Source organism: Pseudoalteromonas sp. JC28 (assembly GCF_013319255.1).
Taxonomy (GTDB): Bacteria; Pseudomonadota; Gammaproteobacteria; order Enterobacterales; family Alteromonadaceae; genus Pseudoalteromonas.
Map to the genome: position 1 here is coordinate 1 of NZ_QOKX01000002.1, position 57,671 is coordinate 57,671.

Sequence of the window (57,671 nt, forward strand, 5' to 3'; positions counted from 1 at the left end):
GCAATATGGTGAGGATAAACGCGATTACCTGCCAGAAGATAATCGCCCTAAAAATCCACTGTATGGAAAAATCACCCCAGCGCGAGCGGCTGAAATGGTACGCAGCGGCAATACCGCACCACTGATAGAAGCCAATGGCATTGCAACCCAAGCAGGTGATTGGTTGTGGGGCACACTGCAAGGCGACTTTAATCAAAACCCCTCCACGTCACAAATCGTGGTAGGTACCTTGATTTCCATGATACCAATTATCGACCAAGTCATGGATTTACGAGATATCACCGCTAATGTCATGTTACTGACTGACGATGATGAAGCCAACGACACCGACGCTTGGCTTGCCTTTACCCTAACGGGTATTGGTTTAGTGCCAAGTTGTGGGCTCAGCCGTCAAAGGCGTAGGCAAGGTTATCTTAAAAAACACCGGAGAATCCCTCTCTGCTGCGCTTGCCGTACTACGCAAGCTCGGCAAAGGCGACCCAGTTAAATACCTAAGAGACATCAACTGGCAAGACCTAGGAAAACAATCCGCCACGGAAGTTAAAAACATCGTCAAAGGCCTGCGCGATTCACTTGATGACATGTCTACCAGTTGGCACTACGACCTACTGCTTCCAGACGCCGCCATCGAAGGCATGCAAGCCACGGTAAAGCGCCTAGACGAGGTCACCCCAAAAATCGACCAGCATATGCAACAAGCCGCCCAAGAAATCGGACAGCGAGTTAATAAAGCACTGGATGAATATCAAGGCCAACCACCAATTCGAGGCGTTACCGACAAGCCCACCAAAGCCAAAGCTGATGAATTGGAGCCGCCAAAAGGNTGATGACATGTCTACCAGTTGGCACTACGACCTACTGCTTCCAGACGCCGCCATCGAAGGCATGCAAGCCACGGTAAAGCGCCTAGACGAGGTCACCCCAAAAATCGACCAGCATATGCAACAAGCCGCCCAAGAAATCGGACAGCGAGTTAATAAAGCACTGGATGAATATCAAGGCCAACCACCAATTCGAGGCGTTACCGACAAGCCCACCAAAGCCAAAGCTGATGAATTGGAGCCGCCAAAAGGAAATGAGTTGCCCGGGACAGTTAATAGTCAGTCGGTTTCTGAACAAATAAAGCGTCTTGATATGGAGGGACATGCACCTGCAAGGCATGGAGGGCCAAATAGAGTCACGAAAAAACAATTAGTAGACAGAGCTCTACGAGGGAAAGACCCTGCCTCTGGCACTATATATGATGCTTACCGAAAGAATCCAGATGGGTCTCCAGCACTGCACAGAGTAGGAAAAAATGCCTCTGCGTTTTCCAGTGATGAAGCACTTGTTCGAGCTGACTCCTTTGTAAGAAACTCTGAAGCGTTTAAGCACACTCTGGCGATAGCGCAAGCTAAGAATAAAAGAATAATGAGTGCTGTTGAGGTATCTCTTGAAGATGTTTTTGGAGAAAATTATAGAGATTTTGTAAGAGGTGTATCTAGGTTGGGTTCGAAGAAGAATCCTATCGGCTATGAGCTTATTGATTTCTCCCAAGGAAAGGTAAAAGCTATTTACCTAAGAAATGGCAATAATGTAACCTTACACACACTCTACCCTGAACCAAAAAAAATAAGTGAATTAGAATGAGCAAAATTAAAGAACCTTTAAGATCAATATTAAGAGACTATTGTCATGTTGAAGTTTATGATTCCAATATATTAAGAATGGATATCGGTCACGGAGAATCTTACCCTTATGACAGCGACTTGGTAAAGGCCCAACTTCGGGAGGCTATAGACTTAAATCTTATTTCACTAACAGAGTATGAAGAACTAACAGACGAAGATTTTGACTCGATAGAGGACCTTCATGAATGGCTAGAGGAGCTCTATTCAGAGTTATTGTGAAAGTTAGCGAGTGAAATTCTTCTTAACAGGCTTTACCGACCACGGTTTTTAAAGGCCTGTAGAGCTAATGTCTAGCTTTATAACCCTTCTCATTGCTGATAACACTAGACATAACTGAAGCGGTAAAGCTAGACCACTAACCAAGCTATGTGGGGATCCGCGCTAATAGATCGGTTTCTCCCATATCAATACCAATCTGGCTGAGTAATGTCGTTATTTGCCCTCTATGGTGCGTCTGATGATTAAATAAATGATGCACTAAAAAACCAAACTTGCGAGAAAAGGTTTTACCTTGTGTGTTTTTGTAGTGTAAATCGGCTGCAAGCGCCTCCTCAGTGACTTCATTCGCAAACTCAATAATCACCTTATCCATTTCAGCCCTTGCCTGTCTCAACGCTGCAAAATCTTCATACAGCATCGCATCAAGCTTTGTCGGCAGAGGCATTGTTGCTACAGCATTCAGTGCTTCAGCATGATGGCTATGCTCTGTATAGCGCTTAAGCCAAATAATATCGGCAACAAGAATATGGTTTAACGATCCCATAATGGATCCAAAAAAAGCCCCTCGATCTTGGTGTAATTCCGTGGCGCTCAATCCCGAAACAGCTTCATATAATCTTTCATTCATCCAGCGGTTGTAATCCGCCATTAATTCAAAGTTTGCTTTCATCTAAATATTCCCTGCTCTTGTAAAAATTGACTAATCTCAACTTAGCGGCATTGGCTAGGTTAAAAAATACAAATATTTGAAGTCGAAAACAATCAATTTTATTGAACACTTTAATCTTAACTATCAATTATACAAATCAAAATGCGCACGGCATAATGGCTACATCAACTTAAGAAGGAAAGCAAAATGTTAAAGAATATTGAAGGTCAACGCGTACCACAGGTTACATTCCCAATTAGAGAAAATGAAGAGTGGAAGCACGTCACCACCGATGAAATTTTTAAAGGTAAAACTGTAGTTGTATTTTCTTTGCCTGGTGCCTTTACACCAACTTGTTCGTCAACACACTTACCACGCTATAACGAACTTGCTAGCGTATTTAAACAAAATGGTGTCGACGAAATCGTGTGTTTATCCGTTAATGATACGTTTGTAATGAACGCATGGGCACAGTACCAAGAAGCGCAGAATATTACACTACTACCTGACGGTAACGGCGAATTCACTGACGGCATGGGCATGTTAGTTGATAAAAACGATTTAGGTTTTGGCAAACGCAGCTGGCGTTATTCAATGCTGGTAAAAGATGGTGTGATTGACAAAATGTTTATCGAACCAGAAAAGCCTGGCGACCCGTTTGAAGTATCAGACGCAGATACTATGCTTGAGTACATAAACCCGCGCCAAATCAAACCTGAGCCGGTTACCATTATTAGCAAGATTGGTTGTCCATTCTGTGAAAAAGCCAAAGCTTTGCTAAAAGAAAAAGGACTGGCATATGAAGAGCTGGTACTTGGTCAACAAGCATCACTAACCAGTCTTAAAGCGCTGTCTGGTCGCGAAACAGTGCCGCAGGTATTTATCGGTGGTAAACACATCGGTGGTTCAGACGATTTAGCTGAATATTTCGCTTAATCACTCATCCCCCACAACATGACTTGGTGAACTTGCTCACCAAGTCAAAATGTTCCCCCTCAACACAACACGATGGCTAATAACTGACTGTCATGGGGGGAGTATACCAATTTATCTTAATACTTGCTCAATTTGAAGGAGCAAATCTGACGCTAACTGCGTTAAAAATTTCTCATTTAGAACAACTAAATAGCAAAATTTTTGCCTGGTTATCGACAAGATTTTCTCGCCTCAAATAGACCTCTTAATTAAGTAAATTGGTATCACACTTTCTGATTTCGGAGCAAAAAATGAAAAAGATAAACACCGACGTAGTCGTGATTGGTGCGGGAACAGCGGGTCTCAGCGCCTATAGAAATGCCAAAAAATATACCTCAGAAGTACTGATGATTGAGTCTGGCGTATACGGCACAACGTGCGCACGGGTTGGTTGCATGCCAAGCAAGTTACTGATTGCCGCAGCTGAAGCCGCACATCAAATTGAAGTCGCACCTAAATTTGGTATTAATGTAAAACCCGCTGAAATTGACGGTAAAGCGGTTATGGCGAGAGTCAAACGTGAGCGAGATCGCTTCGTTGGCTTTGTCGTCGAAGCTGTCGACGAACTACCTGAGCAAGATAAACTACGCGGCAGTGCAAAATTTATCAACAGCCATACGGTACAGTTGGACGACCACACTCAGATCACAGCCAAACGTTTTGTTATCGCTACAGGTTCAAGACCTAGCTACCCCGGTGTGTTTAATAATTTTGGCGACCGCTTAGTCATTAACGATAACGTTTTTGACTGGGACAATTTACCCGACTCAGTGGCCGTATTTGGCCCCGGCGTGATTGGCTTAGAACTAGGTCAAGCGCTACACCGACTTGGCGTAAAGGTCAAAGTATTTGGTGTCGGCGGTGGCCTTGGCCCACTAACCGATCCAATCGTCAAAGACTATGCCACCACTGTGTTCAGTGATGAGTTTTACCTCGACACAGATGCCAAAGTATCAGATATGAAACAGGTCGGTGACAAAGCCGAACTTACCTACATTGACAAACAAGGGAAACCACAAACCGAGCAGTTTGACTATGTGTTGGCAGCCACTGGTCGTGTACCCAATGTTGATAACTTAGGGCTAGAAAATACCACGCTTGAGCTTGATGACCGAGGCGTACCGCTAGCCGACCCACATACCATGCAATGTCTTGATGGCTCTGGTAACGCCCCGATTTTTATTGCAGGTGATGCCAGCAACCAGATCCCGCTTCTACATGAAGCCGCAGATCAAGGCACGATTGCAGGTGAAAATGCCGGTCGCTTCCCTGATGTGAGAGTGGGACTGCGCCGTGCAAAGCTTGCGGCGGTATTTAGCGACCCACAAATTGCGATGGTTGGAGCAAGTTATAAAGAGTTGGAAAAGCAATATGGCAATTGTGGCTGCTTTGCCATCGGAGAGGTAAGCTTTGAAAACCAAGGCCGCAGCCGCGTGATGTTAAAAAACAAAGGCCATATGCGAGTCTACGCTGAGCAAGGCACCGGATTATTCTTAGGTGCCGAATTTGTCGGCCCTGCTGCTGAGCATATGGCGCATTTACTTGCTTGGGCGCTACAAAACAAGATGACCGTGCCACAAATGCTCGAAATGCCTTTCTACCACCCAGTGATAGAAGAAGGCCTAAGAACGGCACTGCGAAATCTGAATGCAAACTTGAAGTTTGGCCCAGATATTATCAAACACTGCTTGGAATGTGGTCCTGGTGCTTAACTTATCTCTGTTCAGGCCTCATTGTGAGGCCTGTTTTGTTGCAATTACTCGTATCTTAATGATTTTACAGGCCGCGCTTGTGCGGCAACTAGCGTCAACGAGCCGACCGTTAGCCAAGCAATTGCAAATGCTAAACTTGCTGCAATCAAAAATGGTACGATTGAAAGATCAATACGATAGACAAAATTGTTTAACCACTGCTGCATCACAAAGTACGCAAGCGGCCACGCTATCAGGTTTGCGATCAGCACTTGCTTTGAGAATTCCTTGTTGATCAATATCACGATATCCATCACCGAAGCACCAAGCACTTTACGCACCCCAATCTCTTTGGTGCGCCTTTTTGTAGTAAAAGAGGCAAGACCAAATAAACCTAAACAAGCAATGAAAATCGCCAGCATAGAGAACAAATTAAACACAATGATTTCTTTGTCTTCCTGGCGATACATCTGATCAAATTTAGTTTGTAGATAAGTCAGTTCCATTTCTTGTTCTGGTACTAGCTTGCGCCAAGTGGCCTCTATAAAGTCGCGAGTTTGCGCTGTATCACCTTGAAATTTTATCGCCATCGAATTGCCTTCATTCTCTCTTAGCAAGTGATACGTTGGGCTTATCTCTGTTTTAAGCGAAGAAAAATAGTAGTTTTGCGTCACCCCGATGATAGTCGCCGTAGCGCTTGAATGCCGAGTTAATCGTACTTCAAATGTTTTACCAACTGCTTCATCAGCACTAAATCCTAAACTCTGCGCCGCCTTTTCATTAATCACAACCGAAAAACGCGGATTTGGCTCAGCTGCACTCGGCATCGCAAACTTATCGGCAGGAAAATCGCGACTAAACCCTCGGCCACTCAGTAACTTAATGTTGTAGCTGCTAAAATAATCTTCATCTACTGCCAATGTCGGCATGGTCTGCGACAATTGTGTTTTTGGATTAACCATCCCAAAAGCATCGACAATGGTCTCTGTTGGTACCGCTGAACTTGCTGTCGCGCTGACAATACTTGGGTGAGAGAGCAGTTGTGTTTTTAATGCGCTACGCTGTTGACTGGCGATATCTGTATAAAGACGGCTCAGCACAAAAGTATTGTCTTTGTCATAACCGAGCTCTATGGCTCTTGCGTACTTTAGTTGCTGGTTAGATACCGTGGTGGCGATAATAAGCACCACGGCGACACTAAATTGAAATACCACCAGCCCTTTACGCAGCAGCGCACCAGATTTACCCTGTGTCACTTCTCCTTTAAGCACTTTAGCAGGTTTAAAGCGGCTTAGATAAAAGGCAGGGTATGCGCCTGAGATTAAGCCAACGAATAACCCTAAAAGCAACAGCGTAGTCAACACTAACGGCTCTGAATAGAAGTCAAAACTGAGCGGCTTGCCGATAAAACTCGCAAACAAAGGTAAACCAGCTTCAACCAGCGCTACAGCAATGATCAACGCGATATAACTCAACATCATCGCCTCAACCACAAACTGCATAACTAAATGCTGCTGTTTAGCGCCTAATGTCTTACGTACTCCCACTTCCTTTGCGCGCTTGGTTGCTGTGGCAGTCGACAAATTCATAAAATTAACACACGCAATAAAGAGAATAAGCGCTGAAATAACACTAAACGAATAAACGGTATTGATATCACCATTTTCTTTCATTTCACCATACTGATGAGAGTGAAGGTAAATATCGGTGATAGGCATTAATTCAAAGCCAAGGGTGTCGCTAGTTCCCGGACCATAATGATTTTCTAAATAACTTGGGATTTTTGCTTCAACATCTTCACCGGTTACCCCATCCGCTAATTTAACGTAGGTGAAATAGTTAAAACTTGGGTCACGCTGCCAGCTGTTATCACCATAATAAGTGGTGGCCGTAGCCATACTAATGAGCGCAAAGACGTTTAAATGGGTGCGCAGTGGCAAGTCTTTTATCACGGCGCTAACCTTTAACGGTAGCTTTCCTGCACCAAGTAAAGATTCTCCAACAACATTCGTGCGACCAAAATAGAGCATTGCAGCTGCTTGGGTTAAAACAATAGTGTTGGGAGCCTCAAGTGCCGTCTGACGCTCTCCGTCAATTAGATCTAAGGAGAAAAAATCGACGAAGTTGGGATCCGCGAGGAATACACCATCATGAAGAAAACTTTCCTTGCCGTGTCCAAGCGCAACACTCACTTCTCGAAAGCGAGTAGCATCAATCACTTCTTCAAAATGTGCTTGATAGTTTTCAGCGTTAAATACTTGCCCTTGCGCATAGTATTGTTCAGGCGCACTTGGCGGCATCCATTTTACAGACGAGCGATAGATTTGCTCATGACCCTTAATAAACTTGTCATAACCCAACTCAGACTCAACAAAAATAGCCATACTGATACAAATAGCTAAACCAATCGCCAAACCCAAAATATTGATTGTTGAGTAGAGTTTTTGTTGCTGCAAGCTGCGATACGCGATTAACAAGTAATTTTTAAGCACAGCGAACCTCCTGCATTTGACTCGAAACAATATGGCCATCCAAAACATGGATCGTGCGATGCGCGTAATTTGCATGGTGATCTGAGTGCGTCACCATGACTATCGTTACCCCTTCTTGGTTAAGCTGTGCTAACAGCCCCATGACTTCTTCACCATTTTTTGAGTCAAGATTACCGGTTGGCTCATCCGCTAGAATCATTTTTGGCTTTGCGACAATGGCACGTCCAACTGCAACTCTTTGCTGTTGACCACCTGAAAGTTGCTGTGGGTAATGGTCTTTGCGATGCGCAATATTCACTTTTTCAAGCACGGCTGTCACACGCAGTGCTCGCTCGGTTTTAGAGATCCCCTGATAAATAAGCGGAAGCTCAACGTTTTCATACACAGTGAGCTCATCAATAAGGTTAAAACTTTGGAAGATAAAGCCAATATTGTCTTTACGAATATCAGCAAGCTGACCTTCACTTAACTGGCTGATGTCCTTGCCATCAAAAACATACTCGCCACCATCAATATGGTCTAGCATGCCGATGATATTGAGTAAGGTAGACTTACCTGAACCTGACTGCCCCATGATAGCAACAAACTCGCCACGCTCTACGGTCACCGTGACATCCTCAAGGGCGTAAGTCTCAACCAGCTCAGTACGAAAAACTTTATTTATTTTAGTTAGATGTAACATATTCTTTTGCCTTTTAATTCTATTAACGAGTCAAACTGACCGACTGCATGTCTTTAAAGCTGCTGTAACTTGAAGTGATCACTCGGTCGCCGACTGCCAGCCCATCAAGTACTTCAATATATTTGTTATTACGCTCGCCAAACGTCACCGATTTCTTCACCGCCACTTGGCTGCCCTGCTCTAGTACAAATACCCACTTGCCAGCGGTATCTTGATAAAATCCACCATTTGGTATTAGAGTCGCGGCTTTCGCATCTGCTAATAACAACTCCAACTGCAAACTTTGACCTCTACGAATGTCGCTGGGCAGCGCAGCATTAAAAGTTAAATCCACTTCAAAGCGGCCATTTGACACTTCGGCATAGACCTTTGCGAGCGTTAGCTCATACGGCTTTCCCTGCAGCGTTAACCTTGCGGTTTGTCCCGCATACACACGGCCTAGGTAAAACTCATCAATTTGGGCCGACACTTTATATTCAGACACAATATCAACTTGCCCTAAACGTGCTCCTCTCGCCTTTGACGCGCCTAATTCCGCATCTAGCGCAGTCAATTGACCATCCATAGGCGCTTTGATAATTAGATTTTCAAGATTTTTACGCGCAAAGCTCAAGTTTTTATTGAGCTGCTCAACGCTATCTTCTAGCTGTGCAATTTGTGCCGTACGGATTTTTTCATCTTGTTGCTGCTGCTCAATAATTAACTTGCGGCGGTTTTTTAGATACCCAGTTTCATCTTCGGCCGCTTGTAGCTCATCTTTTGAAACTAAATTACCGCTACCAAGGCGCTTGAACTGTGCTAGTTTTCGCTCACTTTGACTTACCTGAAAATCCAGCTCTAATAGGTTTCGTTTTAAGTTTAAACGGTTTTGATCTATCGCTAAGCGGGTATTATGTAGGTTATTTAGCTGCTCTGAGATCTGCGCCTCACGGGAGATCACATCCAGCTGCAAGCTGGTGTTGCTCAGTGCGAGCAATTTGTCACCCTTTTTAACCATCGCACCTTCTTCGACGAAACGCGCTTCGACTCGTCCACCTTCGATGGCATCTAGATACACAGACTTACTCGGCATGATGCTACCTCTAAGCGGAATAAGATCATGAAACTCGCCCTTTGTCACTGTACTTATCTTGACTTTATCCATCGCCAGATTAACACGCTCCCCGCTGCTACTCGCTGCACTATCAAATGCAAAATACGCTACCATGATGACAGGTAGCGCCAGCCACCACAGCTGAAATCTTTTGTTAGGTGTTATTTTTCTGTCCATTTTGTCACTCTCTTGAGTTTAGGTTAGCCTAATAACTCAAGTTGCATGCCAAACTAAAAAACAAATAAAAATCAAAGACATAAAATAATCCTATGGAATAATGGAACAAAAGAGTGTAAAAAAATTAAACACCTAGTGTACGATATCGTACAGTTTGATGAGAAAAGGAAATGTAATGACTATCAGCGATAAGGCAATTTTAGTTGTCGACGACAACAGCGAAATTCTCGTCGCCACGAGAATGTTGCTCAAACAATATTACAAAAAAGTCGTGACGCTAGAGAATCCCCACGATATCGCTAAAACAATGTCGGCACAGGACTTTGCACTGATATTGCTCGACATGAACTTTACTCGAGAATCAACCTCCGGCGCCGAAGGATTCTACTGGCTAAAACAAATAAAAGCCTTGGATGAAGATGCCGTGGTTGTACTCTTCACCGCCTATGGCGACCTAACGATGGCAGTGGATGCCATCAAACTTGGTGCCAACGATTTTGTCCTCAAGCCTTGGCAAAATGAAAAGCTACTCGCAACGGTTGCCAATTGCATCGAGTTGAGCGCACAACGGCAAAAGTCCAAGAAGCTCACGCAAATCGCACAAATCTCAATGGCTGCGCAAAACAAACCATTCGAGCATTTAATTGCCTCGAGTCCAGCAATGGAGCAAGTTTTTCAAACCATAGAAAAGGCCGCCAAAACCGATGCCAATGTCTTAATCTTAGGCGAAAGCGGCACAGGTAAAGAAGTCGTTGCCAGAGAGCTACATAAACAGTCTTTACGAAAAGACAATACCTTCATGTCTGTCGATATGGGCACGATAGCCAGCTCTTTGTTCGAAAGTGAATTGTTCGGCCATATGAAAGGCGCATTTACAGATGCGAAAGCCAATAAGCCAGGTCGCTTTGAGCTTGCGGAATCCGGTACTTTATTTTTAGATGAAATAGCCAATATTCCGCTCGAGTTACAGGGAAAGTTACTTACTGCGATCCAAAATCGAGTGGTTACACCAGTGGGAGGCAGCAAACAAATAGAGGTTGATCTGCGCCTTATCACCGCAACCAATATGAATTTGTATGACATGGTGCGCGAAGGCAGTTTTCGTCAGGACTTGTTATACCGCATTAATACCGTAGAGATCACACTTCCAGCACTACGAGATAGACCCCAAGATATTCCACTACTTATTGAGTTTTATGCTGATCTATACAGCAAAAAGTACAAGCTACAGTGCAAAACGGTCAGCGACAAAATGATGGCTGATTTAGTCAAGTATCAATGGCCCGGTAACATCCGAGAATTACAACACTTGGTTGAACGCGCAGTTATTTTATCTGACTCAACCCAATTGCAGTTTCAGCTCGCCAGTCCAGGGGCAAGCTCTGAGGAGAGTGCGGGCTTTATTGACACCTATAACCTCGCAAAAATAGAGCAGCACACCATAGAGCGGGCGGTCCGAGACTTTAAGGGTAATATCAGCCATGCGGCTAAAGCGCTTGGGATCACCCGCGCGTCACTGTACCGTAAAATGGAGAAGTATGATGTGGAATAATAGCCTCGTTCGCATGGCCATTTTTCAACTCGCAGCCATTGTATTCGCCACACTTGGTGTGTTGGGCTTTCTCCACAGCTACGTCTTTTTGTTTAGTGGGTTATCCATTGCGATTGCAGTGCTATTCACAGTGCTGTCTATTGCCACACTGAAAAGACAGAAACAACAATTCGAAGAGGTGTTTACTGCGCTCAAGTATCAAGATGGCAGCTTTAGAATTGATAATAAGCACCCAATAAGTAAGCAAGCACTTACAACCTGTAACGAGCTTATTCAGAAAGCTCAGCAAGATAAAACCAAACAGGCAGAGCTCGTCACTACTTACGAAACCATGCTACAACACATAGAAGCAGGTCTGATCCTTATCAAAAATGGCCACACCATTTTGATTTGTAATAACAGCGCAAAGCAATTGTTGGATATTCGCGGCGCAGAGTCTGGACACTCATTACTTGCAGCACACCCAGAGCTTGAACAAGCCAAAGTAGGTAGCCACATCGCCAAAGACTTACTATTTAAATATTTTACGTTTTCCAATCAAGGTAATCAGTACCAACTTTGGCTTTTCACCGCGATTTCAGAGCAGCTAGAGAGTACCCAAATTGAGTCTTGGCAAAAGCTGATCCGCGTGCTTATCCATGAAATAGGAAACTCCGTCGCACCGATTTATTCACTCTCAAATACGCTAGTTAATATCACCAATAATCAGTTAGCTGAAGCGGTGACAGACCAAGAACTCGTTGAAGACTACCTACAAAGCCTGCAAGCGATTGGTATTAGAAGCCAGTCTTTACTTGGCTTTATTGATAACTACAGAAAGCTCACGCATATTCCTGAACTTGACCTCCAACCGCTTGCGGTACAGACTTTATTTGACGACATTACACCACTGATAAAAAGCGACTTTAGTGACGCCAATATCACTCTACACTTTGACGTGACGCCCGCTGCGCTGAGCATTAATGTTGATAGAAAGATGATAGAGCAAGTGCTGCTCAATCTACTAAATAACGCCAAAGATGCCATGAAACATAACAACCATGAAAAAATAGTGACTGTATCAGCAACGATTAATCGCTACGGCAAATGTGAAATCAACGTTGCTGATAACGGGGAAGGAATAGAGCCCAGCGCACTTGATAAAATATTCGTACCATTTTTTACCACAAAACCTCATGGCTCAGGAATTGGACTTGCACTCAGCCAACAAATTATCCATCGCCACAAAGGGCGGATCAGCGCAACCTCTGAAGTAGGACAAGGGAGCTGCTTTAGTGTATTGCTATAAGATAAATAACTAAAAATGGAGCCAACTCATTCACCATATGGTGTAGAGCTAGCTATAAACTTAGATTTCTATTTAGAACAATTCTTGATATTATCACAACTCGTTGGGGAGTAGCCTGCTTCCAATGCTCGGAAGAGTTCGTATCAACATAATTGGCCAAAATGCCATGGTGCGGACACCTCTCGGTTGGCGAGACCATCGATATATCCATGCCTGTGGTCGGGCGTGTGGATATGTCGTGGACTCAAATCGCCCGACCGGAGCAATGTAAATGAATTTCGTCACCCTGCTACTGTTAGCATACGCCATGTCTACCGATGCGTTTGCCGCGGCAATCGGTAAAGGCGCCAGCCTAAAATCACCTCGGCTTACCGAAGCCATAAAAATCGGCCTCATTTTTGGTGTTATTGAAGCCTGTACGCCGCTGATTGGCTGGTTAATAGGACAATCTGCAGCTGGCTATGTCGAGGCTTGGGATCACTGGATTGCCTTTATCTTACTGTTAGGACTTGGCGCTCATATGATTTATGAGAGCCTTAAGGGTAATGACGATGCGCCAGCACAGCACGCAAAGCAACCTTGGTTAAAAACCATTATCACAGCGTTTGGTACCAGTATTGATGCAATGGCTGTCGGTGTCAGTCTCGCATTTGTTGATGTGAATATATGGCTCGCCGCTTCGCTCATTGGCCTTGCCACCACCATGATGGTAACAATTGGTGTGATGATTGGGCATTCGGCTGGAAAGTTCCTTGGTAGTCGAGCTGAAACCTTTGGTGGGGTGATCTTAATCTGTGTGGGAACTTGGTTGCTATATAGCCATCTTTCGATTTAATCGCAAAAAGAGCGGTATATTTACCGCTCACTTGCTTATCCCTTTACGTTAGGGCTACTTGGCTTTTAAGCCTTTTTAATCGCTTTTTTCAGCTTTTTGATTTTTGCTTCATGCTTTTCAATCTTTGCTTTACGCGCTTTCAGCTCTTTTTTAAGCGCTTTGACATCGCTTTTCTTCGCCATAACTAATCTCCTTTGGTTGTTTTGCGAACACCTACTACCATAGCAAAGTGACTGACAATATCAAACTACACCTGCGCTACTGCGTTGCCTGCCATCTAATAGTGGTAATTTTGACCAAATACTATTTTGTACAACTAAATATTAGTAAATAAATAGAGTAAGTTGATATTAAAAAACACTAACCACTTGTTTTATAAATGATTTAATGTTGGCTTGGTTGTTGCTTCTATAAGCATAAATCAAGAGAACGGAACCAACCATATGTCTGTACCATTAAAAGATAGGCCTCTCGAATCCGTTAGGGAAGAGGTGATTGACCAGTTAATTCTAAATTACAGCCACGGTGAGCTTTCGGCTGATGCATTCGAGAGACGATTGGATAAAGCATACGACCTGAACGAACAAGAACAAATTGCAGCACTTAGTGCTGATTTACCGCTAAAGTCGGATGCAAGATATCACAGCGAAAAAGCCGCTCGTTTGGGTCCAAAATTTACCTCAAGCGTAGATGGTGCTGAGGCGATAAGCATTACCTCTATACTTAGTTCCAACCATCGCAGTGGCGAGTGGGTCGTACCTAAAGAGATCCACCTAAAAAACTACCTTGGCAGCTTGGAACTAGATTTTAGCAACGCAATTTTTAGTCACCCTGAAGTACATATTTATATAGATTGCATTTTAGGCAGTGACGAAATCTTTGTACCAGACACAGTCGATGTCGTCACCGATATTCGTAATATTATGGGTTCAGTAGAAAACACAAGAAATACGCTTGCATCTGCAGGGCAGGTGAAACAGCGTCCACAAATTTATATTCACGGCAGAATGATTTTGGGTAGCATTGAAGTTAGTGTAAAGCGCTCTATGAAAGCGCAAATAAAGCAATTTGCCGACGGCCTTAAATCCCTATTTGGTGACGGCACGAAATCCAAAAGCTAGAGCTTAATAAAAAACCCCTTGGCTCAGGGGTTTTTTATTATCCAAATAGCAGAGTAAACTTTTTACTTCTCTACCGGAAAGCCTCTATCACGCATCAGCGCCTCAACTTCAGCGTCACGGCCTCTAAACTTGCGATACGCTTCTGCTGGATCCATTGAGTTGCGAACTGAGAATAGGTAATCCACTAAACGCTGTGCAACGTCTTTGTCGTAGAAGCCACCTGGCGCTTCAGCAAACGCTTCTGCTGCATCAGAAGTTAATACCTCAGCCCACAGGTAACCGTAGTAACCCGCTGAATAACCTTCACCTGAGAATACGTGACCAAAGTGAGTTGTACGATGACGCATCACGACCTCGTCCGGCATGCCAAGCGCACCTAACTGAGACTTTTCGAATGCAACAGGGTCGCCAATCTTGTCAGGATCTGTGGTATGGAAAAGCATATCCATGATAGCCGATCCAAGGTATTCAGTCGTCGCGAAACCTTGGTTAAAGGTTGCTGACTTCTTGATTTTCTCGATTAGCGCTTTAGGCATAGGTTTGCCTGTTTTATAGTGAACTAAGTAACGATTGATCACTTCGTCCGTTGCCAACCAACGCTCCAATAGCTGAGATTGGAACTCAGTGTAGTCGCGCACACCAGAGTTTGAACTTGGGTACTTCACGTTTGATGAAAGCGCATGCAGCGCGTGCCCAAACTCGTGGAAATAGGTTTCTGCATCTGACCAAGAAATTAAGGTCGCTTCACCTTCTGGTGCTTTCACAAAGTTGGAGTTGTTTGAGCTAAGCACATTTGTTTTACCATCAAATGTTGTATGGCTACGATATGATATGGCCCACGCACCAGAGCGTTTACCTTTACGTGCGAACGGGTCTAAATACCAAAGGCCGATATTATCACCGGTGGTTTTGTCTGTTACTTCCCATACACGAACGTCAGGATGGAACACAGGTACTGAGCCCTTAGGCACTTCGGTGAACTCAAAGTTAAACAAACGGCCTGCAACATAGAACATTGCTTCGCGCAGATTGTCTAGCTGTAAATAAGCTTTAACTTCGTTTGAATCCAATTGATACTTAGCTTGGCGAACCTTCTCGGCGTAGAAACGGTAATCCCATGGTTTGATGGTGATATCAGCGCCTTCTTTGTCGGCGATCGCTTGCATGTCAGCAACTTCTTCTTTCACGCGCGCAATTGCAGCAGGCCATACTTTTTTCATCAGCGCCATCGCGTTTTCAGGCTTTTTCGCCATGCGGTCTTCAAGACGCCACTGCGCGTAATTATCGTAGCCGAGTAAGTTAACGCGTTCATGTCTAAGCTTTAGGATGTCAGAGATAATCGCTTTATTGTCGTACTCGCCACCGTTGTTGCCACGGTTATAGTAGTTGTTCCATACTTTCTCGCGTAACTCACGCTCTGTTGAGTAGGTTAAAAATGGATCCATTGATGAACGAGAGTTGGTGATCGCGTACATGTCCGCCTTACCGCGCGCTTTTGCAGCAGCCGCTGCCGACGCAACAAACGACTCAGGCAAACCTGACAACTGGTCTTTAGTGAGATAGACTACATAGTTTTCTTCATCTGCAAGGACGTTGTTTGCAAATTTAGTATGTAGCTTTGATAGCTCAAGATTAATGTCCGCGTAACGCTTAGCGTCTTCACCTTTTAGCGTCGCTCCATTGCGGGCAAAGCCGTTATAACGCATCCAAGTAATACGCTGCTCTTCTGCCGTTAGCTTTTTATATTCAGCGCCTTCGTATACCGCTTTTACCCGTTCAAAAAGCGCTTGGTTTTGGGTGATTTTAGAGCTGAACTCTGAAAACTTAGGCACAACTCGCGATTGGATTTCTCTAAACTCTGGGCTTGAAATATTTGCACTCCAAAGGCCGTAGTAGGTAAAAACGCGATCTAAAGGAGCACCCGCTCTTTCTAGTGCAACAATGGTGTTCTCAAAAGTTGGCTTAGCTGGATTATTGGCTATTGCTTCAATTTCTTTCAAATTATCAGCCATACCAATTTCAAGTGCAGCTTCTAAATCTTCAAGCTTCATTTTGTCAAAATGAGGAACGCCTTGATAAGGACCTGAAAACTCCTGTAAAAGCACGTTATCATATTGCTTACTTTGCAGTGATTTTACTGGTTCTTGGCTTTGCTCTGCTGTGCCCGCACAACCCGCAAGGGCTAAACATACAGCTGCACTTAATAATGTGATGGAAGGTTTGAACATATTGTTTCATCGCTTGTTGTTATCGTGGGATAGATATTACGGATCGTCTCTAAAAGTGCAATCGCTTTGCGGGAGAAACAAGGTTCTCTGCGATAGAGCAAAAATGCTAGTACTCATAGTAGCTTAAAGACACTAAAACTATAGTGAGTGGAGTTTTTTCATGGGTTGTTACAATTTACCTTGAAAATTTAACTAAAATCAGCCAAGTTAGTAAAAAACTGATCTGTAGGGAAAAATAATGGAAGTTGGTATTTTCATCTATGACGGTGCGGAGTGTTTAGATTTTTGTGGCCCATTTGAGGTATTCAATACCGCAAAGCGATTTGTCGAAACCCCAATTAACGTCAGCCTTGTCGCACCAAGTCATGTTCCTGTTACCTCGCGTGGCGGCATGAGTGTAAACCCCCATTACAGTATTTACTCGCATCCAAAGTTTGATTTGCTCATCGTAGTCGGCGGACTGCATCACCAAATTTGCGGAGATCACAACGTACTTAATTGGCTTGCAGAAACAGCGAATCATACCTCTCAGTGCGCATCTGTTTGTACAGGTGTGTTTTTATATGCAGAAGCAGGCCTTATTGATGGCAAGCGAGTCACCACCCACTGGCAGGATATCGACGATTTAAGAGAGCAATATCCCTCTTTGGAAGTCGTTGAGGACGTAAGATTTATGATGGATCAGAATTTTACTAGCTCAGCGGGTATTTCGGCAGGTATCGATATGAGTTTAGAACTGGTGAAAAAGCGCTTTGGGCAATCGGTAGCAAGAAAAACCGCAACCCAAATGGATTATGACTGGCCTAGAAGTTAATAATGGTGAGTAAACCCACCATTATTAAACGAAGGCCTCGCTCACTCTAGCCATTGTTGATATCTGCGAACTCTAACTCACTCACGCGCTTTTTCGCAAATACGACGACTTTATCGTATTCACTTTGCGCCTGTTCCAAGTGTGATTTACACTGCCCTGCTTGGTGCTCACGCGCATAAGTCTCTATTTTATCGAGCAGATCAAAGAGTGTTTCCGCAGCTAAATCACCAGCTTGACCTTTAAGTGCATGGCTGTACCTTGCCGAAGCGTCGCAATTACTATTTTTGATACTCAATCTAAGCTGTTGCATTTGATTTTCAGAGTCGTTCAAGAATAAGGTGTACACCTTTTTAAGTAATTCTTCATCTCCAGAGAGGCGCTCGAGCACGTCAGCTTCGTTTATCGGCATGCCCGTTTGCTCTTCTGCCACGCTTTCAAACGGGTGAATAAGCACAGAGTCATCATCCTTAGCATGCACACCTAGCGCATCTAGCACGTCAAATAACTGTTCGACGACCACAGGTTTAGTCACAAACTCATTCATTCCTGCATTGAGACAACGCTCTTTTTCACCCGCAAGGGCGCTGGCAGTCATCGCAATAATGATCGCATCTTTATACTTATCACCACCTTGACCTTGACGGATCGCTCTTGTGGCCTGATAACCATCCATTCCTGGCATATTACAGTCCATAAAGATTGCATCAAAATCAACCTCTTGATGCTCAAATAACAGTAGTTTATTCACAGCATCTTGACCATCAACGGCAAAACTCACCTTAGCACCTTGTCCTTCCAAAATACCTTTTGCCACAATCCGGTTGATTTGATTATCGTCTACCACCAAGAAGTGACAGCCCGCGACCAAGTTACCACTTAACGCGACTGTCTCACCTGACTTCTTCAAGCTAGGCTGTAATCGAATTGCTTTATTTAAGTCAAATAGCGCGACAAATTCTCCAACCCGAAGCGGTGAAGAGATATGCACTATGTTATCAGCATCGTTAATATTCTGAAGCTCATCCCCCACTAAAATAAGTTTTTCAAAGTGATTTTGAGCTGATTTCATTTGCATATAATCTTGCTCATTGGTAATGATGCATATATCACTCTGTGTCTCTCTATCAACGTACTCGCCACCGCATTTAGCGATAAGCTTAGCGATAGAGTATGACTCCAATTTGGTTTTACTGAGCACAGAGGCTGTTTTTCCGGCCAATACTTCAGGCACGTTGATGGGCTTAGTTTGCGCACTAGAAAACGGTAATTCAAACCAAAACTTGCTGCCTTTAAACTTTTCACTCTCAAAATGAATATGACCGAGCATTTTTTCAACTAACTGCTTACAAATAGAGAGTCCAAGGCCTGTTCCACCAAACTCGTTCGAGGTATTAGCTGATTCTTGACTAAACGATTGAAATAGCTTGTTTTGATTAGCTTTTTCAATTCCAACCCCAGTGTCTTCAACTATGACTTTAAGCCATACCGTGTCGTCTAACTGTTCGGTGATAACGGTCAATTTCACATGACCTTTTTTAGTAAATTTAATTGCGTTACTAAGGAGGTTATAAATTATTTGTTTAACGCGCGCCGCATCCCCGCACAGTTCAATATGCGCTAAACCAGTTTGGTCCAAAATATAAGTGATCCCCTGTTCTTTGGCTTTCGCCGACATAGACAGCGCGACATGTTCAATGACAGAGAGCGGGTTGAATGGTTCATTATCGATATCCAGCTTACCCGCTTCAATCTTCGACAAATCCAGTACATCATTAATTAACGACAAAAGCGTAGTCGAGCTTGTTTCCATCATTTCTAGGTACTTATGTTGGTGCTTAGTAACGGGCTCTTTTCTCACCAAGTTTAGTGATCCTAAAATCCCATTGAGAGGCGTCCTCATTTCATGGCTGATAGTGGAAATAAATGCACTTTTCACTTCTGACGCTTTCGCTGCTTTATCCCGAGCGTCCACCAGCTCTTTGGTACGCTCCTTCACCTCTTGCTCTAGTCGTTCATTTGCACCAACTAACTGTGCTTCCGCTTCTTTTTTCACAGTGATGTCTTCAACAAATAGTGCAACCCCCTGAATGCCTCCATTTCCTGCGTAGATTGGAGACAAGCTAAGCGAAAGCCAGATGTTTTCATGGGCGTTCAAGTCTAGTTGTAATGACTTAGACTCCACCACTTCGCCCTGTAAAACCATATTGGCATAGTGAAATAAAAACTGATGCACAGCCTCTGGCAAAAACTGTGGGTTGTTACCTAAACGACTGTCATTCAGCTGCTTAAAGAAGCGCTGTGCTGACTCGTTAAAGCTGGTGAGCTTTAAGTTGCTATCAAAGCCAAGCACACCATCTGATGCACCATCTAAAATCGCCTTAAACTCTGCTCGCGTTGAATCGAGCGCACGTAAACTGCTCGTATATTGCCAAAATGCAAAAAAGACTAGAGCGAATACACCGCAGGCAATAGCGAGTAAAACATAGGTGGTTAATCGTTTTTCATTGAGGCTTTGCTGATAAACAGCAAAAGGGATAAGATTAACGAGCTTAACTTCTAAGTTGTTAAAGTTAGCCCCTTCAACCTTGCTAATGAGCGCAAGAAACTGCTCTCCCGTTGATTTTTCTTCCACCAGTTGGATTTTATTGGACCATGGCGTCACGCGATATAATGTTTGAAAGTTGATTTCGGGGTTTATATCTTTGCTATATCGTAGCGAAAATTCAGGATGATAAATAAACGAGTCATCTGCACCTAAGAGCATCACTTTTTGCATACTTGGCGCTTGAGAGACAATTCTATCTATCATCTTTTCAGCATTGGTATTAATTACCAATATACCAAATAAGTCGTTATCTATATCGTAAGTCGGTAAAGTAAAACGTTTGGTTGGTTGAAAAGGCGTGACGACTTGTCCGTGCTCGCGATTTAAGTTGATTGTTGTGGAATAGATAGTGCGTTCTGGCAGTTGCAGTGCTTGGATAAAGTAATCACTTTCGCTCTTATCTTGTAGTTTGCTATCGGATACAGCAATTACCTGCCCTAGCTGTCGCTCAACCCTAACCATTTCCATCCCAGAATGGGCGTCAAGTAGGCGGATTTGGTTAAGGCCATCATACGAATATAACATTGACCTAAAAATCGTACTTAGTCGTGCCCGCCAAACATCAAGCGGCGTGTTTTCTTGAGGGTCGATACCATCGTTTTTTTCCGCTCTTGCAATACCCTGAATTGGCGGGGTGTCTAGCAGAAAATAAAGAAACCGGCGGTTATCGTCGATCTCTCCCAAGTAAATATTGTTTTGCGCCGAATGTACCTGCTCTAAGCGCTGATAAAAGCTTTCGTTAAGGTCGCGATGGATACTATTTTCAAAATATAAGATGGCACTCACCATCACGGCGAGCAGCAGTACAATAGCGCCCTTAGCAATATTGGAAGAAGACACATTTTCTCCTTGGACAGTGGCCTGACTGTTAGGCATAAAGACCTAAAATGCGTTTGCACTTAAGCACAAGGAGCAGCTATAAGCAAACGCATTATTAAATCTAGTCCAAATAGAAACAAAGACAAAGATTACTTACCCTGCACACGGAGGTTATTTACAACGTGATGCCTTTACGGTTATGAAAACGGTGATAATCAATGCTTGGCCCTTCTGGTACCACTTGGGTTGGATTGATCATCGTATGGCTAAAGTAGTAGTGCCTTTTAATGTGGTAAAAATCAACCGTATCTGCAATACCTTGATGTTGATATAAGTCACGCACATACGCAGAAATATTGGGGTAATCTTCGATTTGCTTAATGTTGCACTTGAAGTGACCATGGTACACGCTGTCGAAACGGATGAGAGTCGTAAATAGTCTCCAGTCGGCTTCTGTTAATTGTCCTTTCACAAGATGACGTTGCGCAGCGAGTCTTGCTTCGAGCTTATCTAGCGCGTTAAATAACGCGCTTACCGCACTGTGATAAGCATCTTGGGTTGTCGCAAATCCGGCTTTATATACGCCATTGTTGATGTTGTGATAAACAAATTCGTTTATTTCATCGATTTCATGTTGTAGCGCCTCTGGGTAATAATCGGTGTCGTTTCCCGTTATCTGGTTAAAGGCACAATTAAACATACGAATGATTTCACTCGATTCGTTGCTCACGATTTGCTCCGTTTGTTTATCCCAAAGGACTGGCACCGTGACTCGACCCGAATAATTTGGGTCGTTTTTCGTATACAGCTGATGCATAAAACTGAGCTGATACAGGCTATCACCGACTTCTGGACGCTGACTGGTAAAACACCAACCTTGATCTAACATATCAGGGTCTACAATCGATACATCAATATGCGCCTCTAATTGTTTAAGCTGTCTGAAAATAAGCGTTCTATGAGCCCAAGGACACGCAAGGGAAACATACAAATGGTAGCGTCCGGATTCGGCTTTAAAACCCGCTTTACCCGTTGGCCCCGCACTGCCATCTTCTGTTACCCAATTTCTTAGTTTTGCAGACTCACGCTCAAACTTGCCTTGGCTACTTTTTGTGTCATACCACTTATCGTGCCACTGACCGTCAATTAATAATCCCATGTAAACCCCCTATACAATATCGCCGAAGCGTCCTTGTTGATAATCTTTTACCGCTTGATGAAGCTCCTCTTGGGTATTCATCACAAATGGTCCCATATGCGCTATTTTTTCATTAATCGGCTGCCCTGCAAGGATCAAAAAGCCAACATCATCCGTCGCGAGGAGAGCGAGGTTTTGACTTGGGTCAAGCTCAAGCAACGTTTGCTCCCCATAGTTTTCAAATCCAGCGATGCGGTTAATATTTACGCCAGCACCATCTTGTGTTGCCTGTGCTTTGTTCGTTCGGATAATGTTCATAATAGCTCTCGGGTTAACCTAAACTTGGAATAATCAGCTCAGCGCAATTATTTAATGGTTAGCCTACCAAACCTGCGCGAGAATAAAATTAGTCAAATTTGGCTATTTCGTTCTATTGCGTCGAATGATTGTTCCAATCTATTACAACGCGTAGTCACACTGGTCAGAACAGTCTTTAACATTGCTCTCACCTAACAATTTTTAACAGTATTTACACAATTATCTGACAAGCTTGTGGAGCTACAATTTAACCCTTAATAGGAGCAAAGGATGAGGTCCCTAAGTTTATTGTTTGCGCTGGCACTACTTGCGGCGTGTAGTTCAACAAGTCCGGTAAGCGTAAATACGGTTGCAGGTCCCCCAACGAATCTTACGGTTGAGATCACTGATGTGACCAATACCGATGGTCAAATGCTAGTACTGTTATTTGACAATAGCGCTGACTACCACAGCGATAAAAATGTGAATGATCCAGACGCTCACTTTTTTCGCAAGCTGATTGTCACACCACAAACTCCTACCACGACGGTCACTTTTGAAGGCGTGCCTGCAGGCCAGTATGCGATCCACGTGATCCATGACGAAGACGGTGATGGCGGCATGGATCGAATGATCTTCCCATTTACCGGCATGCCAAGTGAGCCTTATGCACTGTCGAATAACATTCACGATAGCTTTTCAAAAGGCGATTTTGAAGAGGCTTTGTTTACTGTAAAGGCCCCTGACACTAAGATCCAACTTGCCCTCTCTACGCACTTATCAAAAATGACGGGGCTGTAATACTTGAATACTCACAGGTGCTGCAATGCCTGTGAGTTACCTTTTAAGTTCTGACATTTGTCATTTTATTTTCTGACAACCCTCACTCACGCTTCATCTTATAGCAGCGCATACTGCAAATCGTACAGTTCAGTAGGAGCGAAGACGGTGAGCAACGCCATTGAGTTATCAAATATCAGTTTTGCATACAACAATACTAAGCCAATATTATCAGACCTAAACCTTACGCTTGAACAGGGTAAGGTTTATTCCATTCTTGGTCCAAATGGCGCAGGAAAAACCACCCTGATCAATATAATGCTTGGCAGACTAAGACCCACATCAGGACGAGTCTCTGTTCTTGGCCATCAGCCTGAGTCTGATTTTTGTCGCCAGCGCGTGGGTGCCATGATGCAGTTAGGCGGGCTGCCTCTGCAAACCAAGGTGAGGGAGTTTCTGGCGTTATTTGCAAGTTACCATCAAACCCCAATTCCATTGGAGCGATTAATTTCACTCTGCCAATTAGCACCATTTTTAGAACAAACTTTCGACACGTTATCTGGAGGTCAAAAGCAACGACTGTTTATGGCAATTGCACTAGCAGGCAATCCCGACATTGTTTTTTTGGATGAACCTAGTGTTGGTATGGATGTAGAGTCGAGGCAGCAACTGTGGCAGGCCATACGCACATTAAAACAGCAAAATAAAACGGTACTTCTTACCACACACTATCTTCACGAGGCAGAAGCATTAGCGGATGAATTATTAGTGTTAAAAGAAGGAAAATGTACCAAGCTTAACGACATACCTGAGCTTGCCAACACCTATCGTCGCTCACAAATCAAGTTCACCAGCGACCTGCCTGCTGCTGCACTGGTTAACGCATTTCCTATGATAGATCTGCATGTTAAAGGCGATCAGTTCACTATATTGACGGATGAGCCAAACCATATTGTGCAGCAGGTATTAGAAAAATTTTCTATCCGCAATTTGTATGTAGCCCCAATGAGCCTCGAAGAAGCTTATTTATCCCTAATGAATGCTAGGAGCGCTTAACCATGATAAACACAGCATCCTTTATACTTGAAAGCAAAACTGAACTTTTGAGCACATTTAGAAGTAAGGGTTTTGTGATCCCAGCCACACTATTTCCTTGCTTGTTTTATCTTTTCTTCGGCGTGGTGTTCAGTCATCATGACTCCCATAACTATATGTATATCAATTATCTGATATTTGGCATGATAGGACCTGCGCTATTTTCCTTTGGCGTTAACGTCGCCCTTGAAAAGCAAAATGGTTGGCTGATACTCAAGCAGCTCTCTCCCGTTTCTCCCTATCAGTATCTGCTCGCAAAATGTGTGAGTGCGACGGCTTTTTCATTGCTCGTAGCCTGCCTAATGAGCTTGCTGGCATTATTTTCCGGCGTGTCCTTAAGTTTAGCTCAATGGTTACTCGTGATTGCCATTGCCCTGCTCGGCACCTTGCCTTTGTGTATGTTAGGGCTGTTAGTTGGGCTGTCAGTGTCAGCAAAAGCGGCACCTGCGGTGGTTAACTTAATTTACCTACCACTCTCGTTGCTTTCTGGCCTGTGGCTGCCTATCATGTTATTCCCTGAAGCGATGCAATGGTTTGCTTGGCTGTTGCCCACTTTCCATATTTCCCAATTGGCGCTTTCGACCATTGATGCCACCTTGGGTTTTCCAGTTTATCTCCATGTGGCCGTCCTAATTACACAAACGCTTGCATTATTCTTTGTCGCGCAAATTAAATTTAAGCAGGCTTAACAGGACAACTAAAAGCGCACGGTCCCAACCTTGTGCGCTTTTATTTCGTAATTACTTACTCTCTACTAGCTTACTATCAATGCTGAATTTACCAGCACCTGACGCGGCGAGTGCGAGAAAGCCACCAGCCACTGCAATATTTTTAAAAAACATTAAGAATTGTATTTGGTCGGCCAGATCAAAGTGAAATAGCAACGCACTAACAATACTAAATCCTGCAAATGCAATTGCTGTCAGCTGAGTAAATGCCCCCGCAAGAATGAAAAGCCCTCCTATCAATTCAAAGGCTATAACCAATGGCAGCAGCTCGCTTAGTAATCCGCTTGAAGCCATGTATGCAGCATTACCTTCGAAGTATTAGATTTTATTAATCACAGCCAGTATAAAAATGGCTGATAGCCCTACTCGGCCAAATAAAGATAATACTGATGCCATTGTACTGTTCGGTTTAATGATGTTAATTAGCCTGAGGTTTGGATAAGGGATGTTCTAACTGGCTATTTTTAAACTCAAATTAAATTATTTCCTTATCTAGCCAGAGAGTTTTGGGGATAACTAGGCGAATTTACGCACCAATAGCTGGCTATTGGAAGTGAATTCAACACAGTTAGCACAAAAACTGGCTGCTAGAAAGGCATAAATTATCCGAAGCTCAGGTTAATTAGGTTCATGATACTTTCCTCGATAAATATAGACGGTATTGGATTGGCTCTCGGTGATGAGCCGTTGGAAGAAAGTATATGTTCGCTTTAAAACAATTAAATTAGTAAAAATATCACACATCATTCTATTGAAAAGAATTAAAGCTATCCAAACAGATTCGCTTCCAATAGGTAGTCAATCACCGCCCGTGTTCTAGGCGGAATTTGTTTACGTGATGGATAAACGAGAGAAAACACCAGTTGCTCGCTACTTAGCTCTGGACAGATCATTTGTAACTCCCCGCGTTCAACTTCTTGCTTCACAGTAGAAGGCAATAATTGCGCAACTCCTAACCCTGATACTGTCATTTGTTGTAACAGCATAGGGGAATTGCACCAATGCACTTGAGTTGGTGTAAAGTTTACGGCTTCACCACTGCGATAAAACTGCGTCATCCCCGTTGATTTAGCCTGCTCTAACAGTAACCAAGGTAGCTGGTTTAGCTGTGTGTCTTTGCTTGGTAACCCATGCAATGCTATCAGTTTAGGACTTGCATAGAGCTTAAAACATTCTTGATGTAATTGCCTTGCAATCAGTGCGCTGTCTTTAGGAAAGCCAACCCTGATGGCGAGATCTATTTGGTCGTTAATAATATCGCGCTTGTCATCATCAACGATGATATTTAATTGGATCTTCGGATATCGCGCCGTGAGCTCAGAAAGTTTTGGTAACAGAAACTTATGTGCGGTGTCGTGTGTCATGGTTATTGAGACCATACCATGAGGCTCTTTGTTATCGATCAATACCTCAACATCATCCAAAATAGCGTGCAATGCATGCGCTTGAGCCAAAATGTCACGCCCCTCTCGCGTTAGCGTGAGTTGCCTCGTGCTACGCTGCAGTAGTCGAACGCCTAGCATGGTCTCTAACTGAGACACTTGTTCACTCACTCTAGAACGGCTAGTAGCCAGCTTTCGCGCAGCTTGAGCAAAGCTTCCCACATCCACAACCGTTGCAAATATCGCTAAGAGTTTTAGTGCATTTAAGTCTATTGTACTCAATTTCAGAACTCACCATATCGAATTAACTCACTTATGATAACAAAAATTACCACGCATAATAGCGACATCCAATACATTCTCATTTTAAAAAGAGGTATACATCATGATCGCAATCACAGGCGCAACAGGCAAATTAGGTCAATTAGTTATCGAGTTTTTGGCACAAAAGATCCCAGCCAAGCACATCGTGGCTCTTGTCAGAGATCTCGATAAAGGAAAGGCACTCACCAATTTAGGGATCACCGTAAGGCAAGCTGATTACGACAAACCGCACACACTTGATGCAGCACTTACAGGTATTGAAAAACTGCTACTGATCTCAGGCAATCAGATCGGAAGCCGAACAGCTCAACACAAAGCAGTTATTGACGCCGCAGTGAAAAACCAAGTGCGCTTAATTGCCTATACCAGCATTTTGAATGTGGACAATTCACCACTAGAGCTGGCTAAAGAGCACAAAGAAACAGAGGCGTATTTGAGAGCAAGCGGCGTGGCTTATAGCATGCTGAGAAATGGATGGTATAACGAGAACTACACTGATTTAGTACCTGTATTTACAGCAAATCATGCGATTACCTCAATCGCGCCGCAAGCTCAGATCAACAGTGCTGCTCGTGCAGACTACGCACTGGCTGCTGCCACCGTATTAAGTAGCGCTGGCCACGACAATTCAGTCTATGAGCTGGCTGGCGATCACGCATTTACAATTGCAGGTTTGGCACAAGCGGTGTCAAAGCATACTCAAGTTGAAGTAAAAGCAAAGTTTGTATCTGACGAAGAATATTTGGCCCACTTGGTTGCTCTCGGCGTACCAGCGGCGTTTGCTGAGTTATTGGTTGACGCGGAGGCACAAGCGCAACAAGGATATTTGGCAACCCAGAGTAATGCGCTCAGCCAGTTGATTGGTCGCCCGACCACAACGGTGACCCAGTCGCTCGCAAAAAATTAAGCATATTTTACCGCTGATCTTGTGCACGAGCTTTGCTTGTGCACTTATTTTTTACTCAACCTTACCTTCTAAGGTTGATATCAATAAGTCTCGACTCACTAAAAAGCCACAAATGCTCACCACGACTAAAAAGATACCGTACATAGAGCCGATATAAACCCAGTCGCTTTGGCCAAACCAAAGGCTTGCACGAGTACCATCATTCACTAATAAGATATTAACAAGAGACAGTGTGATCACGCTGCGAAAATAAATCGGTTTATCCATATGGCTCGCAAATGCTGCGATAATGAGGGAGAACAGGCATAAGTAGAAGCCTATAACGGAAAACGCACCAGGTTGCATACTTGGATAAAATGCGACGAGAGAAAGGAGTACAGCAGCCCAACCGGTAGTTTTGTATATCATTATCAAGTCCTTTGAAAATGTTAAAAAGTGTTTGTTATGTAAACAGGCTGGAGTATGAGGTAATACTCGTAATTACGCAACTAAATGGTGATAAATATTAGCTGATATGACCTTTATTCCTTAGTTTTAAACCTATCAGATTGCCTTTGATTTTGAACCTAATCCTAAAGCATTAAGTGAAAATTTAATTAACGCATTATCAAGATGATAGCGCAGCTGAAACTCTTGTCTTTAACTGCGGTACACTGTCTTTTTCAAACCAGTCGTGCTTTTTTAACCAGATCTGATTACGAGGGCTGGGATGAGGTAATGGCAAATGACTTTGACTGGAAAAGTCAGCATTTTTTACCATCTCAGTTACTGATGAATATTGCGTTAAGTAGCATTTTTGCGCATATTGCCCAATAAGTAGTGTCAACGATACATGGCTGAGTGTAGCTAGCACCTGAGAATGCCACGTGGGCGCGCAGATTTTAGGTGGTGGTAAATCTCCAGATTTCCCTTTACCAGGGTAACAAAATGCCATTGGCATAATGGCAAAGAGTTCAGGGTTATAAAACTGTATTCGACTTACACCCAGCCAGTCTCGCAATCTATCTCCACTTGGGTCATTAAACGGCTGGCAGGTTTGATGTGCTTTCAAACCCGGCGCTTGGCCTATAATTAAGACTTTGGCCTTATAACTGCCTTGGATGATAGGTTTTGCCCCCATGGGAAGCGCTTTATCACAAAGCTTGCACTGCCTAACACGTTCAAAAATATCCATCTTTCCTTACTTATTTTACCCAATGACACCAAGGGTCATTATGGCATAGCCATATTCAAAACCCCATTTAACCAACAAAACTTAAAGTGCTTAGTCGTTAAAACGACTCCACTCAACTTAAAACAAGTGCGAATCACTATCATTTAGATGCAAATTATTGGATAATATTCTATTACGTTTGCTGTCTTTTAAAGGGGTGCTATGCCTAGTCGGGATAACACAAATAATAAGGCTATTTTGTACAGAGCTGAAGTGCTTGCACGCTTTTTCATCGCTATTTTCGGCGGCTATTACGTGACTGTTTTAGCTTCATCTTTATTGGCTTTAACTTTACCTACTCCGCGCCTAGATGCGCTGTTATATGCATTAACAACTGGCATCGTCTTTTACGCCATTGTCTTTATTTGGGTGTTTGGATGCCGCTCTTTTAAAAAGGTATTTCTTGGCATGATCGGACTACTTTGTATTCTTTACGGTACTTTGACGCATTTTGGAGGCTCCCTGTGAGAGAGTCATTTTTCCGCAGTATGACTTGGCTACACACTTGGGTTGGTTTACTCGTTTGTTGGTTGCTGTTTTTAATCTTTTTTGCTGGTACTGCGAGTTTTTTCAGACATGAGATCAGTCTGTGGGCGCAACCTGCAACGCACCATCTACCTCATTATGATAGTACCCAACAAAATGAAACGGTCAAAAAGAGTATCGAACGATTTCAAGATATAGCGCCAAACGCCGAGTCTTGGCGTATTGAAATGCCGACGGAGCGTCGCCCAAGCCTGCTATTAATGTACTCCGAAAAGCCAGCCGAAGGAGAAAGGCGCGGAAAACGTCACTCTGAGTATCTTGACCCAGTAACGCTGGAGGCACTTCCTGAGTTTAGGGAGACTAGAGGCGGTAACTTTTTTTACCGTCTGCATTTTGACTTGCATTACATGAACGCGATCACCGCGCGTTGGATAGTCTGTTTTGCAACTCTGTTTATGTTGATTGCGCTTATTTCTGGCGTGGTGATCCATAAACGCATTTTCAAAGACCTATTCCAATTTAGAAATGGGAAAGGGCTGAGAAGTTGGCTTGACGCTCATAATGTTTCTTCCGTGGTGGCATTACCGTTTCATATTATGATCACTTACACCGGCCTAGTGACGCTCATTTTTATGTTACTGCCACAGCCCGCCGAGCAGCGCTTTGAAGATACAAAAACGCTTAGAGCCGAACGCTATCCATTTCTGGCCCCTACCCAAGAGGCGGGACAACCACTGAAGGGGCTCGCATTAAATACAGCGTTAGATCATTATTTTACTAACTCTGGTGACGCACCGCTTCGCCGCATTGTGATCTCATCGCCAGGGGATGCAAGTGCAACGATTAAGCTTTATGCCAATGCTCAACGTGCTGTTCAGGATGATCCGCCCAGTTGGATGTATAGCGCAGCATCTGGTGAGTTGTTAAAAACACACAATGTGACGCTGTCTGGCGCTGAAAATCTCTACGGCGGAATGATAGCACTGCACACCGGGCGTTTAGCGGAGCCACTGTTACGTTGGCTATACTTTGTTGCCGGATTAGCAGGTTGTGCCATGATTGCAACGGGTGCTGTTATGTGGGCAAAAAGACTACGCCAAAAGCTCAAGGGTGATGACAAGCCGGGTGTAGGCCTTAGGCTTGTGGAGTCGCTCAATTTAGGCACCATCATGGGGCTGCCAGTCGCAACAGCGATGTTCTTTTATGCAAACCGTTTGCTTCCAATAGAATTAACTGGACGTGCAGACAAAGAAGTTCTGGCGTTCTTTGTTACGTGGGGAATATTCACTCTGGCCGCTATATTTAAGTCGGATAGGCTCGCGTGGATGCTATCTGCGAAAGTAAATGCAATCATATGGGGCTTACTGCCTGTCGTAAACATGCTAACGACTGATGGCAGCCTCGTGAGCTATTTCATTAATGGTCAGTGGGTATTATTTGGTTTTGATGTGATGGCTCTTGGTATCGCATTCGGTTTCTTGGTTCAAGCCAAAAAGCTCGGCAGTACCAAAGCAGCACCAGCGACACCGCGTCGCCAAGCAAAACGCGAGGTAAATGCCTAATGGAATGGCTAACGTTTTTACTTTGCCTGCTAGCATTTATGGGTTTTGCAGTAGCAAAGCCCAATCACTATAAAGAAGTATTTGGTACACGTCCAAAAGGTAACGTAACAAGTCAATTAACCATTGCCGGCTGGCTTTGCCTTGGCGGCAGCTTAGCACTTGCTCTTAAAACTCAGGGGACCTACGGTAGCTTAGAGTTTATTGGTTATATGACCTTAGCAGTATTACTACTTATCGCTATCTTTGCGACCAAACCTAGTTACTTCAGATCACTATTTTACCTAGTCATTATCACTATGCTGCTCAGTACGCTGTATTGGATCATATTTTAACTAAGGCGCCACTAATGGCGCCTTTTTTAGATCACAATTTTACTAACATTCCTTTGTTAACTCTTTGAAACCACATCATTTAGCATAAAATATCAGCAATAATGACGCTATACACCGCAAATTTACTAACTCAAACTAAGTTAGGTTAGTAAAATCATGATCTAATGAGCTCAATTAGCTTAATCAGTTGGTAAAAACATGATCTGGTAGTCTTGTTATCGGACTAACTTAGTAAAATTCTGATCTAAGCGCCAAAGGAAATCTGTTGGTTGGTTAAATTCTGATCCAGAAAGCGAGAAGAGTAATTCTGCTCTGATCCGAGCTTAAGCTTTATCTTACCTTCAAGGTCTATGTGATAAGAAGATTAGCGTGCAATTTCAATTTGAAACTACCTCTTAGGATGATGGCAGTTTATCAGTGCCAGTCCCTTTATCTTTGAGCCTTTATCAACTCAGGGTAGGAAGCGCCCCTACCCTGAACACGATTTACTCGGCTTTATTCCAATCCAGCTGCATATCCCACACATATCGGTGCTCTGGCTCTAGAGGCTGTTGAGAATCATCGACTTGTTCAAGCACATTACGCGCTTTTACTATAGTGGCGTCACGACCGAACAGGTAGCTTTGCTCTTTGACAATGGTTAAGTAGGCTTTATTCAGCGCCAGCGCACGTGGTTTTGATGGTGTGATCAATTCATAAAGGTTCTTCGCAGACTGCACTTTTTTGCTGTTTACCGTGCCATCTTCGTTAAACCAGCGCATTAGCATCTCTTGGTTTTGCCTAAACTCATCACCGCCGCCAACACGCATCATATAGGTCAAGAATTCGCCCTGCTCTTCGCCTTTGTTAGGTACGTCTTGCATCTCTTTTAAATTGATATAACCCCAACCCAGTTTGCCTTCAACTTTACGCGCAAACGAGAAGGTTTGGTCATAGGTTGAGCCAATGGTTTTGTGACAGCCATTACAAAATGCAAGCTCTTGCTCATGTTGCGGACGAAGTGCGCCATTTTTATCCTCTATATAACCGTTAATCGTCCAACCAAAGTTGTTATTGATCCCTTGGTCGCCCAAATAAAGCGTTTGTGGGTAATTTTCGAATGACTTTTCTTTCGCTTCTCTGTAGTAAGCAGCACCGAGTGACTGCTTGGATTTAAAGTTGTGCTTCTTCATGTAGCGCACTTCTTTCATTCTTGGCGCATTAAATACTTGGCCATTATCATCCACCCCAATATACCGAACGGTATGTAAAAACTCGGTGTCTTGTGGGTATAACTGATGAGCAAGCTCGATAGTATTGGCATCACCAAGGTAACGTTCACTGCGCAGCATGCTAGTGATCTTCGTGAGTTTGCCATCACCATTTAAATCTACGCCAACTCGCGATTCAGAAATCACTGGCGTTGATATTTCGTCAAGTCCCTTTACAGCCATTTCAACTAGGCTTAAGTTGGCAAGGTAAACGTCCTGATTATACGTTTCGCCTTTTTCTCTGAAGGCGTCAGCAAGGCGGATCATGACATCCCCCGTCGAGCCATTGGTTGGCCAAAAAGTACTAGGAAAAGGTTTATAATTGAATGCCACCCAGCCACTGCCGTCCTTTGCTATACCAAGCTCATCGAACGCTTTTTCTGGATATGCCAAGTTGTTAAGTGGAGTGATCTCACCTTTCCAGTCAGGGTTATTTTTTAGTTTTTCGATAAAAGGGGTGTAATTATCTTGGTTGACCCAGTTAGTAATATCTTGATCTGATATATCCTTGATAAGCTCAGAGCGATCTTTAAACAGGTTTTTCCAATGGTTTTTAAACCCAAGATCGGAAAACTCATAAGCGCCTTGTAAATTGGCATCACGCATCATGTTTGGTCGGTTTTTTTCATCATATGATTGATGGCAGGCATAGCAAGGGTTATTCACGCCATCCGTTTTGGTGTAACACTGAGGAGGGATCACTGATTCGGGGTTATAGACTTCATTGTGCTGCATAAATGCGGCCGCAGGAATATCATCACCCTGTTTATAAGGTGCTGTAGTTTGCGCCGACATAAGTGCGGTATTGGTTAGCCCTTGAGTCTGTTCATCATTACAACCAAACAAGGCTACGCTCGTCAATGCCACTAGAGTTAGGCTAACGTATTTCATTTTTATGACTCCAAAATTTTGCTAAAAAAAAGCAGCGCACCATTCAATGCACTGCTACTTGTTTAATTATTTTGCTTTAGGGTCATAAAGCCAAAGCGTGTTGTTTTCTTGGAAGCCATCTTCACCAATGATGATGCGACCATCTTCCATAACGATTACGTTATCAGGCTGCGAAAGCTGATTGACGTCACAACGCTCAGCGCCAGTTAGTGACGAGCGGTAAGTTGCGCCCATGACAACCGGCTCAATGCGAGTTAGGTTATAGTTGTTATCGATATGAGCACGGTATACACCGCCACAATCTTTAACACGCGCAGAAAGCTGCATGTCACCTTCGCCATCAATCATGGTGTTGTCGATATCAGAGATACCGATATACATATAGGCTTTATCTACCACTTCACCGGCAACAACATCTTGACCAGTTACCGCCTCAAGTACGCGGTTATGGTTGATGCTTAAGCCTTCAAGTTTACGCCATTCAGCCGTAGCGCCTTTTTGGCGTGCAGCCTGACGAGACTCTAGGAAGATAGCGCGGTTGTCCATCGCTTTACCTGCCGTTACTTTACCGCCACCGTTTGCAACTGTTGGATAAGTAGCAGCGCCTTCCGCCCACGCTTTTACATCAGCAACAGACAAATAGCTTGTTTGACCTTCAACATAGTCAGTCTCATTGATGCCGTCGTACTCAGCCACCCAAGTTTCAATCTGTGCATTACTGCCGCTACCCAGCTCAACCCAGCTAATGTCAAAGCCAGTTACAGCCGGATCGGTAAGGCCCGCATCTTGAGTTAGCTTTGCTGCGTATAGGGTACCTGCACTTAAGTCTTCTGGTTGATCTGCAACAAATTTAAATAGTACGCCACCGGTATCATCTTGTGATGAATAAACAGTACGACGGTCAGGCATTACAACTGAGTTTTCATGCTCATAACGACCGATTGTGAAGTGTTTTACAACATCAGGCGTTTCGGTTGTAGGATTTTTGATTTCCGCAATGTAACCGTAGCGATAAGGGTTAGGGAAATCAGGTGCCATTAACGCTTCCATTGTGTCATTGCCTGTTTCAGCAGGATTATTCCACTGTGGATCTTGTGTTGAATCAACTTCAGACCAGACAATCCATTCTTCCGAAGTCAGCGGTGTGCCCCAAGGTGATACTGAACCAAAGCAGTTAGCAGCAGTGCCTTTAACACCGTCGAAGTCTACCATCATGGCTTCTTCGATTGACCATTTACCCGTTGTCGCTTTACTCATTTTCAAACGACTGACACCACCTGGGTACGCTTCCCAGTTTGTGAATAGATAACCTGTGTTTGCATCGACTGGAATATAACCATTGAAATCAGGGTTATCATTTTTAATGATTTCTTCACCAGTTGAGATGCTGTAATGTACACCCAAACCACCCGCTACCCCTTTAGTGCCAAGGTTTGCGAATGTGTCACCTGTTTGGCCTAGAATTTGATATTGACCAATTGCAGAAATCACGGTTTGTTGTTCCATGGTCGAAGCTGGAACTGGCGCGCTTGGGATATTTGCAGGTAGATTATTAAAGTTCACACCGGTTAGTACACCGACAGTACCTGTATTGAATGGCTTGCTATTGAACTTATCAGTAGCTGTGTTGGTGTCATTTGGGTGCTGAACGTTGAAGAACAAGTCACCCCCTTCAGAAAGAAATAAACCAGTTACTTCAGCACCAGCAGGGACGGTTGCGATGCGAACAAGGCCTGGTACGCTGTAACTACCATCACGACCATTTTGGCCGTCTTGTCCATTTTGACCATCCTGTCCGTCAGTACCATTTTGTCCATTTGTGCCGTTTGAGCCATTAGTACCATTAGTGCCGTTTGCACCGTCTTGGCCAGCTGTGCCCTGCTCACCTTGAGGACCCGCAGGACCTTGTGCTCCATCGTCACCATCACAGGCTGTAAGTGCCATTGCAACTGCTGCTGCAATAAGAGAATATGCTACACGCTTCATGAGTTACTCCAGTTCCTAAGTATTATTTTTTGTAAAGCGTGCAACAGTGTGAAGTGTTCCTGTTACAGTTGACTGAATGATTTATTAACCATTTCCTACAGGAATAAGACACTTATACTCAACTCACATACAGCCTCCCTTCTGTTAGCAAGTTAAAATACCCATAAAAGGAACTTTAGTGTAAAGGGGGTTTACACTATTCTTTTCGAACGGTTTCGTGTCTCATATAGATAAGTTCATTGGTGTTAAAACCATATTGTTCTGACATGGTTTTAAACTTGTTCATTACAGTATCCGACACTTTAGGTGCTCTAGAAAGCAACCAAAGGTAATCACGATTGTAGCTGGTAACAAATGCATACTGGTAGTCTTCATCTAACTCGAATACCACATAACTGCCATAAAACGGACCAAAAAATGACACTTTCAGATGCGCTATTTCATCATTTGCAACAAACTTAGCTTTGCCAACCGCTTCTTTCCACTCACCTTCCTCTGTTACATATCCCTTATTTACGACTTTAATTGAACCGTCGGGATTTTGGCTATAAGTTGCCGTGACGTTCTGCATTCCTCTTTCAAATGAATGGTCTAATCGCGCGATTTCATACCAAGTGCCTGTATAGCGCTCAACATTAAAGTCTTTAACTGGTTTGATGCCCTCAGGCAGCCCTGTGCATGCTGAAACTGCAAGCACTAAAATCGCTGTGAAAAATAGCTGTCGTACTTTCATATAAGTTCTCCATATTCCATCTTGATGTCATACGTAGTAACCAAGCACTAAGATTAGTGACAGGTTTAATTTTTACCTAGTAATAACAAAATTTAATTCAGAACCTTGCCATGCCAATTTCACCTTATTTATTTTAAACTTACGTGCAAATGAATAGATCGCAGCAAAGTATGATGAATACAGCACAGAGCAAAAAAATACTAACTCATGGTTTGGGTGTAGCAACGGGTAAAGTTGCGTTTTATATTGAACATCCACCACGCATAGAACCTTATAATAATTTAATACAAGTCAGTGCGTTAGCGAGTGGGGAGATCGAACATATTAATGCGCATTGCGGCAATGGTTGGCGGAAAATCTTCAATGTTTTTGCCAAGTTTTTATTTGCTGCAAAGCTGCCAGATCACGATATTACTAACTATTCAACTTGGCAGTCATATCGAGATAGCGCGTTACTTCAAGCTTCAAGTCAAGAAGCCCTGCTCTTCTCAACGCCTGATTTTTCAGCAAAAACATACGATTGGCATATAATTGCAGGACGCACCTACGCGAAATCATTGCTTAGAGATCAGATTTTTACTAACAATCTAATTTGGCTAGGTGATGAGTTCGCCGTTGACTATAACTTGCGCCTTATCATTTCGCCATTTTTGGATTACCGCCAACTTAGTAATATAAAAATCAATAAGTTAGTAGATATAATAAGACAAAGTTAGATATTAGGCGGCAACTAAACAGCATGCTAATTCGTGCATAGATCAAACTTTTACTAAGTAAAATACTGATCTCCCTTCCGCATCATGGTCATTGAGATCAGAGTTTTACTAACTTTTTAGAAGTAAATGACCTAAGGCTTAGATAAAGCGCGGTGACGCCAGTGGCAGAGCAGCAATTGGCTTGGTATAGATCACTATTTTACTAACTTAATGTAAGCTACTTTGAAAGAGTAAGAATGGAAAGCCAAACCCGAATATGGTCTGGCTTATTTATCCGAAGCTCAGGTTATTTAGATAAAAACTACTGCTTATCTACCACAAAGCCCGCAAAGCCAAGGGCTTTAAAGAAAGGTTTGGCAATGCCAAAACCTGCGGTGTCTAGCAGCTCTGCAAGGCGCATTTTATCCACGGGGTAAAACTCATGTTCTAAATTCACCCTCATACGCTGCTCGCCAACATCAGTCAGCCCAAGTTGTTTGCAAACAATTAATTGCGCTTCACGTTCAAAGCTTGTCGCTGGTTTTTCTAAGTCGGCAATAAAAAGACGCCCATTCGACTTTAGCTGCTCACTCATTTGTTTAAACAAGCTTGCTTTATCGCCGTTATCTTTTACAAAGTGCATCACTAGCAAGCACAGTACTGCATCCGCTTGGTAGGCCTGTGGTGAAATCGCGCCATGATGGATCTGCACACGCTCCTGTAGACCCAACTTAGTAAAATGCTGATCTGCAATTGCCAACATATCAGCAGATACATCTTGCGCTATAAACCGCCAACTCGGGTTTAGCTGAGCAAGTTCTACAATTTCTTTGCCTGTCCCTGCACCCACAACCAAAATGGTTGCGCTATCTGGGTAAAGTGCTAAAAGTTGCGCCCCGGTAAGTTGGTGAATTAACGCATAACCTGGCACCAGTTTTGTGATCCTAGAGTCGTAGTTTTGGGCTTCTTCGCCCGTAAAAGTCGGCATCCAAATTTCCTTATGTTTGTGGTACTAAATTTAAAGATGAGTAGCCTCCCGGCTGTTTATTCACATGGATACGGGTGGCGATCCGCTCGCTCATCTGAGCAACATGCGAGATCACTCCAACCTTGCGGCCTTGTGATTGCAACGCGTCTAGTGCATCAATTGCGACACCTAGCGTCTCGGGGTCTAACGTACCAAACCCTTCATCAATGAATAATGAATGTATTTGCACTTTATTTGATGAAAGCGCGGCAAGTCCAAGTGCTAAAGATAAAGATACCAAGAAGGACTCTCCTCCAGATAAGGTGTTGACGCTACGTTGTTCGTCAGCCATGTCTTTATCTATGACCGCAATTTCTAAAGATTGCTCGATATTGGTAAGCAGATAACGTCTAGAAAGCGTATGCAATTGCTGGTTAGCATACTGCAATAAGATTTTTAACGTTTGTGTTTGCGCCCAATTACGCAACTTTTTGCCTGTTGCGTCGCCTAATAACTTGTCTAGCAAATGCCATTGTTCGTAGTCTTGTTGCAACTGAGCGAGATTTGCCGCTTGCAAAGAGAATTGTTGTTTATTCTGAGCATCAACCTCTAATGCACTTTGCACTTGTAGTAACTGATTTTGAGTTTGTTCAAGTGCTTGCGTCGTCTCGGCATGACTTTGCTTAACTTGTTCACTATCAACCCCATCAGGGTACTTACTTTCAAGTTGGCTGAGTTCTTCACGCTGATGACTAAGCTGCAGCTTAGTGTTTTGAAAGGCTTGTTGAACTTGCGCACACTTTTCTAAATTCGCTCGAGCTTCATCCAAAGAAACCTCAAGTAACGCTAATACTTTTACTTTGTCTAGCTGCCCTTGCTGGTCGAGCAACCATTGTTCAAAACGCGCATCAAGTTGCTGCAACCGGGATGTTTGCTCGGCAATTTGCTTTTCTAGTTGCGTCAGACTGTGTTGGGTCTTTTCACGCTGTGCTTCGGTTTGGCTCAGCGCTAGCTGGGTTTGTGTGATCTGCTCTCGGCTTTGCTGTTCTTGCAGCTTAAGCTCTGCAATCCAATCATCCAATCTGGTGTGCTGCTGTGGTAAGTATTCAGCACGTTCGCGATTGAGGCGTTCAATATTCTGCTGGTGTTGTAAAAGCGTATGTTCTAATTCTTCAAGTCGCTGCGCTTCATCTTGTTTTTGTTGACTGACAAGATGTAATTGATGCTCAAGCTGAACTTTTTCCGCCGTTAACGCATCAGTGCGCTCAGTGGTTTTTAGCCAAGTTTGCACCCCCGTTTTAAGTTGCCTAATGGCAGCTTGAGGGGATGAATCAAAGTCTTGCCACCACGACTTATCGGAAATTAACGCTTTAAGCCGATTGCGTAAGGCAGCCACTGTTTGTGATAGCTGATCATATTCGGTTCGCAAAAAGGCAATATGATTGCCTAAATCATGGTGCTGCTGCTGAAGTGCCTGCCCTTTATGTTTAGCCTGCTCGAGGTGTTGTTGTGCCTGCTGAACCAATTGCCACTGGCGGTCGATATTATTGCGTAACTTGGATAGTTCATTTAGCCGTGACTGAATACTCACAAGTTGCAATTCAGCTTGCTCAGCGCTGCCAACTTTATACTCATCACTCAACGCATCTAGTCGAGCGCGATTCTCATTTATTTGCTTAGTGCAGTGAGCAATTTCCTGAGTGACTGACTGCCATAGCGCATTTTCACGCTCTTTTTCACCGACTTGTTGATTATAACGCTGCAACACTTGCTCACGAGCTTGCTCAGCAGCTTGATACTGAGACCGAAAATCCGATAGTAACTGCTCCCAATGGGCATCGATGTGCTCTACACCATAAGGATGTTCTTTTGAGCCACATACCATGCATTCTTGCCCTGCTCGCAATTGAGCGCGTAAATCGCTGATCCGCTCACTTGCGCGTAACTGCACTTGCTCCAAGTTATCACGAGTTAGGGCTAGGCGCTGCTTAGACAACTCATCTTGCTGCTTGGTATCTCGGATCAGTATCTCAAGCCTTTCCAAGCCAATATGATGTTGAGTTTGTTGCGATCGTAGCTGATGCAGCAAGGCATCTCCTTCTTCGATACTACGATAAGCCTGCACGCATAGAGACCAATTCTGCAATGCCAGATTTAGGTCTTGTTGAGTCAAAGGTGCAAGTGCTTCTTTTAATGCGGAGAGCGCGCTGGCTTCGGTGTCGTAAACCTTTTGTAGGTGCTGTACCTCAGCCTCATGTTTGCTCAATTGTGTACCTAGCGCTTGCTGTTCGTTCGGTAATTTTTGCAACTGAACTTCATAATCATTACGTTGTTGTTGGTACTTTTGCAGATCATCGAATTGAGGTTGAACCACGTTCCATTGCCCGGCAATATTGCTAACTGAGTGCAAATTCGCTTGCTCATGCTCTAACTGCTGTAATTCAGTATCGATTTCGCCTTGTTGCACTTGATACTTCTGTATTGCAGCCTCATGTTGCGCAATAAGATTGGCGTGCTTATCTAGATAGGGCTTAGTTTCTCGTTCTTGCGCTTTGTGTAGGCTCAGTTTTTCATCCAATATACGAATGCTGTTAAAGCTTGGTTCTAACTTTACAAAATTGGCTTGCTGCGTAATAAGCTGCTGTTCCAGTTGCTGCTGTTTTGCTTTGAGCGTTGTAATGGCGGATGCAAAATCTTGTTGCTGCAGTGCTAGCCGCTCTTGAGATAGCTGCGCAACGCGTTTATCCGCCAGCTCATGCTGCTCACGGTTATCACGCATCTCATTGGCTTTTAAGACTTGCTGCGCATATTCCTGCTGTGGCTTTCTCTCTTCTATTTGCTGCTCAAGCGTTTGTAGCGAGTGTTCCACCTCAGCTATTTTTTGCTTTCTTAACTCGACATCCGCGAGCCATTGCAGCTGAGCTTGCAGCTTTGTACTTGTTTCTTGTTGTCGATTTCTTGTATCAAGCAATCCCAACTTCTGTGCTTCAAGTTCGGCTTGCTGCTCTGGTGACAAGAGCACAATTTGACCTAGCCTATCTTGCTGAGATTGCAGCTCAGTTTTCTTTTGCTTGTGCGCTTCAAAAACCGCTTTACCGATATTGCTGAACTTTTCGGTACCCGTAAGACATTCTAGTAACTGAGCCCGTTCATCTCCCCCTGCCTTCAAAAACGCGGAGAATTCATGCTGAGCAAGCAACACAGCTCGAGTAAACTGTTCAAAGTTAAGCCCGACTAGCTGTTCGATTCGTTGTTCTGTTTCTTTTTTCTTCTCACAGACTAGGGTCATATCTGGTAGGCTAAACAACTCAATAGTGGCAGTTTTTAAATTACCTTTAGGGCTTTTTCTAGCGCGCTCTACCGACCAACTAGCTTGATAACGTTTGCTATCTTGAGCAATAAAAACCACGCTAGCAGATGCCGCAACACAACCCCGACGCAATAGGTTTCGCGGGTCGTTTAACTTAATGTTATCGCCATTAAAGGCAACTTTCTCTTTGTCGTCCGATTTTAACCGTGCGGTTTTGCCATAAAATGCAAGGCAAACCGCATCCAGTAAAGTGCTTTTTCCCGCCCCTGTATCACCGGTAATGGCATAAAGACCGGTGTCTTTGAGTGGTGCCGCAGTAAAGTCGACTTCAGCACTTTCTATAGAGGCAAGGTTGGTGATTAATATTTTTTCAAGTTTCATTGCACTACTCCTCCATGCTCGCGATCACTTCTGCTAATTTTTCATGTAATGTCGCGGGTGCTTTTTCCTGCTCAGGTTCAATTTCGCGATAGGCAATATCCAACAAGGTATTGGGCGATAACGATTCAACTTTGCCCAAATCTTCAAACAACCACTCACTGGCAGCTGCGCCTTTAGACACCCGCTCAATACCACAAAACTTAATATCCTTTCCTTTTAGCGCTTCATCAATCTCGGCTCGAAAGCGGCTATTGGTTTCAGCTGCAGATAATTTTAAGCGAACATAGGGAGCGCTATCGAACTTGCTAAAATCCTGCGCCGCGATAGCTTCGCATAATTCAGCCAAGCGCTTTGCACCATCTTCAGGGATATATAACACATCTTTAAAACGGGGAACGTAAAGGGGGTTTACATCGACCAGACCTTGCTCATTAAATTCAGCGAGCAATACTTGATGCTTATAATTGCGTTCGGAAAATGACATTGGCAAAGGTGTGCCGCAGTATCTGATAGCACTTTGCTTAGCGACGGTTTGCGCTTTATGTAAATGGCCTAGCGCAACATAGTCAAACTGCTCGCCAAACACGCCGGCAGACACCGCATCAAAGCCGCCAATGTTGAGGTTACGCTCAGAATCTTCAGAAATCGTTCCACCCTTGGCGTGCAGATGCCCCATTAGCACAATAGGACCTTTCACTTCTTCTATCGTGCTTAGCGCATGCTGATAAGCTAATTGTACCCCGGTTTGATAGTCAAACTCGTCATCTAGCGGTTTTGGTAAATCAGCACTGCGCAAAAATGGCATTGCCACAACATGCATATGCTGCGCTGCGATGGGTAAATCGATAACAACTTGTTCAGGCGCTTGCTTGTTAAAGCGTCCAATAACATGGGTGTTGAATAAGGTTAAGAGTGGTTTTGCGGTTTCAATGCGATTAGCGGAATCGTGGTTGCCTGCAATCAGAATAATGTGCAGCTGAGGACACAGTTGAGATGCTTTTTGGATAAAGGTATACAGTTGCTTTTCAGCACTCGCGGGCGGTGTTGCGGTATGAAAAATATCACCGCTGATCAACAGTACATCAATTTGCTGTTCAACCAGCGCATCGCATAGCCAGTCTAAAAACAGCTGATGCTCTTCACTGCGATCATGCTCGTAAAATGATTGCCCTAAGTGCCAGTCAGACGTGTGTAAAACCTTCATTTAGCGTTCCTTTTCCTATAGAAACGCTAATATAGCATCGTCGAGCAATATTCGTCTTGTGAATATTGACGCTTTAACAGCTTAGTGAGTCAACTGCCACCAAGCAAAAATGATTATAGGTAATGCCAGTAAAAAGAATTTAGCAGGTAACTTGAAAACACGACTATGCTTATCTTGCACGCGTTTAATCGCCGATTTCTCGTTACAGGCAGCTACTTTATCAACATAAAAATAGCCGTCATCTAAATAATCTTTACAGTTTTGTTCGTCTGCAGGAATTGCAACAAACTTCTCTTGTTTTTTTAGTATGTAGAAATCCATACTGCCCACCACATTTGATTCGCTAAACGGGTATTTAGTACAGAGCAAAACTAACGCCAGTTTTACCCATAGATTGTAAAGTGCGCGATTTTAAAGACAAACTTGGGTCAATATCAACAACTAATTTTGTTTTCTTTATTTATTTATAAAATGTAGACAATAACCCAGCAAAATACCTTTTTGGCATACAAATTAATTTTTTTGAGCATTGTATTTTTTCTATCAAAAACAACAGATTAAAAAACACTCAAAACAGCGTAATTTCAGTCGTGCCTAAATCTTGTTACTTTATCTCAAAACTTTGATTTATGTGTTTTTATTTGTCAGTTTATTGACACGTAGAAGGTTTTATTTGTCTTCCTTTGTCACCATGCAAATCCCCTCTACTCACTCCGAGCAAAAACTGAAATAAAAATGTTTATTGGTCAATGCTTTGGCACGATAAAATGGGAAATAACAATGAAAAAATCAACACCAGCCATGCCTTTATTGGTTGCACTAGCGCTATCCGGTGTCGCACACGCCAGCGCCATTTCGCAAACCAAAGGGCATTTTGAAGATAAGTTTCGCCAATTAGATGAGACTTTACCGACCCCAAATATCTACCGCAGCGCAGCCGGTGAGCCCGGAGAGCGTTATTGGCAACAAAAGGTGGATTATGATATTGATGTAAACTTGGACGAGAAAGCCAAAAGGTTAACCGCTACGCAGACCATACATTACAAAAATAACTCTCCTCACACCCTCAAATATTTATGGCTACAATTAGACCAAAATATCTTCAAAAATGATTCAATTGCTGAACGCACTGCAACTTTTGGGAACGAATTACAGAGTAATCCGGTTACAAAACATGCAAAAATTTCACTAAATCAACTCAGACGCCAGCAGTTTATGGATGACACTGAGCTTGGTTTTATCATCAATAATGTCAAGGACGGTCGCGGTAAACCGCTCAAGGTCACGATTGTTGATACCATGATGCGTGTTGACCTAAACGAACCACTCAAATCAGGTAAAGATCTACAATTTAGTATGGACTTCGCCTTTAATATTGTTGAAGAAGATGCCGTTGGCGCACGTTCGGGTTATGAGCACTTTGAAAAAGACGGTAATGACATCTTTTTGCTCGCGCAATGGTTCCCTCGCCTAACGGCGTATACAGATTATGAAGCTTGGACCAACAAGGCGTTTCTTGGCAGTGGTGAATTCACGCTCGAGTTTGGTGACTACGACGTTGAAATCACGGTGCCGGCCGATCATATCGTTTCTGCAACCGGTGAGTTAGATAACCCAAAGCAAGTTCTGAGCAAAACCCAGCGTGACAGACTAGCGCAAGCAAAAACAGCAAAACGCCCGGTATTCGTCGTTACTGAAGAAGAAGCACTAGAGAACGAAAAAGCGGGTACAGACGACACCAAAACGTGGCGCTTTAAGGCCAAGAATGTGCGAGATTTTGCTTGGGCTTCATCACGTAAATTTATGTGGGATGCTAAAGGCTATCAGCAAGGTGGTGACGAGCAGCCTCTCGTGATGGCCATGTCATTTTTCCCCAAAGAGGGGGGTGACTTGTGGAAAAAGTACTCCACCGAAGCCGTTATTCATACAATGGAAGTCTATTCACGCTTCTCGTTTGATTACCCCTATCCAACCGCGCAATCAGTAAATGGTCCTGTCGGTGGGATGGAATATCCGATGATCACTTTCAATGGTCCGCGTACGAAATTGCAAGATGATGGCTCTCGCACCTATTCACTGGCCGAGAAACGTTTTTTAATCGGCGTTGTCATTCACGAAGTAGGGCACATCTACTTCCCTATGATAGTCAACTCAGACGAGCGCCAGTGGACATGGATGGATGAGGGCCTCAATAGCTTTTTAGATGGCGTTGCTGGCCGCGAATGGGATCCCACCATTCCTTGGGGCGTTGAGCCAAGAGATGTTGCTGCCTACATGAAATCTGAAGATCAGTCTCCAATCATGACGCAATCAGACAGCGTATTGCACTTAGGCCCAAATGCCTACACGAAACCTGCTGCAGCGCTTAATATTCTGCGCGAGGTGATTTTAGGCCGTGAGCTATTCGATTTTGCATTTAAAGAATATGCCCTACGCTGGAAATATAAACGCCCAACGCCAGCTGATTTCTTTAGAACGATGGAGGAAGCTTCTGGGGTCGATTTAGATTGGTTCTGGCGTGGCTGGTTTTACAGCACTGATCATGTCGATATCTCACTAGATAAAATCTATCAATTGCGGTTGGACACCAAAAACCCAGACATCGACTTTGGTCGCCTACGTGAGTTTGAAAAGAACAAACCAATGTCGTTATTCGTCAAACGCAATCAAGAACAAGGGCGCGCACTTTGGATTGATAAAAACCAAGACATAACAGACTTTTACGATAATAATGACCAGTTTACGGTAACCAATGAAGAACGAAATGAGTATCGTGAGTTTTTATCTGAGCTTAAACCTTGGGAAAAACGTACTCTTGAGCGTGCGGTAAAAGAAGACAAAAACTATTACGTACTTAAGTTTAGTAATGTCGGTGGACTCGTGATGCCAATCTTACTTGAGCTCACGTACCAAGATGGTAGCAAAGAAGAGCGGACTATCCCTGCCGAGATTTGGCGTCGCAATGCCCGTAACGTCAGCAAGCTAATTATTACAGATAAAGATAAACCGCTTGCGTCCGTGACCGTTGACCCGCGGTGGGAAACTGCTGACGTTGATATTGAGAATAACCATTACCCAAGACGCATTATAGAATCTCGCCTAGAGCTCTATAAAAAGAAAGAACGTGAAGGTAAAGTGTATCGCGATATCATGCAAGACGTTAAAGCCGAGCTAAAACCACTTGAAGAGAAAAAGGATAACTAATGAAAACCTGGCGCTTAGCCTGTTTATTTGTGCTGATTTCACCGCTTTGTCAAGCGCACCAATTAAAAGCAGCGGTCACCACGGTGTTATTTAACGAACGCAGTGGTAATATCGAAATCATGCACAGATTCTATCTCCATGATACTGAGCATGCGGTAGAGAGCCTATTTAGTCACAATGCCGATATATTTAACAATGTTGCTGATAGAGTAAGCTTTGCGAATTATGTCAGTAAGCGCGTTGAATTAAAAACAGGCGCAGGTAAAGTGCTGCCCTTAAATTTGGTTGGTGCGGAAATTGATGGCCAATTTTTTTGGGTATATCAAGAAACACCGCTGTTCTCACCAATAAATGAACTTAAAATGCGCCATAATGCACTCAGAGATGTGTGGTCAGAACAAGTCAATTTAGTAAACTTTGAAGGCAAAGGAAAAGTCAGGTCGTTGCACTTTGATGGTAATGATGATTGGCTAAGCGTCACGTTTTAGGTTATCTAACTCGCTAAAGTTAAAAGGCACTCCGGTGCCTTTTTTACTTTATCAACTCAAGTTCTGCGCTAAAGTTAAAGAATACTTTTTAATGCACGATGAGGAAAAGGAATGATAGCCTCAATAAAGCTGGTGTTGACCTACATATTACTGACGTCATTTAGCGTCTGTGCAAACGATTTAGTGCGCTATAACATCTCTAAAGAATTTGCAGATCCAAAACAAGACTACTACATCGCGTTATTAAGGCTGGCTCTAAATAAGAGCCGCGATAAATATGGCGCTTACCAACTCAGTGAAAACTCTTTCGATCATACCCCTCAAGGACGCACCTTAGAAATTTTGGAGCAAGGGAAGCTTTTAGATGTTCACTGGAGTATGACATCCATCAAAAGAGAAAAGAGTTTAGCGACGGTATATGTGCCGCTACTAAAAGGAATGATGGGCGCGCGTTTATTTCTCATCCACAAAGATACCGAAGAAAGACTCTCTTTGCTTCACTCTCCCGCCCAATTAATGAGTTTCACGCTTGGTAGTGGTATCGACTGGCCCGATACTTCAATCTACGAAAAAAATGGCTTTGTTGTAGTCACTAGCATGGCTTCTTTGCTACCAAAGATGTTAGAAGAAAAACGCTTTGAGCTCTTCCCTCGCGCACTTCACGAACCATGGACAGAGTTACAAAGCATGGATAGCACAGTAGTAGAGTCTAGGTTCGCGTTTTGTTATCCCACTGCTATGTACTTTTTCGTCAATAAAAATAATAGTCGACTCAAGGAACGCCTTAGCTATGGCCTCAACAAAGCAATAGAAGACGGCTCATTTGATAGACTATTTTTCAATCATCCAATTACTCGTGAAGCCATTGCAAAAGCCAAATTTGAGGATAGGAAAGCTTTAAAACTTCAAAACCCAAACTTGAGTGGTCACACAAGGGATACCCTGTTTAACGCCAAATATACTTGGCAACCTATCCACCAGTGCATATCGCCCAACTAGGCCCAGTCCAGCGTGATAAGCTACTGACACTTGAATTATCGGCTTTGGTTAATTAATTTGGGATTGGTATGTGTAAGTAAGGGATATCTAGTTTTTTGTAGATTTATCAGCCTAATCAGTAATTCGTTTTATACGATAACATCGCACACCAGCGCTTAGTGCCTAAGCCCTGTTTATCTTTCAAGTTTGTTTTTGCAGCAACGGTCAACAGGCCCTAGAACTTTCAGCTAGAATGAATTCACCACCAACAAATAACACAAATAAAGAAGGCCATTACCTTGATCAATATTCCACCCAATGTCCCACGCTCAAACAGCCCGATTGGTCGAAAGCTTGGTAGCTTGATGCTTAAGATGATGGGATGGAAGATAGCTGGCACCTTCCCAAGTGAAGAAAAGTTTGTAGCAGCCGTCGCGCCGCATACGTCAAACTGGGACTTTTTTATTGGCATTGCTGTCAAGCTTGCACTTGATGTTGAAATTCGCTTTTTAGGCAAGCACACCATTTTTACCCCACCATTTGGCTGGTTATTACGCAAATGGGGTGGAATTCCGGTTAGGCGAGATACACCGCATGGTATGGTCACGCAGGTTCGCGATATTTTTAATGCCAGCGACAAATTGATTTTGGGCTTAGCTCCAGAAGGAACTCGTAAATACACTCCAGAATGGAAAAAAGGCTTCATCTACATTGCGCAATCCGCCGAAGTCCCTATTGTGCCTATGGCAATAGACTACCGCAGTAAAACTTTTGTTATTATGCCAGCGATCGACAATACAGCAGAGCTCACGCCAGATCAGTTACTTAACCAAGTCAAACTACAATTTTCAAAACAAATGGCAAAATACCCTGCACACGCATCAGGACTATGAATAAAAATATCGATGAAGATCAAAAAGATTAAATTGAAAAACCATTATTTCAGACAAAAAATAATAAAACTATCAGCTATTTCAAAAAATAAAGCTAATCCAATCAAACACTTTGAAACAGCACACTTTGATTACATTAGCTTGACAATTACAAGCCATAACACACTTAACACGCTCACATTGTAAAGATTTGTTAATGACATTTATACATATATATCATGAAGATATTTAATTTTAACCATCATCAATGAAAACATTCAGTAAATTAAAAGTTGATAAGAAGACCGCATCATGAATAGTATTTCACTACTTATTAACGTCATCGTGGTGAATTATGCGAGTGCTCATTGTTGCATTACTTATTGGTTTTATTGGAATTGCCTTTTGGAAAATGATGCCAGAAGCTCAACCTTCACAGGTAAATTTAATTCAAGCTTCACACAACTTAGAAACTGCTAACCAGGCAACTCCAAAGCATGAGACGCTTGAATCGAGCCCTGAGCAGGTCACCCCTACAGCGACGCCAATACAAAAGGGCAATGACTTTTACGCTGTGAATAAGGTATCAAATAAAGCAAAAGCAGTGCTTTCAGCCGCAAAGGTTTTACCACAAGATTTAAGCAACGAAGCGTATATTGAGTTTGACTTACCTACACTAAGAGAATTAGAAGGCGGTGATAACTTTGAATTGTTAATTCCGCAAACACAAGAGTCATTTGTAGCAGAAGTGACAGGCATATCTTTAGCGGAAAACGGCGATAAAAGTGTTTTTGGTAAGGTAACCGGTGCTGATGGTCGTTTCCATACCACCGTTTTAACCGTAGGCAAAGACGCCGTATATGGTCAACTTACCGCCCCAAGTGGCAACTATGTATTTGAATCAAAAGATCAATTTGGCTGGATTGCTGCCAAGCGAGACTTATACCGCTCCCACAAAGAAGAAGAACTACATCCGCATGATAGCCATGACGAAACAGACCATAACTCAGTTTCTGTGAAGAAAGATATTTTTCAACCCAAAAGTAACGTTAACTAAAAAGAAAGGAAAAACAATGAAAACAACAGTAAAGGCAGCATCGCTGGCAACGGCACTCGCTCTATCTGCAAGCGCATCAGCAGTAACCGTCGATATCGGCATTCTTTATACCGATCAATCTGCGGCTGCTACGTCAAACATTAATACTAAAATCAATCAGCTGATTGCGTTTACAAACCAAGTTTACAGCCAAAATGGCATCGATCTGCAACTACGTCTTGCAGGTACACAAAACTTAGGTAACTACAACATCACACCAACGAGTGCTTGGTTAGATTCTGTGACTAACAGTAGCTATGTAGCTAACCTTCGTAATACTTGGCGTGCAGATATGGTTGCGGTACTTGGTACAGGTGAGCGCAATGGTAACTACATCACATGTGGTCTAGCTTGGGTAGGTCAAGGTAGCAATGGCAACCTATATTCAAGCATGAGCAACCGTATGTTCAGCATTACAGGTATCGATTGTGGTGCAACAACCTTTGTACATGAGCTTGGTCACAACCAAGGTCTAGCGCATTCACGCAAACAAGGTGACACCAGCGGTGGTGTATACGTTGATGGCATGGGCCACGGTGTACAAGACAACTTCGCTAGTATCATGGCTTATCCACATGTATTTGGTAATGCAACACAATACGACTACTTTGCAAACCCGAACTGGTCTCTTGGCGGCGTGCCTTATGGTGTAGTTGGTCAATCATATGCTTGGAAAACGGTAGATGCGACTAAAACGAGTATCGCAAACTTCAAGTAATCGCAATGTAGTTAATTAAGCACTACTGCAATAAGTTAAACTTTCAAACTAAAACACACCCAAACCCGCGCTCTTAGCGGGTTTTTTTATGCTTTGTATGCTTATTTTTCCAGCCATTGATTGATTTCTTGATACATAAAGTCGCGGATTAGAGGTTGCGCTTCTTTGTTGGGGTGTAAGTTATCGCTTTGCATTAATTCCGGTTTGGCCGCCACTTCTAGCATAAAGTAGGGCATTAGGTAGCTACCGGTTTGCTCTGTCACTTGTTGGTAGCTCTCGGTAAACATACTGGTATAGCGAGGACCTAAATTAGGGGGGATTTGGATTTCCATTACGGCAACGTTGGCGCCTGCTTGTTGGCTAGATTGCACCAGCAGTGTGAGATTTGCCTTTAACCTTTTTACAGGAAATCCGCGTAGGCCATCATTACCACCCAATTCGATTAATACATGAGTAGGCGCAATCGCTTTCAATTGCTGATTTATTTTTGCCACAGCATTACCTGTTGTTTGACCGCTAACGCTAACATTGATAATTTCGATCGGATTTTGTTCTATTTCGTATTTATTTTGTAACAATTTAACCCAACCATCATCTTGTTTCAGGCCATAAGCGGCGCTTAAGCTATCACCAACTATCATGAGTTTTTGCTTGGCATTTGCGCTTAACGGCGTCATTACAATAACAAGTATGAACAACAACTTTAGGAAATAGTACTTCATGTCAGTGCTTTCTCAGTTAAATATGATCCAAGTAAAAGGCCTTACTAAACAGGTCTCTACCGTTGAAGGTAATCTCACTATCCTTAGTGATATCGATTTCACTGTCAAGTCAGGTGAGTCCGTGGCTATCGTTGGCGCTTCAGGCTCAGGTAAGTCAACCTTACTTAGTTTGCTTGCCGGATTAGATATCGCATCCAAAGGAGAAGTTCATTTAGATGGCGAATCATTACAAAAAATGGATGAAGAAGCTCGAGCTCAACTGCGAGCAGAAAAAGTCGGCTTCGTATTTCAGTCATTTATGTTAGTGCAAAGCTTAACAGCACTTGAAAATGTGATGCTTCCTGCTGAATTAGCTGGGGACAAAGGTGCAAAAAATCAAGCGACAGAGTTATTAGAAAAAGTTGGCTTGTCTCATCGTCTAACGCACTATCCTTCACAACTTTCGGGTGGCGAACAGCAACGAGTGGCTATAGCCAGAGCCTTTGTTGGCAAACCCAAAATCCTATTCGCCGACGAACCATCGGCTAATTTAGACAGCAAGAACGGCCATCTTATCGAGCGTTTGCTGTTTGACCTAAACAAAGAGAATGGCACCACTTTGGTGCTTGTTACCCATGATGAGCAACTCGCTCAACAGTGTGATCGCATCATTCATATTGAAGCTGGAAAACTAGAAGTAATAAAACAAGGAGCGGCTGTCAATGTGGTTTAAGTTAGCACTTACTTTATTCTCTAGGGAATTTAGACGAGGCGAGCTCACCATCATCCTAGCTGCAATTGCGCTTGCAGTATTGACTGTGTTTAGCTTGTCTTCCATTACCGAGCGGATCCGTTTGAATCTAGAACAAAAATCCGCAGACTTTATCGCTGCTGACAGGCGGCTTTCGAGCAACCATGATTTCGACGACCGAGTACTGACCACAGCACGAGAGTTTGGCTTAAATACCGCCAAGCAAGTGTATTTTGACTCGATGTTATTTGCCAACGATGAGTTAATACTTGGCGCGCTAAAAGCGGTGACAGATACATATCCACTTAGAGGTAAACTTACTTTAAGAGATAGCCTTAATGGCGAGAATTACCAAGTTCAAGCCGCTCCGAAAAAGGGCAATGTATGGCTCAGCGAAGGCTTGTTTTATTCCCTTGACCTTAAAATTGGCGATGTGGTAGAAATAGGGGCAGGGCAGTTTACAGTGAGTAAGGTGCTTATTAGCGAGCCTGATGCCCCTTTCTTCTCGCTGGCGGGGAACAAACGCGTCCTTATTAATCATGATGATATTGCGGTGACTAAAGCCATTCAACCCGGGAGCCGAGTATTCTACCGACTATTATTTTCGGGCTCAGAGCAGCAGCTGGGAGAGTACTACACTTGGCTCAAGCCACAACTCAAAAGCAACCAATCTTGGCAGGGAATAAAAGACAGGCAATCACCTTTGGGTGAAAACTTAGCTCGCTCGGAGAGCTTTTTGCTCCTTGCTGGACTATTTGGGATCATGCTCGCTGCCGTAGCGATGGCGGTTTCTGCAAAGCGCTACTGTGAGCGCCAATATGATCCCGTCGCCATGATGAAAACGCTCGGTGGTAGTCGCAAAACCATCCGCCGTATTTATCTTTTACACCTTTCTTTAGTGACCTTTTTTTCCGTTGTAGTCGGTCTTGCTATCGGTTACGGGCTGCAAAGTGTTGGGGCCGCTTACCTGATTAACTTTATGGATACGGCCCTGCCTGAAGCAGGGTTTAGGCCTTGGCTGTTGAGCATTGCCGTGGGTGTGGTATGCGCAATGATGTTTTCATTAAAACCACTATTAGATTTATTTGATATCCCGCCGCTGCGCGTCCTAAGACGCAACCTTGGAGACACCATCGCGATTAGTCGAATTCATATGGCGCTTTCAGTGTTAACTATTTTTGGGTTAATGTGGCTATTTAGTCGCGATATTAAGATCACCGCGATTTTATTCGGCGCAACCTTGCTACTCATGGCCGTGCTATACGTGATCTCACGACTATTATTTTCAGCGGGCAGAAAACTCGGGTTGAGCCCGGGCTCAAGTTGGTCTCTTGCCATTGCCACACTGCAAAAACGTGCCAATGCAAATGCGGTACAGCTTATTAGCTTTGCTCTGGCTATCAAATTAATGTTGTTTTTAGTGGTGCTGAAAAATGACATGATCTCAGATTGGCAGATGCAAGTGCCTGAAGACGCACCCAATGCATTTTTTATCAATATAATGGAACAAGAAATTCAGCCAATGCAAAGCAAACTTGATGAAAGTGGCATCAAGCATGAACATTTTTATCCCGTCTTTTTGGGTCGTGTAAATGCGCTAAATGGCGAAGAGTTTGCACGCAGGGTCTCACTGCAAGAGGGTGAAGAAAAAGACGAAGATGCACGTGATGGGGTAGGGCGCGAGCTCAATCTTACTTGGTTAGATGAATTGCCAGCGGGTAATGAAGTAGTCGATGGCGAGTGGTTTGATGACTCTGATGCGCTTCAAGTTTCCGTCGCTCAAGGGCTTGCCGAGCGGGTAGGGATAAAAGTGGGGGACACGCTTAGCTTCCTAATCAATAGTCAAACAATTGAAGCCAAAGTGACGAGTTTACGTAGTGTCAATTGGGGCTCGCTGAAACCTAACTTTGTGATGATATTCAACGATAAAATCGCCGGCCAATTCCCTGTGACTTACTTTACTGCCGCCAAGCTTGAAATAGCAGACACTAAGGTTATTAGTCAGTTTTTGAAAGCGTATCCAACAATTAGTATGATCGACATTCAGAGCCAGCTCAAACAGGCACAATCGATGATTTCTCAAGTCTCACTGGCGATTAGCTTTGTACTTAGTATCGTGCTTATCAGCGGTTCTTTGGTGCTCATTTCTCAGGTTCAGGCAAGCCTTGCCGAACGTATGCAGGAAATCGTTATCTTGCGCACACTCGGTGCCAAAGGTCGTTTGATAAAACTCGCCACGCTTTATGAATTTTTATTACTTGGCGGATTAGCAGGACTGGTAGCTGCCGTGGTCAGTGACATTGCACTGTTGGTGATCCAAGTTCAAACATTCGATGTGGATGGCCGCTTGCACCCCTATATTTGGCTATTAGGGCCTGCAACTGGCGCAACATTCGTCGCTGTGATTGGTTACTTTATGGTGGCGAACACGATGAAACAAAACACGCAAGGGCTACTACGCAAACTCGCATAAAACTTCGAAAAGACTAAAAAGTGGCTCACCGTTACCATCAGTGAGCCACTCATCTCGCAAAAGCAAAACTCCATCGTCTTGATCTTTACAAACTTCAATTACGTACCTACCTTTAAGTAGGGCTGCGCAGTACACATGCGAAACCAAAGGATATTAAAAATGGATAGGATACCGGTTAAAGGCATTATTTTTGACCTAGATGGCACACTAGTGACATCTGAACTCGACTTCTCACTTATTCGGGCGCAAATTGGCTGTCCGGTAGGGCAAGACTTACTCAGTTTTATCAGTACATTGCCTTCACCTTACATGCGTGAAGAGGCTATGAACATCGTCCACCAACATGAATTATGTGACGCACAGCACTGTGAAGTTATTCCTGGGGTTAAGGAGTCTGTTGCGCACCTTTCGAGAATGGGGGTCCCGCTTGCCGTTGTGACCAGAAACTTTGCAAAAGCGGCGCGATTGAAGCTTAAAATAGCGGGATTGCCAATTCCATTGATTTTAACGAGGGACGATGCGCCAGCCAAACCAGACCCAGCCGCGCTGCTGCAAGTTGCTCAGACCTGGCAAGTGCCACCTTATCAATGTGTTTATGTTGGCGATTACCTCTACGATATAGAGGCGGCACATAACGCCAACATGCCGTCATGCTTGTTTGCCCCTAATGACAAACCTCACTACGCAGAGCAAGCAGATGTTGTCATTAGTCACTTTGCGGAGTTAGTGGATGCGCTGTACACGCTAGACATAAGAAGACACCGCTACTTAGCCTAGCGCGATAACATTGAAGCTATCAGTTATGTGTTATTTGGTAGTTTGCCTTTTTTCCCTCAGTCGACTCAAACGACCCTTTATCACCCACGGCAATAGCATCAACATCGCTTTGTACCACTGTAAAATTACTATGTGCTTTACCGTGCTTAAAACGACCATCGTGCATCAATACAACCTTGCCTTGTTGCCCAGAAAAGCACCCGATTACTGCTTCAAAGCCATTAAACTCAACATCTCCTTCTTCGGCATAGTGAAGCTGATAATATACTTCGCTACTGCCTTCAATTTCGCCTTCGTAACTGAGGCTCACCACGGCTTTGGAGAGTTTGGCACCATCATCAAATTGTTTTTCTGTGGTTTCTTGCCAATTGATAATTTCGTACACACCTGTTAGTTGCATCGCATTTCCCTTAATTTTATAGTAAAAGAGTTTGATCTTGCTCTGCAGTTTTATGCAGCTTGTTTTAAATCTAGCACGCAATTTAAAATTGGTATTGTAAAAACGCGACAACAAACAATGAGTTCTATCCATAACAAGGCAGCGATGAAATCTAACCTTAGTCCAGTCACCGGTGTACTCCACCAACAACAAAGCGCGCCAAACTACCAGCTTAGACGGTATTTCCCATGCACAGAGTTAAAAGGTCTTGTCGAGCAATTTTGGTTTGTCGACTGGTGTTTGCCGGATAATAAAACCCATACACAACGAAACTTACCAGATCCCAACTTTCATTTACTGCTAAGTACCGATGAGATAAAAATTATTGGCCCTGTAAGCAAAGTATACGATTACACAATGCATGGAAAAGGGCAGCTCTTGGGGGTTAAATTTAGGGTCGGTGCCCTAGTAGAACAATTTGATATCACTCCTTTGGCATGTGTCGATAAAACCTTTTCTTTGCAGCATCTTTGCGATATGCCATCGAGTTCGCTTGTTTCTTCATTAACCATGGCAAGTGATGATGCAGAGCGGGTAAAAGTGCTATCACAATTTTTAATGTCGTTTACACTCCCTCAAAGCACAGGTGCTGCTATGGCCGAAGGTATTCTCAACACCTTGCAAGATCACAGCGATATTTTTACGGTTGAGCAACTTGCCAAACAATGCGACATGCCAATACGACAAATACAAAGGCTTTGCCAACACTACATCGGTTTTAGTCCTAAATGGCTAATTCGAAAGTACCGCTTGCACCAAGCACTTGCACTGCTTGAATCCAATGCGACTACAATGGCAGACATTGTTGCTCAGTTGAACTATACCGATCAGTCACATCTTATTAGAGATTTTAAAGAAATAATCGGTACCACTCCCAATCGTTATCTCAAGCGTCCCTAACAGGTACTTTGCCTATTGTGTTGTAATGCCCCTTTACAACACCACAACGCAATGACATTAAGCCTCAATCGCTTTACAAATTAGTGCAATTGTACCGTTTGTCATCGAGACATTTAACGCTTCTCTATCTGGGTGACACTCCATTGCAAGTGCAAAACCATGTAGATAAAGCATGCACTGCATAAATAATTTCATACAATGCATGTAAAAGAGGAGCTATCAACTGAAGTTAGTTAGGTGTTGGTGAAGGAGCACAAATACCACCTGGTGAACAGGTAATAAGTGGCCCCTCAGACCAAGCACCACTAAAGTCATTATATTTCCATTCTTGGCTGGTATTCGAATCAACAAAGCTCACTTTAAACCTACTATACGGTGCAATTCCTGAACTCGACGCCACAGAGTATACAGCCAACGATGTACCAAGGCTACCACCACCAAATCGCTGAATTTTTTTCGCTGTTACAACGATCGTCTCAATCTTTTTTTTGTCTGATTTAGATTCAGATGTATATTGAAATTCAGCATCTGTGAAACTTTGTTGTAACTGAAATGCTCCCGCAGGTAACTCCAATTCTGCAGTTAGCTGCTCTGTTCTGCTTAGAATAAGCTGCTGATACTCCTCCACTAACCACTGAGGAATTTTTTCTCCACGACTTCCGTATTCCATTATACGTAATACTGTTGGATCTTGGAGAAGCGGTACCTCAGGCTTTTGAGTTGAAACTCCACTCCGACTTTGATTTATATACGTTGATAGCTGGTGAAACTGTTCCATTGACAAATCAAGTTGACTTGCATTTTGACGAATAGAATCAATCTTAGATTGGATAATATCAGATTCATTTTCAACTGCAATTGTTGAAAATGAGCTTAATAATATTGGTATGATCACTTTATACATAGTACATTCCTTTTAAATGATTCGAAACAAATGTAACCAAAAGGGAAACTAAATGCAACATAAAAAATCCACCTTTGAGTATCGCTTGTACGGGGTGAACTGACAGATATCGCCGAACAACTGGCTCAGCAGGGCTTTAAAAATCTTTACATTGATGGCGGAAAAACCATACAAAGCTTTCTTCAACAAGATCTCATTGATGAGCTAATTATCACGACCATTCCAACTATATTTAGGTGGCGGAATACCTTTATTCGGAAAATTAAACGAACCGCTTAAATTTAGACATGTGAATGCTGTGAGATATTTAGATTGCGTGGTAAAAAAGTACTACGTACGCCAAAGATAACCCTAAGAAGGCGCTTAAAATAAGCGCCTGCAGTATGCAACTAAGCGCACAGCTTATCACCTGACGTAGCTTCCATATCTGCATGCTTTAACTGATATAAATCACGCCAAAGCAGAGGGATGATAATAACGGTTAACGTGATGTTTGAGATAGGCACCGCAAGCCACACCCCATCAACACCAAACCAGAAGGGCAATAAATATAAAAACGGCAATTGCACCAACATGTTTCCAAGTGAAATAACCAACGCTTTACCGCCTTTACCTACCGCAACAAAGTACATCGAGGTAAGAAATATAAAACCATCCATGAATAACGTGGATAGATGCAGCTGCAAACCACGCTCGGCCGCGTTGAGCAAAGCAAAATCCTCACTGAAGAGCCCAAGTACATCCTTCGGAAACAGATAAAACATAGTTACCATCATCACACCAAAACCCAAGCTCACTT

The 57,671-nt window shown here is 43.4% G+C and carries 50 protein-coding genes, 4 pseudogenes and 1 riboswitch (1 of these 55 running past the window's edge); of the genes and pseudogenes, 30 read left to right on the plus strand and 24 right to left on the minus strand.

Going from position 1 to position 57,671, the window contains the following annotated elements; translation table 11 throughout:
• The 4 genes and pseudogenes from DS891_RS05290 to DS891_RS05305 form a co-directional block, all read left to right on the plus strand.
• Window positions 1-487, plus strand: a pseudogene (locus DS891_RS05290) (hypothetical protein); the annotation flags it as partial.
• Window positions 488-560: 73 nt separating this feature from the next.
• Window positions 561-823: pseudogene (locus DS891_RS24780) on the plus strand (hypothetical protein); the annotation flags it as partial.
• 8 nt (window positions 824-831) lie between these two features.
• The gene (locus DS891_RS24455) at window positions 832-1,629 is read left to right on the plus strand and encodes a hypothetical protein (protein ID WP_254605713.1); all 798 of its coding nucleotides are present in this window, start codon (window positions 832-834) and stop codon (window positions 1,627-1,629) included.
• Entirely contained in the window at window positions 1,626-1,889 is a 264-nt protein-coding gene (locus DS891_RS05305; protein ID WP_010376000.1) for a hypothetical protein, read from the plus strand. Before DS891_RS24455 ends, DS891_RS05305 begins: the two co-directional genes overlap by 4 nt.
• Window positions 1,890-2,034: 145 nt before the next feature.
• Here the strand turns inward: DS891_RS05305 and DS891_RS05310 are convergent, their stop codons facing one another.
• On the minus strand, window positions 2,035-2,559 hold the full coding sequence (locus DS891_RS05310) for a DinB family protein (RefSeq protein ID WP_174169096.1): 525 nt from the start codon (window positions 2,557-2,559) through the stop codon (window positions 2,035-2,037).
• Window positions 2,560-2,745: 186 nt separating this feature from the next.
• On the opposite strand from DS891_RS05310, the gene DS891_RS05315 reads away from it, so the two are divergent.
• Both DS891_RS05315 and DS891_RS05320 read left to right on the plus strand, forming a co-directional pair.
• On the plus strand, window positions 2,746-3,474 hold the full coding sequence (locus tag DS891_RS05315; protein ID WP_174169097.1) for a glutathione peroxidase: 729 nt from the start codon (window positions 2,746-2,748) through the stop codon (window positions 3,472-3,474).
• A gap of 290 nt (window positions 3,475-3,764) precedes the next feature.
• Complete coding sequence (locus DS891_RS05320) at window positions 3,765-5,225, plus strand: dihydrolipoyl dehydrogenase (protein WP_174169098.1); 1,461 nt, start codon at window positions 3,765-3,767, stop codon at window positions 5,223-5,225.
• Window positions 5,226-5,269: 44 nt separating this feature from the next.
• On the opposite strand, the gene DS891_RS05325 is transcribed toward DS891_RS05320, so the two are convergent.
• From DS891_RS05325 to DS891_RS05335, 3 genes are read right to left on the minus strand one after another with little or no spacing between them, the layout of a single operon-like run.
• Window positions 5,270-7,696 carry an ABC transporter permease gene (locus DS891_RS05325; RefSeq protein ID WP_174169099.1) on the minus strand — a complete coding sequence of 809 codons (2,427 nt, stop codon included), beginning with the start codon at window positions 7,694-7,696 and terminating at the stop codon, window positions 5,270-5,272.
• On the minus strand, window positions 7,689-8,378 hold the full coding sequence (locus tag DS891_RS05330) for an ABC transporter ATP-binding protein (protein ID WP_174169100.1): 690 nt from the start codon (window positions 8,376-8,378) through the stop codon (window positions 7,689-7,691). Before DS891_RS05330 ends, DS891_RS05325 begins: the two co-directional genes overlap by 8 nt.
• Before the next feature lie 22 nt (window positions 8,379-8,400).
• Window positions 8,401-9,648 (minus strand): efflux RND transporter periplasmic adaptor subunit, encoded by a 1,248-nt coding sequence (locus tag DS891_RS05335; protein ID WP_174169101.1) that lies wholly within the window; start codon window positions 9,646-9,648, stop codon window positions 8,401-8,403.
• A gap of 175 nt (window positions 9,649-9,823) precedes the next feature.
• Between DS891_RS05335 and DS891_RS05340 the strand changes: the two genes are divergently transcribed.
• The 4 genes from DS891_RS05340 (at window position 9,824) to DS891_RS05355 (ending at window position 14,444) form a co-directional block, all read left to right on the plus strand.
• Window positions 9,824-11,200: a sigma-54 dependent transcriptional regulator gene (locus DS891_RS05340; RefSeq protein ID WP_174169102.1), complete on the plus strand. Its 1,377-nt coding sequence runs from the start codon at window positions 9,824-9,826 to the stop codon at window positions 11,198-11,200.
• Window positions 11,187-12,488: a PAS domain-containing sensor histidine kinase gene (locus tag DS891_RS05345; RefSeq protein WP_227387985.1), complete on the plus strand. Its 1,302-nt coding sequence runs from the start codon at window positions 11,187-11,189 to the stop codon at window positions 12,486-12,488. The genes DS891_RS05340 and DS891_RS05345 overlap by 14 nt, the downstream gene beginning before the upstream one ends.
• Window positions 12,489-12,581: 93 nt before the next feature.
• A riboswitch (yybP-ykoY riboswitch) is annotated at window positions 12,582-12,740 on the plus strand.
• 19 nt (window positions 12,741-12,759) lie between these two features.
• Window positions 12,760-13,323 carry a manganese efflux pump MntP family protein gene (locus DS891_RS05350; RefSeq protein ID WP_010605615.1) on the plus strand — a complete coding sequence of 188 codons (564 nt, stop codon included), beginning with the start codon at window positions 12,760-12,762 and terminating at the stop codon, window positions 13,321-13,323.
• Window positions 13,324-13,766: 443 nt separating this feature from the next.
• Window positions 13,767-14,444 (plus strand): LiaF domain-containing protein, encoded by a 678-nt coding sequence (locus tag DS891_RS05355; RefSeq protein ID WP_174169103.1) that lies wholly within the window; start codon window positions 13,767-13,769, stop codon window positions 14,442-14,444.
• Between the two features lie 62 nt (window positions 14,445-14,506).
• Here DS891_RS05355 and DS891_RS05360 read toward each other — a convergent pair whose 3' ends face one another.
• Entirely contained in the window at window positions 14,507-16,672 is a 2,166-nt protein-coding gene (locus DS891_RS05360; protein ID WP_174169104.1) for a M3 family metallopeptidase, read from the minus strand.
• Window positions 16,673-16,910: 238 nt separating this feature from the next.
• Between DS891_RS05360 and DS891_RS05365 the strand changes: the two genes are divergently transcribed.
• Window positions 16,911-17,486, plus strand: coding sequence for a DJ-1/PfpI family protein (locus DS891_RS05365; protein WP_174169105.1), 576 nt, complete (start codon window positions 16,911-16,913; stop codon window positions 17,484-17,486).
• Window positions 17,487-17,532: 46 nt separating this feature from the next.
• Here the strand turns inward: DS891_RS05365 and DS891_RS05370 are convergent, their stop codons facing one another.
• From DS891_RS05370 to DS891_RS05380, 3 genes and pseudogenes are all read right to left on the minus strand, one after another.
• Complete coding sequence (locus DS891_RS05370; RefSeq protein ID WP_174169106.1) at window positions 17,533-20,931, minus strand: ATP-binding protein; 3,399 nt, start codon at window positions 20,929-20,931, stop codon at window positions 17,533-17,535.
• A gap of 154 nt (window positions 20,932-21,085) precedes the next feature.
• Window positions 21,086-22,069 carry a glutathione S-transferase family protein gene (locus DS891_RS05375; RefSeq protein ID WP_174169107.1) on the minus strand — a complete coding sequence of 328 codons (984 nt, stop codon included), beginning with the start codon at window positions 22,067-22,069 and terminating at the stop codon, window positions 21,086-21,088.
• 9 nt (window positions 22,070-22,078) lie between these two features.
• A pseudogene (locus DS891_RS05380) lies at window positions 22,079-22,288 on the minus strand (pirin-like C-terminal cupin domain-containing protein); the annotation flags it as partial.
• A 348-nt stretch (window positions 22,289-22,636) separates the two neighbouring features.
• Here DS891_RS05380 and DS891_RS05385 point away from each other — a divergent pair.
• The 3 genes from DS891_RS05385 to DS891_RS05395 all read left to right on the plus strand — a co-directional run bounded on the left by DS891_RS05385 (window position 22,637) and on the right by DS891_RS05395 (window position 24,909).
• A complete protein-coding gene (locus DS891_RS05385; protein WP_010376030.1) occupies window positions 22,637-23,146 on the plus strand; it encodes a DUF2141 domain-containing protein in 510 nt (169 codons plus the stop codon).
• A 147-nt stretch (window positions 23,147-23,293) separates the two neighbouring features.
• Window positions 23,294-24,181 (plus strand): ABC transporter ATP-binding protein, encoded by an 888-nt coding sequence (locus tag DS891_RS05390; protein WP_174169109.1) that lies wholly within the window; start codon window positions 23,294-23,296, stop codon window positions 24,179-24,181.
• Between the two features lie 2 nt (window positions 24,182-24,183).
• Window positions 24,184-24,909 (plus strand): ABC transporter permease, encoded by a 726-nt coding sequence (locus DS891_RS05395; RefSeq protein WP_174169110.1) that lies wholly within the window; start codon window positions 24,184-24,186, stop codon window positions 24,907-24,909.
• 51 nt (window positions 24,910-24,960) lie between these two features.
• Here the strand turns inward: DS891_RS05395 and DS891_RS05400 are convergent.
• Window positions 24,961-25,251 (minus strand): annotated as a pseudogene (locus DS891_RS05400) (DoxX family protein); the annotation flags it as partial.
• Window positions 25,252-25,715: 464 nt separating this feature from the next.
• Complete coding sequence (locus DS891_RS05405; protein WP_174169111.1) at window positions 25,716-26,612, minus strand: LysR family transcriptional regulator; 897 nt, start codon at window positions 26,610-26,612, stop codon at window positions 25,716-25,718.
• 103 nt (window positions 26,613-26,715) lie between these two features.
• On the opposite strand from DS891_RS05405, the gene DS891_RS05410 reads away from it, so the two are divergent.
• A complete protein-coding gene (locus DS891_RS05410; protein WP_174169112.1) occupies window positions 26,716-27,561 on the plus strand; it encodes an SDR family oxidoreductase in 846 nt (281 codons plus the stop codon).
• 51 nt (window positions 27,562-27,612) lie between these two features.
• Here the strand turns inward: DS891_RS05410 and DS891_RS05415 are convergent, their stop codons facing one another.
• Together DS891_RS05415 and DS891_RS05420 are read right to left on the minus strand one after the other, a co-directional pair.
• Window positions 27,613-27,969, minus strand: a complete 357-nt coding sequence (locus tag DS891_RS05415) for a hypothetical protein (protein WP_010605604.1) — start codon at window positions 27,967-27,969, stop codon at window positions 27,613-27,615.
• A gap of 199 nt (window positions 27,970-28,168) precedes the next feature.
• On the minus strand, window positions 28,169-28,735 hold the full coding sequence (locus DS891_RS05420; RefSeq protein ID WP_010605603.1) for a uracil-DNA glycosylase family protein: 567 nt from the start codon (window positions 28,733-28,735) through the stop codon (window positions 28,169-28,171).
• A gap of 201 nt (window positions 28,736-28,936) precedes the next feature.
• On the opposite strand from DS891_RS05420, the gene DS891_RS05425 reads away from it, so the two are divergent.
• From DS891_RS05425 to DS891_RS05435, 3 genes are read left to right on the plus strand one after another with little or no spacing between them, the layout of a single operon-like run.
• Complete coding sequence (locus DS891_RS05425) at window positions 28,937-29,242, plus strand: hypothetical protein (RefSeq protein ID WP_010605602.1); 306 nt, start codon at window positions 28,937-28,939, stop codon at window positions 29,240-29,242.
• Entirely contained in the window at window positions 29,239-30,822 is a 1,584-nt protein-coding gene (locus tag DS891_RS05430) for a PepSY-associated TM helix domain-containing protein (RefSeq protein WP_174169113.1), read from the plus strand. The genes DS891_RS05425 and DS891_RS05430 overlap by 4 nt, the downstream gene beginning before the upstream one ends.
• The gene (locus tag DS891_RS05435) at window positions 30,822-31,154 is read left to right on the plus strand and encodes a DUF3325 domain-containing protein (protein WP_010605600.1); all 333 of its coding nucleotides are present in this window, start codon (window positions 30,822-30,824) and stop codon (window positions 31,152-31,154) included. Before DS891_RS05430 ends, DS891_RS05435 begins: the two co-directional genes overlap by 1 nt.
• Before the next feature lie 485 nt (window positions 31,155-31,639).
• On the opposite strand, the gene DS891_RS05440 is transcribed toward DS891_RS05435, so the two are convergent.
• The 3 genes from DS891_RS05440 to DS891_RS05450 form a co-directional block, all read right to left on the minus strand.
• Complete coding sequence (locus tag DS891_RS05440; RefSeq protein ID WP_010605599.1) at window positions 31,640-33,295, minus strand: hypothetical protein; 1,656 nt, start codon at window positions 33,293-33,295, stop codon at window positions 31,640-31,642.
• Between the two features lie 66 nt (window positions 33,296-33,361).
• Complete coding sequence (locus tag DS891_RS05445) at window positions 33,362-35,281, minus strand: alkaline phosphatase PhoX (protein ID WP_174169114.1); 1,920 nt, start codon at window positions 35,279-35,281, stop codon at window positions 33,362-33,364.
• Between the two features lie 196 nt (window positions 35,282-35,477).
• Window positions 35,478-36,014, minus strand: coding sequence for a lipocalin family protein (locus tag DS891_RS05450; protein WP_102058187.1), 537 nt, complete (start codon window positions 36,012-36,014; stop codon window positions 35,478-35,480).
• Window positions 36,015-36,187: 173 nt separating this feature from the next.
• Here DS891_RS05450 and DS891_RS05455 point away from each other — a divergent pair, with 173 nt between their 5' ends.
• A complete protein-coding gene (locus tag DS891_RS05455) occupies window positions 36,188-36,730 on the plus strand; it encodes a hypothetical protein (protein ID WP_174169390.1) in 543 nt (180 codons plus the stop codon).
• Window positions 36,731-37,031: 301 nt separating this feature from the next.
• Here DS891_RS05455 and DS891_RS05460 read toward each other — a convergent pair whose 3' ends face one another.
• The 4 genes from DS891_RS05460 to DS891_RS05475 all read right to left on the minus strand — a co-directional run bounded on the left by DS891_RS05460 (window position 37,032) and on the right by DS891_RS05475 (window position 42,892).
• Window positions 37,032-37,697, minus strand: a complete 666-nt coding sequence (locus DS891_RS05460) for a class I SAM-dependent methyltransferase (RefSeq protein ID WP_010605596.1) — start codon at window positions 37,695-37,697, stop codon at window positions 37,032-37,034.
• 10 nt (window positions 37,698-37,707) lie between these two features.
• Complete coding sequence (locus tag DS891_RS05465) at window positions 37,708-41,367, minus strand: AAA family ATPase (RefSeq protein WP_174169115.1); 3,660 nt, start codon at window positions 41,365-41,367, stop codon at window positions 37,708-37,710.
• 4 nt (window positions 41,368-41,371) lie between these two features.
• On the minus strand, window positions 41,372-42,571 hold the full coding sequence (locus DS891_RS05470) for an exonuclease subunit SbcD (RefSeq protein WP_010605594.1): 1,200 nt from the start codon (window positions 42,569-42,571) through the stop codon (window positions 41,372-41,374).
• Between the two features lie 81 nt (window positions 42,572-42,652).
• Window positions 42,653-42,892, minus strand: coding sequence for a hypothetical protein (locus DS891_RS05475; RefSeq protein WP_010376069.1), 240 nt, complete (start codon window positions 42,890-42,892; stop codon window positions 42,653-42,655).
• Window positions 42,893-43,351: 459 nt separating this feature from the next.
• Here DS891_RS05475 and DS891_RS05480 point away from each other — a divergent pair, with 459 nt between their 5' ends.
• The 6 genes from DS891_RS05480 (at window position 43,352) to DS891_RS05505 (ending at window position 49,927) form a co-directional block, all read left to right on the plus strand.
• On the plus strand, window positions 43,352-45,775 hold the full coding sequence (locus DS891_RS05480; protein WP_174169116.1) for a M1 family metallopeptidase: 2,424 nt from the start codon (window positions 43,352-43,354) through the stop codon (window positions 45,773-45,775).
• A complete protein-coding gene (locus DS891_RS05485) occupies window positions 45,775-46,263 on the plus strand; it encodes a DUF6702 family protein (RefSeq protein ID WP_010605592.1) in 489 nt (162 codons plus the stop codon). Before DS891_RS05480 ends, DS891_RS05485 begins: the two co-directional genes overlap by 1 nt.
• Before the next feature lie 111 nt (window positions 46,264-46,374).
• Window positions 46,375-47,262 carry a hypothetical protein gene (locus DS891_RS05490; RefSeq protein ID WP_174169117.1) on the plus strand — a complete coding sequence of 296 codons (888 nt, stop codon included), beginning with the start codon at window positions 46,375-46,377 and terminating at the stop codon, window positions 47,260-47,262.
• Window positions 47,263-47,540: 278 nt separating this feature from the next.
• Entirely contained in the window at window positions 47,541-48,134 is a 594-nt protein-coding gene (locus tag DS891_RS05495) for a 1-acyl-sn-glycerol-3-phosphate acyltransferase (protein ID WP_174169118.1), read from the plus strand.
• A gap of 334 nt (window positions 48,135-48,468) precedes the next feature.
• Complete coding sequence (locus DS891_RS05500) at window positions 48,469-49,170, plus strand: hypothetical protein (protein ID WP_174169119.1); 702 nt, start codon at window positions 48,469-48,471, stop codon at window positions 49,168-49,170.
• Between the two features lie 16 nt (window positions 49,171-49,186).
• Window positions 49,187-49,927 (plus strand): reprolysin-like metallopeptidase, encoded by a 741-nt coding sequence (locus tag DS891_RS05505; protein WP_010605588.1) that lies wholly within the window; start codon window positions 49,187-49,189, stop codon window positions 49,925-49,927.
• Between the two features lie 101 nt (window positions 49,928-50,028).
• On the opposite strand, the gene DS891_RS05510 is transcribed toward DS891_RS05505, so the two are convergent.
• Window positions 50,029-50,649, minus strand: coding sequence for an arylesterase (locus DS891_RS05510; protein ID WP_174169120.1), 621 nt, complete (start codon window positions 50,647-50,649; stop codon window positions 50,029-50,031).
• On the opposite strand from DS891_RS05510, the gene DS891_RS05515 reads away from it, so the two are divergent.
• The 3 genes from DS891_RS05515 to DS891_RS05525 all read left to right on the plus strand — a co-directional run bounded on the left by DS891_RS05515 (window position 50,648) and on the right by DS891_RS05525 (window position 54,629).
• The gene (locus DS891_RS05515) at window positions 50,648-51,361 is read left to right on the plus strand and encodes an ABC transporter ATP-binding protein (protein WP_010376092.1); all 714 of its coding nucleotides are present in this window, start codon (window positions 50,648-50,650) and stop codon (window positions 51,359-51,361) included. The two genes, DS891_RS05510 and DS891_RS05515, sit on opposite strands and share 2 nt — an antisense overlap.
• Entirely contained in the window at window positions 51,351-53,852 is a 2,502-nt protein-coding gene (locus DS891_RS05520; RefSeq protein ID WP_174169121.1) for an ABC transporter permease, read from the plus strand. Before DS891_RS05515 ends, DS891_RS05520 begins: the two co-directional genes overlap by 11 nt.
• 159 nt (window positions 53,853-54,011) lie before the next feature.
• Window positions 54,012-54,629 carry an HAD family hydrolase gene (locus tag DS891_RS05525; RefSeq protein ID WP_174169122.1) on the plus strand — a complete coding sequence of 206 codons (618 nt, stop codon included), beginning with the start codon at window positions 54,012-54,014 and terminating at the stop codon, window positions 54,627-54,629.
• A 19-nt stretch (window positions 54,630-54,648) separates the two neighbouring features.
• Here the strand turns inward: DS891_RS05525 and DS891_RS05530 are convergent, their stop codons facing one another.
• On the minus strand, window positions 54,649-55,029 hold the full coding sequence (locus DS891_RS05530; protein ID WP_010605584.1) for a DUF3224 domain-containing protein: 381 nt from the start codon (window positions 55,027-55,029) through the stop codon (window positions 54,649-54,651).
• Between the two features lie 144 nt (window positions 55,030-55,173).
• Here DS891_RS05530 and DS891_RS05535 point away from each other — a divergent pair, with 144 nt between their 5' ends.
• A complete protein-coding gene (locus tag DS891_RS05535; protein ID WP_239422309.1) occupies window positions 55,174-55,968 on the plus strand; it encodes an AraC family transcriptional regulator in 795 nt (264 codons plus the stop codon).
• 57 nt (window positions 55,969-56,025) lie between these two features.
• Here the strand turns inward: DS891_RS05535 and DS891_RS24685 are convergent, their stop codons facing one another.
• Window positions 56,026-56,151, minus strand: a complete 126-nt coding sequence (locus DS891_RS24685; RefSeq protein ID WP_302480143.1) for a hypothetical protein — start codon at window positions 56,149-56,151, stop codon at window positions 56,026-56,028.
• 46 nt (window positions 56,152-56,197) lie between these two features.
• Entirely contained in the window at window positions 56,198-56,872 is a 675-nt protein-coding gene (locus tag DS891_RS05545) for a hypothetical protein (protein WP_174169124.1), read from the minus strand.
• 150 nt (window positions 56,873-57,022) lie between these two features.
• Here DS891_RS05545 and DS891_RS24460 point away from each other — a divergent pair, with 150 nt between their 5' ends.
• Window positions 57,023-57,151 carry a hypothetical protein gene (locus DS891_RS24460; RefSeq protein WP_368032178.1) on the plus strand — a complete coding sequence of 43 codons (129 nt, stop codon included), beginning with the start codon at window positions 57,023-57,025 and terminating at the stop codon, window positions 57,149-57,151.
• Window positions 57,152-57,261: 110 nt separating this feature from the next.
• Here the strand turns inward: DS891_RS24460 and DS891_RS05555 are convergent, their stop codons facing one another.
• Window positions 57,262-57,671 carry the end of an MATE family efflux transporter gene (locus DS891_RS05555; protein ID WP_174169125.1) on the minus strand. The gene runs 964 nt beyond the window's last position, so the window shows 410 of its 1,374 coding nt (coding positions 965-1,374); the start codon falls outside the window, past its right edge; the stop codon is at window positions 57,262-57,264.

What these genes read in the sequence shown, in the direction of transcription:
- DS891_RS24455 (WP_254605713.1), top strand. Translation starts at nt 832, where the DNA reads ATGTCTACCAGTTGGCACTACGACCTACTGCTTCCAGACGCCGCCATC.
- DS891_RS05305 (WP_010376000.1), top strand. Translation starts at nt 1,626, where the DNA reads ATGAGCAAAATTAAAGAACCTTTAAGATCAATATTAAGAGACTATTGT.
- DS891_RS05310 (WP_174169096.1), bottom strand. Translation starts at nt 2,559, where the DNA reads ATGAAAGCAAACTTTGAATTAATGGCGGATTACAACCGCTGGATGAAT.
- DS891_RS05315 (WP_174169097.1), top strand. Translation starts at nt 2,746, where the DNA reads ATGTTAAAGAATATTGAAGGTCAACGCGTACCACAGGTTACATTCCCA.
- DS891_RS05320 (WP_174169098.1), top strand. Translation starts at nt 3,765, where the DNA reads ATGAAAAAGATAAACACCGACGTAGTCGTGATTGGTGCGGGAACAGCG.
- DS891_RS05330 (WP_174169100.1), bottom strand. Translation starts at nt 8,378, where the DNA reads ATGTTACATCTAACTAAAATAAATAAAGTTTTTCGTACTGAGCTGGTT.
- DS891_RS05335 (WP_174169101.1), bottom strand. Translation starts at nt 9,648, where the DNA reads ATGGACAGAAAAATAACACCTAACAAAAGATTTCAGCTGTGGTGGCTG.
- DS891_RS05340 (WP_174169102.1), top strand. Translation starts at nt 9,824, where the DNA reads ATGACTATCAGCGATAAGGCAATTTTAGTTGTCGACGACAACAGCGAA.
- DS891_RS05345 (WP_227387985.1), top strand. Translation starts at nt 11,187, where the DNA reads ATGATGTGGAATAATAGCCTCGTTCGCATGGCCATTTTTCAACTCGCA.
- DS891_RS05350 (WP_010605615.1), top strand. Translation starts at nt 12,760, where the DNA reads ATGAATTTCGTCACCCTGCTACTGTTAGCATACGCCATGTCTACCGAT.
- DS891_RS05355 (WP_174169103.1), top strand. Translation starts at nt 13,767, where the DNA reads ATGTCTGTACCATTAAAAGATAGGCCTCTCGAATCCGTTAGGGAAGAG.
- DS891_RS05360 (WP_174169104.1), bottom strand. Translation starts at nt 16,672, where the DNA reads ATGTTCAAACCTTCCATCACATTATTAAGTGCAGCTGTATGTTTAGCC.
- DS891_RS05365 (WP_174169105.1), top strand. Translation starts at nt 16,911, where the DNA reads ATGGAAGTTGGTATTTTCATCTATGACGGTGCGGAGTGTTTAGATTTT.
- DS891_RS05375 (WP_174169107.1), bottom strand. Translation starts at nt 22,069, where the DNA reads ATGGGATTATTAATTGACGGTCAGTGGCACGATAAGTGGTATGACACA.
- DS891_RS05385 (WP_010376030.1), top strand. Translation starts at nt 22,637, where the DNA reads ATGAGGTCCCTAAGTTTATTGTTTGCGCTGGCACTACTTGCGGCGTGT.
- DS891_RS05395 (WP_174169110.1), top strand. Translation starts at nt 24,184, where the DNA reads ATGATAAACACAGCATCCTTTATACTTGAAAGCAAAACTGAACTTTTG.
- DS891_RS05410 (WP_174169112.1), top strand. Translation starts at nt 26,716, where the DNA reads ATGATCGCAATCACAGGCGCAACAGGCAAATTAGGTCAATTAGTTATC.
- DS891_RS05415 (WP_010605604.1), bottom strand. Translation starts at nt 27,969, where the DNA reads ATGATATACAAAACTACCGGTTGGGCTGCTGTACTCCTTTCTCTCGTC.
- DS891_RS05420 (WP_010605603.1), bottom strand. Translation starts at nt 28,735, where the DNA reads ATGGATATTTTTGAACGTGTTAGGCAGTGCAAGCTTTGTGATAAAGCG.
- DS891_RS05425 (WP_010605602.1), top strand. Translation starts at nt 28,937, where the DNA reads ATGCCTAGTCGGGATAACACAAATAATAAGGCTATTTTGTACAGAGCT.
- DS891_RS05435 (WP_010605600.1), top strand. Translation starts at nt 30,822, where the DNA reads ATGGAATGGCTAACGTTTTTACTTTGCCTGCTAGCATTTATGGGTTTT.
- DS891_RS05440 (WP_010605599.1), bottom strand. Translation starts at nt 33,295, where the DNA reads ATGAAATACGTTAGCCTAACTCTAGTGGCATTGACGAGCGTAGCCTTG.
- DS891_RS05445 (WP_174169114.1), bottom strand. Translation starts at nt 35,281, where the DNA reads ATGAAGCGTGTAGCATATTCTCTTATTGCAGCAGCAGTTGCAATGGCA.
- DS891_RS05450 (WP_102058187.1), bottom strand. Translation starts at nt 36,014, where the DNA reads ATGAAAGTACGACAGCTATTTTTCACAGCGATTTTAGTGCTTGCAGTT.
- DS891_RS05455 (WP_174169390.1), top strand. Translation starts at nt 36,188, where the DNA reads ATGAATACAGCACAGAGCAAAAAAATACTAACTCATGGTTTGGGTGTA.
- DS891_RS05460 (WP_010605596.1), bottom strand. Translation starts at nt 37,697, where the DNA reads ATGCCGACTTTTACGGGCGAAGAAGCCCAAAACTACGACTCTAGGATC.
- DS891_RS05465 (WP_174169115.1), bottom strand. Translation starts at nt 41,367, where the DNA reads ATGAAACTTGAAAAAATATTAATCACCAACCTTGCCTCTATAGAAAGT.
- DS891_RS05470 (WP_010605594.1), bottom strand. Translation starts at nt 42,571, where the DNA reads ATGAAGGTTTTACACACGTCTGACTGGCACTTAGGGCAATCATTTTAC.
- DS891_RS05475 (WP_010376069.1), bottom strand. Translation starts at nt 42,892, where the DNA reads ATGGATTTCTACATACTAAAAAAACAAGAGAAGTTTGTTGCAATTCCT.
- DS891_RS05480 (WP_174169116.1), top strand. Translation starts at nt 43,352, where the DNA reads ATGAAAAAATCAACACCAGCCATGCCTTTATTGGTTGCACTAGCGCTA.
- DS891_RS05485 (WP_010605592.1), top strand. Translation starts at nt 45,775, where the DNA reads ATGAAAACCTGGCGCTTAGCCTGTTTATTTGTGCTGATTTCACCGCTT.
- DS891_RS05490 (WP_174169117.1), top strand. Translation starts at nt 46,375, where the DNA reads ATGATAGCCTCAATAAAGCTGGTGTTGACCTACATATTACTGACGTCA.
- DS891_RS05500 (WP_174169119.1), top strand. Translation starts at nt 48,469, where the DNA reads ATGCGAGTGCTCATTGTTGCATTACTTATTGGTTTTATTGGAATTGCC.
- DS891_RS05505 (WP_010605588.1), top strand. Translation starts at nt 49,187, where the DNA reads ATGAAAACAACAGTAAAGGCAGCATCGCTGGCAACGGCACTCGCTCTA.
- DS891_RS05515 (WP_010376092.1), top strand. Translation starts at nt 50,648, where the DNA reads ATGTCAGTGCTTTCTCAGTTAAATATGATCCAAGTAAAAGGCCTTACT.
- DS891_RS05510 (WP_174169120.1), bottom strand. Translation starts at nt 50,649, where the DNA reads ATGAAGTACTATTTCCTAAAGTTGTTGTTCATACTTGTTATTGTAATG.
- DS891_RS05520 (WP_174169121.1), top strand. Translation starts at nt 51,351, where the DNA reads ATGTGGTTTAAGTTAGCACTTACTTTATTCTCTAGGGAATTTAGACGA.
- DS891_RS05525 (WP_174169122.1), top strand. Translation starts at nt 54,012, where the DNA reads ATGGATAGGATACCGGTTAAAGGCATTATTTTTGACCTAGATGGCACA.
- DS891_RS05530 (WP_010605584.1), bottom strand. Translation starts at nt 55,029, where the DNA reads ATGCAACTAACAGGTGTGTACGAAATTATCAATTGGCAAGAAACCACA.
- DS891_RS05535 (WP_239422309.1), top strand. Translation starts at nt 55,174, where the DNA reads ATGAAATCTAACCTTAGTCCAGTCACCGGTGTACTCCACCAACAACAA.
- DS891_RS24685 (WP_302480143.1), bottom strand. Translation starts at nt 56,151, where the DNA reads ATGCAGTGCATGCTTTATCTACATGGTTTTGCACTTGCAATGGAGTGT.
- DS891_RS05545 (WP_174169124.1), bottom strand. Translation starts at nt 56,872, where the DNA reads ATGTATAAAGTGATCATACCAATATTATTAAGCTCATTTTCAACAATT.